The sequence below is a fragment of the Leifsonia sp. YAF41 genome (assembly GCF_052113185.1).
Classification (GTDB): Bacteria; Actinomycetota; Actinomycetes; order Actinomycetales; family Microbacteriaceae; genus Cryobacterium.
Genome location: NZ_JBFRCS010000010.1, coordinates 112,946 through 163,882, shown reverse-complemented (window position 1 = coordinate 163,882; position 50,937 = coordinate 112,946). Strand labels below are relative to the sequence as shown.

Genomic DNA, 50,937 nt, shown 5'->3' with positions numbered 1-50,937 from the left:
GCCGGGGATGATGCAGCCGCCGTCCCGGGCGATGATCGCCTTGCGTTGCCCGTAGGAGAAGAAGCGTTGCTTGAGGTCGAAGGCGACGATTTCACCGGCGTCGTCGGCGAAGACGATCTTCTGCATCCCGCCGGCACAGACCAGGCGTTGCACGGTGCTGATCGACAGGGGCGCCTCGACCCCGTCCGCCCAGCCGACCCCGGTGCCGTCCAGCAGATCTTTCGCGTTCACGTGCACCATCACCAGTGGTGCCGCCCCGCCGAGTTTGGGTGTGCCGGCGTCCCGCGCGGCGGCGTCGAACACCCCGCGGAGGATGTCGGCACGTTTCTCGCCGCCCGTGCGGGTGTCGAGCGCCTCGAGCTGGTCGGCGCCGGGGATGACCTCGCCGGCGCCGGGGATGACCTCGCCGGCGTCGATCCGGGCCTGCTCCTCAGCCTCGTGCGTGGCCTGTTCCTCGGCGGTCGGGAACCGGCCGGGCTCCGCCGGAACCGGCTGCGAATGAGCCGAGGTTGAGTGAGCGCTCAAGTACGTGTCGAAGATCCCGTTCATCACCCCGCGGAGCTCCGGAGTGACCCCGCCGCGCAAGGGATACAGCCCGTCGCGGAATGGGCCGAAGCCGAAACTGCTGCGCACCTCCATCACCGTCCCCTCGGCCGGGGCGGAGCCGTCGGGGTCGAGGAGCGCCTTCCACTGCAGCACCTGCCCGCGGATCAGGTCGGCCGGGAACGCGAACCCGGCATTCGGCAAGCCCTCGTTCTCGGCCGTGACCGTGCCGGTCGCCGAGGCGACCAAACCGCGCTCGGCCGCATCGACGGCGTCCGGGGCGAGAAAGCTGGGCAAGTCGGTCAGCCCGGTGACGATCTGTTCGGCCGCATCGACCCCGATCGTCCCGGCGGTCAAAGCGTCGGCGACGACCGGGTACCGGGGTGGCAGGGTCGCGCCGACCACCTGGGTGATCCGGGTCTTCGCGCCGAGCCTGACCCGGCGTTTCGCCTCCCGGGCGGACACCCGGGTGACCATCGTGATCAGGTCGGTGCCGGTGGCGCAGCCGCGCGTGCGCGCCAGAGACTCGTTCTGGGTTCGGGTGTCCGAGCGCACGTCAATGTCGGCGGCGAGGGCGACCCGGCCGGCATCCGTCAACCGGCCGACCGCCTCCATCGACCCGAGCAGGGTCAACACGTCGTCGTCGGAACGCAGATGCGAGTCGAACCCGGCCATCACGCCCGCCATCAGCGTCGAAGTCAGGTCGAGCGTGTCAACGGTCGAGAACCCGGCCGCCATCATCGCGGAAAGCTCAAGGGTTTCAGTGGTCGAGAACCCAGATGTCAGAGCGGAAACCTGCGCCATGACCGCGGCCACCGGAGTGTCGGTGGTCGGGGTGATGATGAGGGAAACAGGCTCTGATTCCATGCTTCAATTCTCTCAAAACGGGAACAGGAATACGAGCATTTCTCAGGATCGGTGGATAACTTTTCTAACGTGTGTTCTGTGGAGGAGCGCAACGCGAACCTAAGGAGTAAGCCTCAGGACGGGTGAGTTCAGAGGTCGGCTCGCGGGATCTCGACAGGCTCGATCACCGGGGCCGCGTTCAGAGGTCGGCTCGCGGGATCTCGACAGGCTCGATCACCGAGGGGGCAAGTTCAGAGGCCGGCTCGCGGGATCTCGAGACGCGGCCTCCTGCGTCGGCTGCTCCTCGATCAACGAGGAGCAGACCAAAACACTAGGCAGTCGGTTCCCGCCCGTCGATCACACCAGCCACTTCGCCCGCACCGTGACCGCGGCATCCTCATACCCGAGTCGATCGTAGAAGCCGATGACCGCCTCATTTCCGGTGCGCACCATCAGTTGAATCTTGACCGCACCCTGGTCACGCAACCAGTCCTCTGCTGCCGCCATCAGTTGCACACCGATGCCCTGGCCACGTCGGTTCTCCTCGACGGCGAGATAGTAGACCCAGCCCCGGTGCCCGTCGTGGCCGACCATGACCGTGCCGATCAGGCATCCGTCGTCAAAGCCACCCAAAACCGTCGACGTCTCACCGTCGAGAGCTCGCCGAAAGTCGCCTTCCGGTGAATTCCACGGTCGGGTCAGGCCCGCGCTGTGCCAGAGGGCGGCCGCGTCGTCGGAGTCGGCAAGAGTGAGGCCGGTGATCTGCATCCCTCTATCCTGACCGACATCGCTCCGTGCGCGTGTCGTTCAGTCCGTCCGCAGGGAATCGCACCGCAGTGAACATGGGTCTGTTCCAGCGAACGAGGCGGCTAGCCTGGGAGAACGACAGCCCGTCCAGAGGCACGTTCGATGGCTGGGGCGCACACCGATGGAGTTTGAAATGGTCTCACCCCTGATGATGCGACAAGATGCCGCGCTCTGGACGCCCCTCGAATCTGAACGCCTGACCGTTCGTCGGCCGGTGGCCGGCGATAGGGCGAGCGCCATCGAGATCCACGTCGACCCCGCGACGAACGCTCATCATCCGGCGCCTGAATCGGTGACCGAGGAGAGTTCGGCAGCGCGGTTCGACGCAATGCTTCAGCATTGGAATCGTTACGGCTTCGGCGTGTGGGCCGTTGCTGAGCGTTCCCGGCCAACAGAGGTCATCGGCTTCACCGGGGTGACACATCGAGTGGTGCACGGGCGTGATGCGCTCAATCTGTACTACCGGTATCGCCCGAGCGCCTGGGGAAAGGGGTTCGCGCTTGAGGGGGCGAAGCTCGCTGTGGCGCAGTCAGTCGAACTGCTGCCCGGACTTCCGGTGACCGCGTACACCACGCCCGACAACGGTGGTTCGTTGAAGACTGCGCAGAAGGCCGGACTTGTGCGCGCACCGCAACTCGACGAAGTGCACGAGGGATACACCGACGTGTACCTGACGCTCGGCTGGTAGCCAGAGCAGGGGGCACAGAGCCCCCGTTCCGCTCGGCTACGGTTGAAAGGTGAATGAGACGCTTCCCCTGTGCCCCGAATGCTCCAGCGAACACGCCTACGAGATGGGTGCGCTTCTGGTCTGCCCGATGTGCGGCCACGAATGGGCGGCAACTTCGGCGGATGCCGACTCCGACGCCGATGAGGCAGCCGGAGAACGCGTCATCCGCGATGCCGTCGGCAATATTCTCGCCGACGGAGACACCGTCTCGGTGCTCAAAGACTTGAAAATCAAGGGCAGCTCCAACGTGATCAAGGTCGGCACGCGCGTGCGCGGCATCCGCTTGACCGATGGCGTTGGCGACCACGACATCGATTGCCGCATCGAAGGCGTGCAGATGCAGCTGAAGTCCAGCGTGGTGAAAAAGGTCTAACTGCTCAGCCGGAGCTGCGCGCGAGTGACGCCGCCAACACCGTCGCTCCGATCAAGGCTGATGCTCCGCGCAGCAGATTTGAGCGGCTCCAGCGCCGGTCAAAGCGGCGCCAAGCCCCGGCGACGTCCCGATCCCCAGCGTTCAGCCGGCCAAGCGAATTGTTCAGCGGCACATTGCTCACGACCGTGATTCCAAATGCCGCGATGGCCAGACCGGCGCCGATGATTCGCCCCAACCCGGCGTCGGCAGAGCCGTCACCCATGAGGTCAGCGACGAGCACCGCTGCCGCCGTTGCTGCGCTCCCGAAGAACACGACCATAAATGGCAATCGCACGGCTGCGACGTTGATCCGCTGCATCGCGACGACCGATTCGGCGGCAGGAAGCGTACGGAGCACGGGCATAACCATGGCGGAGAATGCCAGGTAGACGCCTCCGGCTGCTCCGGCCGTCACTGCCGCAATGGTCGTTGTTGTGTCAAGGATGCTGTTCATGGCCCCAGTAAAGTCGCCCCCACGAGTAGTTTCCATGGTTGAAGCGCGACATTTGATACGCGTTCGTCTAGTCTCTGGGGCATGGACCCGCTTTCTCATCTGCTCGACGGGCCGCGCGCCAGCCGTGCTTTCGCTCTGCGCGTGACAATGGATGCGCCGTGGTCGATCCACGTGCGCGACCGGGCGCCGCTCACACTCATGGCGGTACTGGCGGGGCACGCGTGGCTTGTCGCCGACGGCGAAAGTCTCGAGCTCGTGCCCGGCGACGTCGCCATTGTGCGCGGACCCGAACCGTATCTCGTCGCCGACGATCCGTTGCGCGCCCCGATGGTGATTGTGCATCCCGGCCAGCGCTGCACCACACCAGTTGGCGACGAGGTCACCCTCAGCATGACGCAGGGGGTGCGCACCTGGGGAAACGTCGCGGCCGGCGAAACGACCTTGCTCATCGGCACCTATGAGACGGATGCCGAGGTCAGCTCCCTGGTCACCGCGGCACTCCCACGCGTCGCCACGGTACCGGCCGGACAGATTGAGCCGGCACTCCTTCAGATCCTGAACACCGAGATCACGACCGCGGCTCCGGCGCAGAGTGCCGCCATCGACCGGCTCCTCGACGTGCTCCTGGTTCACGCTGTGCGGGCGTGGACGCAGTTGCACCCGGAGCAAGCCTCAGGCTGGTTGGCCGGCAGCACTGACCCGCTCGTGGCCAGCGCACTTGATCTGTTGCATGAGGCTCCGGCCGCGACCTGGACGGTCGAGACTCTGGCCCGCGACCTCAACGTCTCGCGGGCTACCCTGGCCGGGCGATTTCGCCGCGTCATCGGTGAGCCGCCGATGGCCTACCTGACCAAGTGGCGGATGATGCTTGCGAGTGAATCTCTGGCAGATCCGCGGGTGACGACCGCTCAGATCGCCACCGACGTCGGCTACGGCAGCCCGTTCGCCCTGAGCACTGCATTCAAACGACAGTTTGGCGTCAGCCCGACCGAGTACCGCCGCCGCCGCTTTCAGGCCTAGATGTACTGACCGGACAAGTTGATCAATCATCGGCCAACCGTCATCGACAACGAGGCGGGGCGACCTTCAGCCGGTGGCGCGGTGTGAGAGCAGCGTTTGGGTGGGTCATGAATTCCCTCGGAGGCGGAATAGGGCCAGCCGGATTCGGCTGGCCCCTTCAGGTTGTGCGTGCACTTCAGTTCGTTCGAGAAGCCTCTGACTGAATGGCCTTGGCGAGGTCGCGGGGGCTGCTCCACATAGGCCAATGGCCCGTCGGGAGGTCAATGACGTCGAGGTGTTCAAGGTTCGCGACTTCAGTGAACATGGGATGACCGGTTTGGGCCAGCTCTAACACCTGCGCACTAGGGATTGAGCAACAGATCAGGGTCGTCCGGACCTTGCGGCGGGCGTCGTTGGTGAGCTCGATGGGCTGACGAAGCACGGGACCGGGCTCAGGGACGGCTCGGGCCCGAAACTGCTCGAGGACCTCTTTGGTCAGGCCTTCGAGGCTCGCCTGCTGTGCGAGGACGTCGAAGGGCGGCAGCGGAAGCTCCTCCAACTCCTCCGGGAGGTCTGGGGCGAAGACACTTCCCGTCGCCACAGGGCCGGAGTCGACCCACACTACCCGGTGGACAAGCTCAGGGTATCGGTCCATGACGAGGCTGACGGGAGCGTTAGCCCCACTGTGAGCGACGAGAATTGCAGGCTGATTACCGTGTTGAGTAATGACGCCCAGGATTGCTTCAGCCTGGGCGTCGAGGGTTTTAGTCGCACGCTCAGGGTCGTGCGCGTCGAGACCGGGCAGGGTCATCGCGATGGCACGAGGATGGTCGGTTTTCAGGTGTTCAAGAACTTCATCCCACGCCCAAGCGCCCAGCCAGTGGCCGGCGATGAGAATGATGGTCGGACTGCTCATAGCGGTTGTCATGTCACAACCCTCGCAGGCCCTATGGACAATGGTATGTCACTATTTATGTCATGATTTATGTCATGAATTTGCCTGGGTCTGAGCAGTGAAGCGAGCAGAACGGCTCCATGCTCTTTCAGAGATGTTGCGCCGCAGCGGCGCGCGGGGGGTCTCCGCCGAACGGTTGGCGAGAGAGTTCGAGGTGTCCGTGCGCACAATCAAGAGAGACCTCGATGCGCTGGAGAACAGCGGTGCGCCACTATGGTCGCGCCCAGGTCCGGGCGGTGGCTACGGATTGGCTATCGGCGCGTCCCTGCCACCCGTCAGCCTGTCCCCAGCGCAGGCCGTGGCGCTCATGGCAGCCGTGTCCGCTGCACCCGATGCCCCCTACGCCGATCTGGCAGCAGCCGGTATCCAGAAGATCCTGGACGTCCTCGATCCCAGAACCCGAGCAAGAGCTGACGAGCTGGCCCGCCGTGTGTGGGTCAACGCGCTTCCCTCGTCCTCGCGCGCGATTAAGTCGGCACTGGAGGAGGGGATGGCCGAGCAGCGGGTAATCCGTATTCGCTACACATCGAGAGACGGGACCACGACCACCCGTGACATCGAGCCCGTGCTGTTCGCCTCCACGAACGGCCAGTGGTACTTGATTGGATGGTGCCGAATGCGCGACGCAATGCGATGGTTTACCGTGTCGCGCATCGAGCAGGCCACCGTAACTAAGGCGGCCTGCAGCGGCCACACCATCCGCGAGGTCGGAGAACCCCCAGCGAACGCCAGACCGGTACACGGTCGTGGCGAGTGAGCCACTCAATCAACGTCTCGGTCAGTACACCTAGACGACGGCGAATCGCTCGGACGAGCGAGCCTTCGCCTTGGCTGCCTCGACCTCACGATTCTTCGGTGGGGCTGTCGTCACGAGATCCTCAAGCAGATGCCGGGTGATGTGGGCGATCTCGGCGACTGCACTCTCAAACGCCGCCTCATTGGCCTTCGACGGCTTGCTTGAGCCGCTGATCTTCCGCACAAACTGCAGTGCTGCCGCATGCACCTCGTCATCCGTGGCGGCCGGCTCGAAGTTGTGCAGGGTATGGATGTTTCGGCACATGCATTAAGGCTAGCTAGCCGAGCGGACTTCGGGAAGGCTTCGGTGCGTCTCCACCGCTTCCTGCAGTTCCTCGGCGATCAGGTCGGCATTGATCGCAGCGCCGGCCACTAAACCGCCCGACGCCGCGGTGACAACCTGGGCGGTGAGATCCGTCAGATTTCCGGCCACCCACACCCCGGGCATCTGGGTCAAGCCCCTCGCATCCGACTCGACGAAGGTTCCGATCCCACGTGGGTCAGCGCTGACGGCCAGGCCGAGGCTCTTGACCACGGTCGTGCGGGCCGTGAAGTTTGGCGCCACGACCAGTGCCTGAAGCGGATGCACCGAGCCGTCGCTCAGAACTGCGGCACTGAGCGTTCCATCGGTCGTTCTGACCGACTCGACAATTCCGCCGACCACCTTGATTCCCCGGGCGGCGAGCTGCTCAATCTGCTCGGCGGTCAGAGCCGGCGCGGTGTGAGAAAAGAACGTGATCTGCGCGCTCAGCTGTCGAAACATCATCGCCTGGTGCATAGCCGTCGGGCCCGTCGCGAGGATTCCGATCGACTGGTCCCGCACCTCCCAGCCGTGGCAGTACGGGCAGTGCAACACGTCGATGCCCCAGCGTTCCCGCAGGCCGGCGACATCCGGAAGCTCGTCGACGAGCCCCGACGCAAGCAGCAGGCGGCGCGCACGGATGCGGGTGCCATCGTCAAGAAAAACGGTGAAGCCATTTTCGTCACGGCTCGCACGCGAGGCGGTTCCCGAGACGATGTCAGCGCCGAAGGTCAGGGCTTCTTCCCGCCCAATCCGCACCAACTCCGCCGGAGCAATGCCGTCGCGAGTGAGAAGGTTGTGCACCCCGGCGGCCGGGGCGTTGCGCGGTTCGCCCGCGTCGATGACCATGACCCGGCGACGGGCGCGCCCCAGCGCCACCGCCGCGCTCAACCCGGCGGCCCCTCCGCCGATGATGACCGCGTCGTATTGGCCCATTGCCTCGCCAGTCTTCTGCTCCTGCGTGCCCGGTTCTTGTGTGCTGTTCGTCATTGTGACCTCCTCATTCATCGTCGGCCGGTTCGGCCTGGGTGGCAAGTTTCGTTGCCGATCTGGCAAAGTGGCTGCATGGATGATTCGACCGAAGAAGTGCTCACCGCTGTCGGGCCTCGGCTGAAGGCGCTGCGCATCGCCCGCCATGAGACGCTGGCCGATCTCTCCACCGCCACCGGAATCTCCGTCAGCACACTCTCGCGACTCGAATCCGGGCAGCGGCGCCCGAATCTCGAACTGCTCCTGCCGCTCGCCCGGGCACACGGTGTTCCGCTCGATGAACTGGTCGGCGCGCCGGCAACCGGCGATCCCCGCATCCACATCCGTCCGATCTCACGCAAAGGCCGCACAATTCTGCCGCTCAGCCGTGGAGCAGGTGGGCTCCAGGCGTTCAAGACCGTGATTCCCGCTGGAGCACCGGAGACCAACGTCGTCACGCAGGTGCACGAAGGCTACGAGTGGATGTACGTGTTGCGGGGCCGACTTCGGCTCGTCCTCGGCGAGCTCGACTTCGTTCTCCCTGCCGGGGAGGCGGCCGAGTTCGACACCCGCACCCCGCACTGGTTCGGGCGCGCCGACGCCGAGGGCGTCGAGTTTCTGAGCCTGTTCGGTCGCCAGGGCGAACGGATGCACGTACGCGCCCGGCCGGGTAAGGACTGATCGGGCCAGCTGGTGCGCGGGCCGACCGTGCCCGCYGCCACTCGAGCCCGCTCCACGCCATCCCGAATCAAACCGGTCGTCACCAATGACAAGATTGAATAATGACCGCAACACTCGTGGCCCAAGGCCTGGCCGGCGGGTACGGCCACCGTACCCTCTTCGATTCGCTTGATCTCACCGTCGCCCCGGGCGACGTCGTCGGAGTCGTCGGCGCGAACGGCGCCGGAAAATCAACGCTGCTCCGACTGCTCGCCGGCATCGACGAGCCGCAGGCCGGCACAATCACGCTGTCTCCCGCCGATGCTTTCGTCGGCTGGTTGCCTCAGGAGCACGAACGCGTCGCCGGCGAGACGATCGCCGACTATGTCGCGCGTCGCACCGGTTGCGCCGAAGCGACCCGTGACATGGATGCCGCGGCGGCAGCCCTCGGCGATCCCTCGCTGGCGGCAGAGGGCGCCGACCCGGCGGATGTCTACTCGTCCGCTCTTGACCGCTGGCTCGCGAGCGGCGCCGCCGACCTCGACGAACGCCTCCCGGTCGTACTGGCCGACCTCGGACTCGAGCTCGGCACCGACATCGCCGAGAACGCCCTGATGACCTCCCTCTCCGGCGGCCAGGCGGCGCGCGTCGGGCTGGCCGCCCTCCTGCTGTCCCGTTTCGACATCGTGCTGCTCGACGAGCCCACCAACGACCTCGACCTCGACGGCCTCGAACGACTCGAGACCTTCGTGCGGGGTCTCCGCGGAGGCGTCGTGCTCGTCAGCCACGACCGTGAGTTTCTGGCGCGCTGCGTGACCCGAGTGCTGGAACTCGATATCGCGCAGGGCGCCAATCGTGTGTTCGGCGGCGGCTACGACTCCTACCTCGAGGAGCGCGCCACGAACCGTCGGCACCAGCGCGAGAAGTATGACGAGTTCGCCGACAAAAAGGCCGACCTCGTTTCGCGGGCGCGAACCCAGCGCGAATGGTCGAGCCAGGGCGTGCGCAACGCCATGAAGAAAGCGCCGGACAACGACAAAATCAGGCGCAAGGCATCCGTCGAGTCGAGCGAGAAGCAGGCCCAGAAGGTGCGCCAGATGGAGAGCCGGATCGCCCGTCTCGATGAGGTCGAGGAACCTCGCAAAGAGTGGCAGCTCGAGTTCACCATCGGTTCAGCGCCCCGCTCGAGCTCGGTCGTGTCGACGCTCAGCAATGCCGTCTTCCGGCAGGGCTCCTTCACGCTCGGCCCGGTCTCCCTGCAGGTGAACGCGGGGGAGCGGATCGGAATCACCGGCCCGAACGGTGCGGGAAAGTCGACCCTGCTGCGGGCACTGCTCGGCCAGCAGCAGCCGGACGAGGGCATCGCAAGCCTCGGTGCCAGCGTGAAGATCGGCGAAATCGACCAGGCCCGCTCGCTGCTCGCCGGCTCCCAGCCGCTCGCGGTGAGCTTCGAAGAACTTGTTCCCGACTTGGCGTCGGGCGAAGTGCGCACGTTGCTGGCGAAGTTCGGCCTGAAGGCCGATCACGTGAACCGCCCGGTCGACGAGCTGTCGCCGGGGGAGCGCACCCGCGCCGGACTGGCCCTGCTCCAGGCGCGCGGCATCAACCTGCTCGTGCTCGACGAGCCGACGAACCACCTCGACCTGGCGGCGATCGAACAGCTCGAGCAGGCGCTGGAGTCCTACGACGGCACGCTGCTGCTGGTCACTCACGACCGACGGATGCTTGCCACGGTTCAGACCGACCGGCACTGGCGAGTCGAGGCCGGCCAGGTCAGCGAGCTGTAGCCCGGAGGCTGACGGAGCCTAGCGCCCCTGGCGCTTCTTGAACGGCTTTGGCTGGCCCTTCACGGCGGGAGTGCGACCCTTGCCCTTCGAGGCCTTGGCCTTGCCTCCGGCCGGAACGACCTGCTTCTTCGCCGGGGCGGGAGCAGCGGCGAGCTCCTCCTTCGCTTCGGCGAGAAAGAGGTTGCCGATCTTGGTCAATCGGGTTCCGTTGTCGTCGCGGGTGAAGAGCGGATGCCCGACCTCGGTTTCGAGTTTCTCGATCGACGAGTAGAGCGAGGCGAGGGGAATGTTGAGCTTGTCGGCCGCGCGCGGAAAGTGCAACTCCTCGGCGACTGCGACGAAGTTCCGAAGCAGGGTGATGTTCACGGAGTGCCTTTCTGTAGTCCGCGCGAATCGCGGCCCCCTCTAGGCTACGCGTCTCAGGCCGAGTGTTCGTCCGGTTGAGGAGGCCGTCGCGGCCGCTCGCTCCTCGACCACCGAAGTGGCAGGATGTGCGCATGATCGAAATCTCGGACGAAGAGTTCGAAAAAATGGTCGTCGAAGAATACGACGCCATCCCCGACGACATGGTCGGCGAGCTCGAGAACGTGGCAATCCTGGTGGAAAACCAGCCGATCGGCGAACGGCCACGACTCTTCGGGCTGTACACCGGGCATCCGCTCACGAACCGGGGAATGTACGGCTACGGTGAGTTGCCCGACCGCATCACGCTCTACAAGAACAACATCCAGGAGCACAGCGACACCCTCGAGCAGCTGCGTCAACGCGTGCGCATCACCCTCGTGCACGAGATCGGCCACTACTACGGGCTGAACGACGCGAAACTCCGAGAGCTCGGCTGGGCCTAGTCTCGTCGTCGGCCAGAGCGCCTCGCCGTCAGGCGCGCGAGTTGTAGAGCTCCCGCGCTCGTGCGACGTCGACGGCGGCCCCGTCATCGATCAGCAGAAACGACTCGGTTTGCCACTTTTGGGTGGCAGCGGCCTGACGGCTCGTCGTGGCGACCCAGCTCGGGTACACCCGAAAGCCGCGCTTGCCCCCGATCCCGCCGACCGACATGACCCCGCGCTCGCGCAGCGTCTCGCGTGAAAACACGAACTGCCCGAATCGATCGCCCTCGCGCACCGAGATGGCGAGCACATCACAGTGGTCTGCGCTGTCGAACGGATGCGTGGCGCCATCGGCCCCGCGCTTCCAGACCGCGACGAACAGACCATTCTTGGTCGGGGTGAGCTTCGCGACTCGCGACATGACGTCGAGGCCGTCGAGCTGAAAACTGACCGAGCCATACTGCGCGTTCTCATCCTCGACGTTCGGATCACCGCAGACGAATCCGCACGGGTCGTAGACCAGCGTTTTCACCGCGACGAGATCAGCGGGAACTCCCGCACCGGTCGCCCAGAAATCGCCGCTGACATTCATCGAATTCGCATTACTCACACGATCAATCCTCGCCGACCCTGTTCGCCGACCTTGACACGTGCGGTCGAGTTTGCCTGGCAGACCGGGGAAACTCGACCGCAGTGCTCAAACTCGGCGGGGTGAATGGGGCGAAGAAGCAAATGCCGTCGTCCGCGTCGCTGCACGGTACCGATCCCACGACGCCTTGCATGCCTGCGCGATCCGGTCCACGCGCTGTGGATCAGGATCTACCCATCCGGTTCCCGGCTGCATGATCGCCCGGGTGTTGGCGCGGCCGAGCAGGTACTCCCGCCGAAACTCGGCCTGCACGGCGCTGAGCACGAGGCCGGCGGCATCCGCCACCGGGGCGAGTTCGCGAAAGCGAGCGCCGGCCCGGATGATCTCGAATCCACCGAGGTACGGCTTGTTGAGCGCCACTGCCTCGGGGGAGTCGACGGCGAAACCGATTCGGTGCGCAGCGGCGAGGCTGCGCATCAGATCGGGACGCATGGTCAGCGGGTCGTCGCCGCGCGACTCACCACGCGGCTCACCGTCGGCGTCACCCCGATTCGACAACGCGACGACGGACGGCAACCGGTCGGCTTCGTCGCGCGGAACGTCCACCGCGCCATCCGGTGTCGTCGTGTGGTTCATGGTGTCGTGGAACGACAGCGTACTGAAGCTGTGCGGGGTGTCACCGCCGCGGGCTCGTTCGAGTTTGATCTCAACGAAGCGTTCGATCAGGGCATCCCGGGTCGTCTCGTAGATGCCGACGCCGTGCGTGGCGACCTCGGTGAACGTGTCGGCCAGCCGGTTCAGGGCGGCCGCGTCAACCGGCGGGAGAAGCAGCGGAAAATTCGAGAAGGTGACGGGCCGCACCCCGTCGACACCGCTCAGATCGACGGGGTTGCCCGCTCCGGCCTCTGCGACCCGGGCGAAGGCCTCCCTCAACGTGGCACGCAGGTCGGCGGGCTTCTCCCGATTGGGGTCGCGGACCATCCGTGGATGCGGGTTTTCAACGTAAACGATGCGCGGATCGATCTCCGCCCAGCGCCGCACGATCGCGCTGGTCGAATGATCGGAAAAGTCGAACTGCAGCCGGCGCGTGAACGCGGGATGCAGAAACTGTGCCAATTCCTCGGGAATCGCCGCGCCCGCATGCGGGCAGCTGACCAACAAATCCGCCTCTTCGATCGCCTGCTCGAGGTCGCGGTCATCGGGGTCGGCGTAGAAGGTGATGTCGGATGCCGTGAACACGGTTCCGACCGGAATCAAGAGTGGAGCGCCTGCGTCCGTCATAGCTCTGAGACTATCCAGGCGGGCCGGCGAAGGGGAGGGGTGGCTGACGATCTTTCAGGATGCAAAGAAATACTTGCAAACAACTCTTTGCAACGCTATCTTTGCATTATGGACAAGGACACTCAGCCTGAGATACGCGCCAGTCGTCAGCTGGACATGGAGAGCCTGAAAGCACTGGCGCACCCCCTCCGGGTGAAGATTCTCGACACGTTGTCGACCTACGGTGATTTCACTGCCAGTGGCCTAGCCGAGCGACTGGGGGAGTCGAGCGGGTCGACCAGCTACCACCTGCGTCAACTCGAGCGCCACGGATTCGTGCGGGAGGTCGCGGGCAAGGGCACCGGTCGCGAGCGCTGGTGGGCTCGTGTGCCGGGGGCGATCAACCTCGACTCGAGCGAGCTATTCGACAGCCCAGCGAACCGGGCCGTCACCCAGACCGTCGTGCGCGAGTTGGAAAGAAGCCGATCTAGCCTGCTCAGCGATTTTCAGGAGCGGGGTTTGGATCTGGTCCCGCATGAGTGGTTGGCCGGCAGCGTGATCTCCACGGTGAACCTCAAGCTGACGACTGAACAACTCAAGGAAATCTCACAGCAGTGGGACCGCTTCGTCGAAGCGCACATCGATCAGTATCGCGGCCAGACCGGCCCGCACCTGCGCCCCGTGCAGATTCACTTCAACGCGTTCCCCGTTGTTGACGGGGAGGAGAGTGTGTGACCACCATGACCGCATCAGTCACTCCGACTCAGTATCGGTTCATCGACCCTCAACCTCGGTTCATTGACCGTTTCATCGTCAAGCTGAGCCTCGCGATGCTCGACTGGGCGCGCAGGCGGGCCGATCGGGCATCCATCAGTCGCGAGCAGCACGATCGACTGCTCAGGCGGGCCACTGAAATCCAGCGGCGCGAACACGATTCGGCCAAGCGAGCCGCCCGCGTCATCTAGCCTTCCTGATCAGTTGTCCGGCGGGGTTTGAGTCTCTGCCCATGCTGAGACGCGGCGTGCGCTCTCTTCCTCGGAGACGTCTTCAACCCGTGTCATGATCGACCAACGGACTCCAAAAGGATCACGGATACTCGCGAACCGGTCTCCGGACACGAATGTGCTCAGCGGCTCGCGGATGAGTGCGCCGGCGGCTTCCGCTCGTCGCACCACGGCATCTACATCCTCGCGGTACAGGCCAAGGGAGTAGCAGTCGCCATCACCGGCGGGAGCAGGCACCAAACCGTAGACGGCGTTTGGTTCGCCAAGCTGCAATCGCCCGTGACCGAAATCGAGTTCGGCGTGGACGACGACGCCGCCCATTTCAACAACGTCCACCACCCGCGCTCCGAACACGTCGCGGTAGAACTCGACCGCTTCTTTGGCCCGAGCGAGCGTCAAGAACGGTGTCAAGCTGGATGATCCATTCGGGACGCCGTGGGTGGTGTGCTTGCCGTGCGCGGCTACGGTGTGGATGGTGTGTTCAGTCATGACTTCAATCTAGAAGCCGATGAAAAGCTTCGCTTGATGATTCACGACAGTATCAGCGTGACATGTAGGGGGTCAGTGTGAAGAATGAATGGCGCGGGACTCTCTACCCGGCACGGCTGCCGACGCTGCACCGACTTCCTGCGCCCGTAGGAGTTTCGGGCTTGGTGCGTTGGTTCTGGATCCCTGAATGGGACATCGCGCCGGGTCGAGTTTCACGGCAAGAGCTTCTCCCGTTTCCAGCCTGCAACCTGGTTGTTGATCCGGAATTCGTCGGATTCTCCGGCCCTTCGACACGGCGATCGTTTCGAGACCTTGAGGGCCGAGGATGGGCAGTTGGCGCGCTACTGCGCCCCGCCGCCGTGCCCCACTTCGTTGCAAGACCGAGGGAGGTGCGTGACTCCTCTATAGAGTTCAACGCACCAGATCTGCGCGCGGCGGTCACCACAGCTATGACCRCTGACCGCGATGGTGAGTCACGTCGTGGTCCGGCCGTTTCTGCCTTCAGCGCTTGGGTCGTCGATAACATTGGCGCGCCAACACCCGAGGGCACCATGGCCAACGCCCTGGCAGACCTCATTGACAGCGATCCTTCGATCACCCGCGTCGAACACGTGGCCGAACGACTCAGCTTGTCAGTGCGAACAGTGCAACGACTGGCCGAGCGCTATTTCGGACTCCCACCCCTCACCTTGATCCGACGACGTCGACTCCAAGAGGCTGCGGAACTGCTCCGCACCGAACCCCGCATATCCGTCGCCGCCATCGCGGCGGTACTCGGATACGCTGACCACGCGCACCTCGCGAATGAATTCCGCGACACCCTCGGTCTCACGGCCAGCAGTTATCGACGAAGCAATCCTGGCACTCGATAGTCCTCGTCCTGACTGTCCGATTCAAGGCTCTCGGACCAGAGGATCGACATCGTGAGTGCGTCGACATCGTCGCCGTCAAATCATTCGCCCGTCATGCACGATCCTGGTCGCCACACTTGTCTGGCGCGGGGTGGATCCGACGCATGGCAAGGTGTAAACCGGTGGCATGGTCCGGATCACGAACACCATCGATATCGACGCGTCGACCGAGCAGGTCTATTCGGCCCTCCGAACTCTCGACGCCTACCCGACCTGGCTCAGGCACTCAACCGTGTACCACGGAACGAAGATGCCAACGCCTCAGGCGGGAGCAACACTCACCTATGAAGACTCGACCATGGTCGGTCGAATGCGCGGCGAACTCATCGAAGACGTGCCCGATCACGCGCTGCAATTTCACCAGAGCAAGCCGTCCGGCAGCCTGGATGCTCTCATCCGCTACGACCTGGACGCCGCTGAAACAGGCACACACCTCACCCGGGTCGGTGAGCTGACGACCCACGGGATGCTCCGCATGGTGCAGCCGATCCTGCTGCGAATGGCTGCCGCCGAAAGCGAGCGCACCATGAAGTCGCTGAAGACTCACTGTGAACACAGCACATGATTCACCGTCGCCGCTCGGCCGGCCTGACAACCGCCTCACCGTTTGGGTGCGAGCCCCGAATCTGCCGCTAGGCTGTGATCACAGTGTTTTTCGCACCTCCGCGACGAGCAATGCCCATAACTTAACAACTGGCCATCACGGTCGATGCGGGAGAATTCGACGTCGCAAGACGAGCGAACACCGAAGGAGCAATCCTCCCCGACAATCTCTCAGGTACGCGTACCGCATCGAACTGGCCACTCTGAAAAGTAGCTGCGACAACTGCAGCTCGCCCAAGGTGAAAGTCACCGCCCCGCACCGGGGCGCGACGAAGCTCTCAGGCCTGACGACAGAGGGGGAGTTCCCACGGGGTTCAATCGAACCCCGCGACTCTTGCCATCCTCCCGGGTGGTGACGACCGGAGAACTCATGACCTCTGCATCAGAAAACCAGCCCGAAGAACGCTTCTCCCCGCTGCACCAGGCTCACGTCGACGCCGGTGCCAGCTTCACCGACTTCGCCGGTTGGCAGATGCCGGTGCGTTACTCGAGCGATCTCGCCGAGCACCATGCCGTGCGCTCCGCAGCCGGGCTGTTCGACCTGTCGCACATGGCCGAGATCGAGGTCTCAGGGCCGGATGCCGGTGCCTACCTCGACTTCGCACTGGCCGGCAAGCTCTCGGCCATCGACCTGCTCCAGGCCAAGTACAGCCTGCTGCTGAACGAGGCCGGCGGCATCATCGACGACGTCGTCGTGTACCGCACGGGGGAGACCAGCTACCTCGTCGTCGCCAACGCCGGCAACCGATTCGCCGCCGTCGAGGCGTTCACCGCCCGCGCCGCCCGCTTTGACGTGACCGTCACCGACACGAGCGACGATGTCGCCCTGATCGCGGTGCAAGGCCCGAACGCGCTGGCCATCCTGCAGGCCACCGCCGGCTTCACCGTCGACGGAGACCTTGAGCCGCTCAAGTACTACCGGGCGATGCGCGGCGCGTTCAACGGCATTCCCATGCTCATCGCCCGCACCGGCTACACCGGCGAGGACGGCTTCGAGCTCTACATCGACGTGCCTCACGCCCTCGCGCTCTGGGAGGCGCTCGCCGCAGCCGGTGAGGCTCACGGTCTGGTTCCGGCCGGACTCGCCAGCCGCGACACGCTGCGCCTCGAAGCCGGCATGCCGCTCTACGGCCACGAACTGGGCACCAAGACGTTCCCGGCCCAGGCGGGTCTCGGCCGCGTCGTCAACCTCGCCAAAGAGACCGACTTCATCGGTCGTGCCGCGAGCGAGGAAGGCCCGAGCGCCGACGCCCGCGTGTTGGTCGGCCTCGTGGCCGAGGGCAAGCGTGCCGGCCGTGCCGACTATGCGATTTTCGCCAGCGCCGAGGCGACCGAGCCGGCCGGAGTGATCACGAGCGGCGCCCTGTCGCCGACCCTCGGACATCCGATTGCCATGGCCTACGTCGCACCGTCGCTTGCCGGCCAGGGCACCCAGGTTTACGTTGACGTGCGCGGAACCCGCATTCCCGCCACCGTCACGCAGCTCCCGTTCTACAAGCGTCAGAAGTAGCATCAGCGGCAGAAATGCCCGGCATCACAAACACTCCACCATTCACCCCTCCGAGAGGACACCCCATGGCCGACAAGACTGAACTCAAGTACACCGCAGAGCACGAATGGCTCGACATCTCCGGCGACGTCGCGACCGTTGGCATCACCGCCTACGCGGCTGAGAAGCTCGGCGACGTCGTGTTCGTCGAACTTCCTGCGGTCGGCTCCGCCGTCGCATCCGGCACCGTCGTCGGCGAGATCGAGTCGACCAAGTCGGTCGGCGAGCTCTTCGCTCCGGTCAACGGAACCGTCACCGAAATCAACGACGCCGTCGTCGACAGCCCCGAGCTGGTCAACAGCGACCCGTTCGGCGACGGCTGGTTGATCAAGGTCTCCTTCACCGAACTGCCGACCCTGCTCAGCTACGACGAGTACACCGCCCTCGTCGGCGAGTAATCTCCCTCCCACCCCGCACATAGACACCACCGGCCAACCAGAACGCGCAGGTTTTCACTCAATGTCACAGGCTCCTTCCACTCCGGAATTCTCACCCGCAGAATTCGCCGGACGGCACATCGGCACGGATGCCGCCGCCCAGTCACACATGCTTGCCACGCTCGGCTACGACTCGGTTGAGTCGCTCGTCAACGCGGCAGTGCCGGCGTCGATTCACGTCGACGCCTTCCGCACGGAGGGTGACAGCACGTTGCCTCCCGCCGCCACGGAACGGGAGGCCATCACCGAGCTCCGCGCTCTGGCCGGCCGCAACACGGTCAAGCGTTCGATGATCGGTCTCGGCTACTACGACACGATCACCCCCGCCGTGATCAAGCGCAATGTGCTCGAGAACCCGAGCTGGTACACGGCCTACACGCCGTACCAGCCCGAGATCTCGCAGGGACGCCTGGAAGCGCTCATCAACTTCCAGACGATGATCGCCGACCTGACCGGCCTGACCACGGCCAACGCGTCGATGCTCGACGAGTCGACCGCCGTCGTCGAGGGCATGTTGCTCACGCGCCGTGCCTCGAAGTCGGCGACCCACCGTTTCATCGTCGACGCCGACGCGCTGCCGCAGACCAAGGCGCTGCTGGCCAACCGGGCGGATGCCGTCGGCATCGAACTCGTCGAGGTCGCGCTCGATGAGTCGACCACTGCTGAAAGCCTCGGCGACCACTTCGGCATCTTCGTGCAGTACCCCGGCGCGTCTGGTCGCGTCTGGAACCCGGCCGACATCATCGCCGCATCGAAGGCGCAGGGCGCCCTCGCCGTCGTCGCCGCCGACCTGCTCGCCCTCACCCTCATCACCTCGCCCGGTGAACTGGGCGCGGACGTCGCCGTCGGCACCAGCCAGCGTTTCGGTGTACCGATGGGCTTCGGCGGCCCGCACGCCGGCTACATGGCCGTGCGCAAGGGCTTGGAGCGTCAGCTTCCGGGTCGTCTCGTCGGTGTGAGTGTCGACGCAGCCGGCCACCCCGCCTACCGCCTGTCGCTGCAGGTGCGCGAGCAGCACATCCGTCGTGACAAGGCCACCTCGAATATCTGCACCGCCCAGGTTCTGCTGGCCGTCATGGCCGGCATGTACGCCGTCTACCACGGCCCGTCCGGCCTCAAGGCGATCGCCGAGCGCGTGAACGAGCGAGCCGGCCAGCTGGTCGCCGCTCTCGGTGCCGCGGGTATGACCGTCGTGAACGACACCTTCTTCGACACCGTGCGCGTCACGGTCGCCGGCCGTGCCGCCGAGATCGTCGCCCGCGCGGCCGAGTCGGGGGTCAACCTGCACCAGGTCGACGCCGACACGATCAGCATTGCCGTCGACGAGACCACGACCGCAGCCGACCTGACCGCAGTTCTCGGCGCATTCGGCGCCCGGGATGCCTTCGGTCACGTCGAGCTCACCGCTGTCGTCTCTGGGCTCCCGGCCGAGCTCGCCCGCACGAGCGAGTACCTCACGCACGCGGTGTTCAACACGCACCGCTCGGAGACGAGCATGATGCGCTACCTCAAGCGCCTCGCCGACTACGACTACGCACTCGACCGCGGCATGATCCCACTGGGCTCCTGCACCATGAAGCTCAACGCGGCCACCGAGATGGAGGCCGTCACCTGGCCCGAGTTCGCCGGAGTTCACCCGTTCGCGCCGCGCGCCGACGTCGAGGGCTACCTCGAGCTGGTCAACCAGCTCGAAACGTGGCTCACCGACGTCACCGGATACCACTCGGTCTCGCTGCAGCCGAACGCCGGCAGCCAGGGCGAGCTCGCTGGCCTCCTGGCCATCCGCGGCTTCCACCTCTCGAACGGTGACACCGAGCGCACCGTCTGCCTGATTCCGTCGAGCGCACACGGCACCAACGCGGCCTCCGCCGTGCTGGCCGGCATGAAGGTCGTCGTCGTGGCCTGCGATGAGCTCGGCAACGTCGACCTCACCGACCTGCGCGCGAAAATCGCCGAGCACGCCGAGCACCTCGCCGCGCTGATGATCACCTACCCGTCGACGCACGGCGTCTACGAGCACGAGGTCACCTCGATCACCGATGCGGTTCACGCGGCCGGCGGCCAGGTCTACGTCGACGGCGCCAACCTCAACGCCCTGCTCGGCTTCGCCCGCTTCGGCGACTTCGGCGGCGACGTCTCGCACCTCAACCTGCACAAGACGTTCTGCATCCCGCACGGCGGCGGTGGACCGGGTGTAGGCCCCGTAGCAGCTAAATCGCACCTCGCCCCGTTCCTGCCCGGGCACCCGCTCGCGCAGAGCACCGACCACTACCTGGTCGCGGGATCGTCAGATGCTGTGGCGGATGCCTCTAGCACCACGATCGAGCACCGTGGCGGACCGGTTTCGGCCGCGCCCTACGGCAGCCCGAGCATCCTGCCGATCTCGTGGGCCTACGTGCGCATGATGGGTGCCGAGGGTCTCAAGCAGGCCACCGGCGCCGCGGTTCTCGCCGCCAACTACGTGGCCAAGCGCCTCGAGGGTCACTTCCCGGTGCTCTACTCCGGTGACAACGGTCTGGTCGCACACGAGTGCATTCTCGATGTGCRCCCACTGACCGAAGCCACCGGCGTGACCGTCGACGATGTGGCCAAGCGCCTCATCGACTACGGTTTCCACTCGCCGACCATGAGCTTCCCGGTCGCCGGAACCCTGATGGTCGAGCCGACCGAGAGCGAAGACCTCGGCGAGATCGACCGTTTCATCGACGCGATGATCGCGATCAAGGCCGAAGCGGATGCCGTGGCTGCCGGAGTCTGGCCAGCCGACGACAACCCGTTGCACAACGCGCCGCACACCGCGCAGTCTGTGATCGAGGGGGAGTGGGAGCACCCGTACGAGCGGGCCGTCGCCGTCTACCCGGTGCACACCCTGGTGCGTAACAAGTACTGGCCGCCGGTGCGTCGCATCGACCAGGCCTACGGTGACCGCAACCTGGTTTGCGCGTGCCCGCCGCCGGAGGCGTTCGAGTAAACCCGAGCTTCTCACTGAGCGAGCCCCCTGTGTGGGGTTCCGCGAGACCGCAGTTGTGGTCGCTTTCCGCCAGGAATAGCGACCACAACTGCGGTTTCGCGTTAAGGGGAAGCTTGGAAAGCTTGGAATCGGGGGAACTAGTTCGTTGGAGATGGCGTGGGGGATGGGGTCGGGGGCGGGGCGGGGGCCAGAAGATCCGGCCACCAGAGCAATGCCAGCGGATAGCCGACGAACGAGACGATGTCGATGATCCAGTGGGCGATCACGAGCGGCATCGTGCGTCCCCACCGGGTGTAGAACCAACCGAACACGACGCCCATCGCGACGTTGCCGAAGAACGGACCGATGCCCTGGTAGAGGTGATAGCTGCCACGCAGCGTCGCCGACGACAGGATGATCGTCCACTTCGACCAGCCCAACTCTTTCAGCCGGGTGAACAGATAGCCCACCACGATCAGCTCCTCGGTCAGTGCCGAGCGCAGGGCCGAGAAGATCAGAATCGGAATCGTCCACCAGAACGTGTCGAGCGGGGCCGGCACGACAGCGACGGTGAAGCCGAGTGCCCGGCCGGCGAGATAGAGCGCGAGACCCGGGATGCCGATCACGAGCAGCAGGCTCAGCCCGCTGAGCAGATCTTTCCCCGGCTGGGTGAAGTCGAAACCGATCCGACGGAATGCGCTCCTTCCGGGCAGCCAGAGCAAGTAGAGCACCAGCGCGACGCCGAACAGATCGAAGAAGATCGCCAGGAACTGATACGTGAAGTCGAGCCACTCGCGGGGTGACTGCGAGGCATTGAGCGTAGCCGACTGCTCCGACAACGGGATCGGGGCGGTCAGCCTCGCGATGATCGAGACGATCGAATACACCGCGGATGCCCCGAGCGACAGCCCGAGCACGATGATCACTTCGACGCGAAGCCGGGTCCTATTGAGTTCGAGCGTGTTGGTCACGAAGGTCAGTTTCGCATCTCCGACGCCCGACCCGCGATCACCTCACCGATTGAAGAAACCCGAGTACCGAATCGACCACAAGCGCCGTCACAGCGTCGACATCGAGGGGCGACGACTTCAACACGGCCAGGGAGTGATCGGCACCGGGCACGGCCACCACGCGAATGCCCGCGCGATCGGCAGTTTCAGAAGACACGACCGCCGCACTGCCGAACGTGTCCCGATCGCCTTGTACGACCAGCACCGGCATGGTCGGCAGGAGCAACTCGTGCAGCCGGGAGCTCTCAGGCTTGCCGGGCGGATGGAGCGGGAACGAGAGACAGACGATGGCGGCCGCGTTCACAGCATCCGCTGTTCGACAGGCGACGCGGGCACCGGCACTGCGTCCACCGGTGACCAGCGGGAGTCCACCGGCGAGGTCGACCACGAGCGGAGCGGTCTCGAGCCAGGCGGTATCGAGTGCGGCCGGGCGCGGTGCCACCTTCTTGCCGGCGACCCGCCACGGCTGCTCGTGTCGCACAACGGTGATGCCGTTCCGGGGGAGTTCGGCAGCGAGAGCGACGAGGTCGCGGGAGCCGATTCCGCCGCCGGCGCCATGGCCCAGCCACAGCACGGCTCGGGCATCGGATGCGACGTCGACGGTCAGGCGCCCCGGCCCGAGCGAGGTGGGTGCGGCGAGTTCCATGCTCTGAAGCTATCAACGCGCCCGCCCAGTGAGAAGCAGTGGTCATCTTTGCATCCCCGCTGACCGAACGTGCGTTCAGTGACCGGCCTCTTACTGCATTTGGTTGCGTTTCTACGCAGCGGATCGCGGAATTGGTGGATTGGCTGCACAAAAGCTGCAAAAACGCCCTCTGTCGATAACAACTTCCCTCAGAGTTTGGAAATCGGCGCGCCTCTCTTTAGGGTCATTAACCATCCCCCTTATTAGGTCGCCCTCGTTGAGGTCGCCCTCATCTGGGTCGCCCTCACTGAGGGTCTGGAACTATCAAGCGTGGAAGCGAAGCCACAAGCGACGCTCCCACGCATACTTTTGCACTGGAGGAACATTGAAAAACAGGAGACTTGGCATTGTCGCCATCGCTCTGGCCACGGCGGGAGCGCTCGCGCTCACCGGTTGCGCCAGCGGCGAGAAGAAGCCGGCATCTGCCGGCGACGCCACCGCTATCGTGACCACCAACGGTTCGGAGCCGCAGAACCCGCTGCTCCCCGCCAACACCACTGAGACGGGTGGCGGCAAGATCGTCACGTCGATCTTCGCCGGACTGGTGTCTTACAACGGCAAGGGCGAGATCGTCAACGATGTCGCAAAGTCGATCGAGTCGGATGACGCCCAGCACTGGACCGTCACGCTCAAAGAAGGCCAGACGTTCACCAACGACGAGCCCGTCGATGCGAACTCGTTCGTTGACGCGTGGAACTACGCAGCACTGGCCAGCAACGCCCAGGGCGCTTCGTACTTCTTCGACAACATCGTCGGCTACTCAGGTGAAGCTGACTCTGCACTGACCGGCCTCAAGGTTGTCGACGACACGACCTTCACGGTTGACCTCCTCGCCCCTGAAGCTGACTGGCCGCTGCGCCTCGGCTACTCGGCGTTCATGCCGATCCCGAAGGCCGGCCTCGCCGACATGAAGGCGTTCGGCGAGAACCCGATCGGTAACGGCCCGTACATGCTGGCCTCCGACAAGGCCTGGGTCCACAACGAGAAGATCGATCTCGTCACGAACCCGAAGTACGACGGTGTGCGCAAGCCCAAAAACGGTGGCCTGAGCATCATCTTCTACGGCACCCTGGACCCGGCCTACGCCGATGCACAGGGCGGGAACCTCGACGTTCTCGACGCAGTTCCTGACTCCGCGTTCGAGACCTACAAGGCAGAGTTCGGCGACCGTTCGGTCAACCAGCCGGCCGCTATCTTCCAGGCGATGAACATCCCGGGCTACCTCGAGCACTTCAGTGGTGAAGAGGGCAAGCTGCGTCGTCACGCCATCTCGATGTCGATCAACCGCGACGAGATCACGAAGGTCATCTTCCAGGGCACCCGTACCCCGGCAACCGACTTCACGTCGCCGGTTATCGCTGGCTACTCTGACAAGCTCAAGGGTTCCGAGGTTCTCGAGTACAACCCGACCGAAGCGAAGAAGCTGTGGGCCGAGGCTGACGCCATTTCTCCGTACACCGGCACCTTCGACATTGCGTACAACTCCGATGGTGGACACCAGGCCTGGGTCGACGCTGTGGCAAACAGCATCGTCAACACGCTGGGCATCCAGGCCGTCGGCAAGCCGTACCCGACGTTCGCCGCTTCGCTCGATGACCGTGAGCAGCAGAAGCTGACCGGCGCCGTGCGCTCCGGATGGCAGGGTGACTACCCGTCGCTGTTCAACTTCCTCTCCCCGCTGTACCAGACCGGTGCAGGCAGCAACTACGAGGGTTACAGCAACCCCGAGTTCGACCAGCTGCTGAAGGAAGGCGCAACCGCGCCGACCGTCGAGGACGCGACGAAGAAGTTCCAGGCTGCACAGGAAGTTATGCTGAGCGACCTGGCGACCGTTCCGCTGTGGTACTCCAACGTCGTCGGTGTCTGGTCTGACCAGGTTGACAACGTCGTGTTCGGCTGGGACTCCGTGCCGCTGTACTACGAGATCACCAAGGGCTAGTCCTTCTTACTAACCCAGATTCCGGGGTAATCCGGCTGTCCGCGCGCGTTCGCGCCTCGGACAGCCGGGTGACCTGGATCATTCAGCGATTGTGATCTCAATGCTCCTTCCTAACAACGGAGGATGCTAATGCTGTGGTACACCGGCAAACGTATTCTCCAGATGCTTCCCGTCTTCTTCGGTGCGACATTCCTGATTTATTTCATGGTGTTCTCACTGCCGGGTGACCCGATCGCCGCTCTGTACGGCGACCGTCCTCCGGCCCCTAATGTGATTGAGGCGATTCGGGCCGAGTACAACCTGGACAAGCCCTTCATCGTTCAGTACCTGATGTACATCGGCGGCCTCTTCCAGGGCGATCTCGGAACCACGTATTCCGGACGCCCCGTCGCCGACGTCATGGCCGATGCCTTCCCGATCACCCTGCGACTGGCCACCCTTGCTTTGTTCTTTGAGGCAGTGTTCGGCGTTTTGATCGGCTTGATCGCCGGTCTGCGCAAGGGCAAGTGGTTCGACGCGAGTGCTCTCGTCGTGAGCCTGCTGCTCATCTCGGTGCCGACGTTCGTCATCGGTTTCGTGCTGCAGTTCGTCTTCGGCGTTCAACTCGGCTGGGCGCGAACGACCGTGAGTGGTGATGCGCCGTACAGCGAGCTCATCCTGCCCGCTATCGTGCTCGCATCCGTGTCGTTTGCCTACATCGTGCGGCTCACGCGCGCGAGTGTGTCTGACAACCTCAACGCCGACTTCGTGCGCACCGCAACGGCCAAGGGTTTGTCCCGCCGCCGCGTCGTGACCGTGCACGTGCTGCGTAACTCGCTGGTTCCCGTCGTGACGTTCCTGGGTGTTGACCTGGGTTCGTTGATGGTCGGTGCGATCGTGACCGAGGGAATCTTCAATATCAACGGAGTGGGCGGGACCGTTTACCGAGCAGTGAAGCTCGGCGAGGGCCCGACGGTTGTGTCGTTCATCGCGGTGATGGTCATCATCTTCGTGGTGGCGAACCTGCTCGTTGACCTGCTTTACGCACTGCTTGACCCGAGGATCCGCTATGCAAAATAGAAACTACCGATCCCAGGAACACTACGTCGCGCCACTCGAAGAGACACCGATCGCCCCGATCGACCGTCTCGACGATTCCGAGAAAGCCCGCAGTACGTGGGCGGATGCTTGGGATGCGATGCGTCGACGTCCTTCCTTCTGGATCTCGTCGGCCTTGATCGTGCTGATTCTGGTCGTGGCGGCGTTCCCTGGGCTGTTCGCCCAGGTCTCGCCGAACCTGAACTGCCAGCTGGCCAACAGCAACGGTGGACCGGAAGCCGGGCATCCGCTCGGATTCACTCGCCAGGGCTGTGACGTCTACTCGCGAATCATCTTCGGGGCCCAGGCCTCGGTCATGGTCGGTGTGCTGGCGACGCTGCTCGTCACGATCAGCGGTGTGATCATCGGTGCGCTGGCCGGTTACTACGGTGGGTTCCTCGACACGTTCGTCTCGCGCGTTGGCGACATCTTCTTCGCGATCCCCACCGTGCTCGGTGCGATCGTGCTGATGTCGGTGCTGCCCGAGCGCACGCCGGTCACCGTGGCGTTGGTCTTGTCGATCTTCGCCTGGCCGCAGATCGCCCGCATCATGCGTGGTGCGGTGCTCAGTGCGCGCCAGTCCGACTATGTGATGGCCTCGACCGCTCTCGGTGTGTCGAAGTTCCGCATTCTGGTGCGGCACGTGGTTCCGAACTCGATCGCTCCGGTGATCGTGGTCGCGACGATCTCGCTGGGAACGTTCATCGTCGCCGAGGCGACCCTGTCGTTCCTGGGTATCGGGTTGCCGCCGAATGTCATGTCCTGGGGCAACGACATTGCTCAGGCGCAGACGTCGATTCGCACGAACCCGCAGATTCTGCTTTACCCGTCTGCGGCGCTGTCGATCACTGTGCTTTCATTTCTGATGTTGGGCGACGTTGTTCGCGACGCTCTTGACCCGGCGGCGAGGGCCCGACGATGACACTTCTCCTCAATGAAACCGAGGGTCAGCACGTTGACACCTCGAACTCACCGCTCCTGCAGATCCGCAACCTCGAGGTCGGATTCCGCACGCAGCGCGGGCTCGTTCCCGCGGTGCGCGGTGTCGACCTCACCCTCTACGCCGGTCAGACTTTGGCCATCGTGGGGGAGTCAGGTTCCGGCAAGACGACGACCGCACAGTCGATCATCGACTTGCTTCCCGGCACCGGTCAGGTGACAGGTGGTCAGATTCTCTTCGAAGGTCGCGACCTGACCAAGCTGTCGCCGAAGGAGATCCAGGATGTGCGTGGTCGCCTGATCGGCTACGTGCCGCAGGACCCCATGTCGAACCTCAACCCGGTGTGGAACATTGGTTTCCAGGTGGAAGAGGCGATCAGGGCCAACAATGTCGCCCAGGGCAAGGATGTGCGCCTGCGCACCATCCAGGTTCTGCAGGAGGCCGGCCTCAGCGATGCTGCCGAACGACTCAAGCAGTATCCGCACCAGTTCTCCGGTGGCATGCGCCAGCGGGTGCTGATCGGGATCGGCTTGTCGTCGCGTCCGAAGCTGCTGATTGCCGACGAGCCGACGAGCGCTCTGGACGTCACCGTTCAGCGCCAGATCCTCGACCACCTCGGCACCCTCACCCGTGACTATGGCACCTCGGTGCTGTTCATCACGCACGACCTCGGCCTCGCCGCGGAACGTGCGGAGCAGCTCGTCGTCATGTACAAGGGCAAGGTCGTCGAGTCGGGGCCGTCACAGGAGATCCTGGCCAACCCGAAGCATCCGTACACTCAGCGGTTGGTTTCTGCTGCGCCGAGCCTGGCGTCGCGTCGAATCCAGACGGCCAAGAGCGCGGGTGCCATCGACCGGGAGGTCTTCGGTGAAGGCTCACTCGATGAGACACTGATCGCTCGTGCCGCTTCGCGTGAAGAGGCAGCGCCGGCGACCGATCTGATCTCGGTGCAGTCGGTCTCCAAGACCTACCGCATTCGTCAGCAGGGCCTCAAGTACAAGGAGCTGCAGGCGGTCAACGAGGTCTCGTTCGGGATTCAGCGAGGCACCACGACGGCTCTCGTCGGCGAATCCGGGTCGGGCAAGTCCACGGTCGCGAAACTGATTCTGCAACTCGAGAGCATCACGAGCGGCCGGATCGAGTTCGACGGTCAGGATGTCGCCGGGCTGAAGGGCGCCGACCTGCTGAAGTTCCGTCGCCGTGTGCAGCCGGTCTTCCAAGACCCGTATGGCTCGCTCGACCCGCAGTACAACGTCGGTAACACGATTGCAGAACCGTTGTTGGCGCACCGCGTCGGCACGGCGAAGGAACGCCAGGCCCGGGTACTCGAGTTGCTCGACCAGGTGTCGCTGCCGGCGTCGACCCGCTACCGCTACCCGAGCGAATTGTCGGGCGGGCAGCGTCAGCGCATCGCCGTGGCACGCGCTCTGGCGTTGAAGCCGGATGTGCTCGTGCTCGACGAGGCGGTCTCGGCGCTTGACGTCTTGGTGCAGGGTCAGGTTCTGAACCTGCTCACCGAGCTGCAGAGCGAACTCGGTCTCACCTACCTCTTCATCACTCACGACCTCGCGGTCGTGCGTTTGATCGCAGACAACGTCTGCGTGATGAAGAAGGGTTCGATCATTGAGGCGGCGACGACCGATGAGGTCTTCGACAACCCGCAGCAGAGCTACACGCAGGAACTCCTGGCCGCCATTCCCGGCGGAAACTTCGAGTTCGGGCGTTAGAACGCACTCGGGGGAGCACCCTCAACCGCTGGGCGGCACCACACTGTGGTGCCGCCCAGCGGCGTTAACGCACGATGCACTGATTCGGGGCGTCAGCGCCAGAACTCCGTGAGTTGCTCGGCACAGGCTCTGCCTTGGTCGTAGCCCGCTCGAGCAGCGGGCGGACGCGTCGACAGATCCATCATGTTGCTGCCGAATGCGTCGAGTGAGGTGCTGTCCGGCACGATGATCTCGACTCGACTGCCGCCGGCGCTGAGTTCGTCGACCTGCGCTGCGAGATGCATGTCCCATTCCAGCGGTGCCCGTGATCGGCCGCCAAACGGTGACAGCACCAGCACCCGCCCGTATCCGGCTGCCAGATCGGCATTCTCGCTGGATCGCCGGTAGCCGCCGTCGATGAAACGGTTGTCCCCGATCCGGTGGGGAGTGCCACTGGCACAGCTCGCGGCGACGGCATCCACCAGGTCGACCCCGCTGTGGCGGTCGAACACGACGGGTTCCCCGGTCTGGGCGTCGACCGCCGTGAGGAGGATCGTTCGTTGCGGCCAGTGCTGGTTGGGCAGTCGGGCTGCGACGGTGGCGCGCCACTGCGTTTGCCCGGAGCCGTCCGACATCGCATCCAATTCGAGCGCTGCCGCACCCAGTTTCCGGCGCATATCGGCCGCATCTTCAGCGGCGGCGATGATGTCGCTCGTCCTCCGCATCTGGTCGGACACGGGTCGCAGGGCACCAGATCCACGGTTAGATCCGGCCGGGCGGGGCCGCTGCGGGGGTGCAGCGGACAGGATGTCGGCGAGCAGTCGGGTCGGATGTGCGCTCGTGATCTGTGCCGCGGCCGTTGCTCCGGCCGAGGTGCCGATGATCAGGTCGGCCTCAGTCACGTCCAACCCGGCATCGAAGAGACCGGCGATGACGCCGATCAGCCAGGCATTGCCTGCTGATCCACCACCGCCGAGGACCAACGCTCGCCCGCGCACCGGCCGTGCATCGTCGGCCTGCTGCCGGGCCTGGTCGGATGTCGGCCGGTCGGAGGCCGTCGACGAGCTGAAGTGCCCTGTTGAAAAAGGTGTTGTGTTCATGGGAATCGCCTTTCGCGAATTGCCTGAAGGGCGCTCCCTGTGGCGACTACGTCAGTCGCGCGATCGTGCACTGCGGGGGAGCACCCATTGCGGATACTGCGTTCATGGGGCTCACCTCCTGCCGATAGATCACGATCGCCACGACGCTAGCACGCCCGCGATGAGTTGCGCATCCTGTAGAGCCGGGTTGCCGTTTCGCTCGTGAAAACGCCGCCGATCTCACTGACTTCAGTGGAGTGTCGGGGCGCATACCACACGGTTGAGCATTTTGTAGCGTTTCGACGCAACCGGATGGCCGTTTCGTGCTTCCTTTGTCGGAGAGGCGCAACAATGCGGCGTTCACGTCACTGCTTGGTAACGATTGGCCCCTTGTTGGGGTCAATTTCGCAGCGTTGTAACTAGGGTCATCTGTAATCGAACGCCAGGTGCACTCGTTGCGCCTGGCGTCACGCTCTCTTACGAGGAGGAACTGTGCGCATTAAGGGAAAGGCTCGCCTGGCAGTCACTGCGATTGCCATAGCCGGGGTTGCAGCGTTGTCGCTGTCCGGTTGCACCACCGCACCAAAGACGGAGCCGACGGCTGCAGCAGGGGGAACGGCGACGGTTGCCGTCGTCAACGAGTTCACATCGCTTAACTCACAGACCCCCCAGGGCAACCTCGACACGAACGGCCAGGTCGGATACCTGAACGGTTCGTACGGCACCGGATTCCAGTACATCGACAACAACTTCAAGATCGTTCACGACGAGAAGTTCGGCAAGATGGAAAAGACCTCCGACGACCCGTTGACGGTGAAGTACACCCTCAACAAGGACCTCAAGTGGTCTGACGGCGAGCCGATCACCGCCGACGACATGGTGTTGGCCTGGGCCATCGCTTCTGGGTACTACGATGACGCCACCATCGACCCGGCATCGGGCGAGGTCACCAGCGGAAACCAGTACTTCTCGATCGCGGCCAGCACGGCCGGCCTCGACACGACGGCGTACCCAACGGTCGGCGACGACAATGAGTCGATCGAACTGGTCTACTCCAAGCCCTACGTGGACTGGGAGCTGGTCAACCCGATCGCTCAGCCGGCGCACATTGTGGCGAAGAAGGCCGGTCTCGCTTCGGCAGCCGACCTCACCAAGCTGATCGAGGGACTTCCGAAGGGCGACCCGGCAGCGCCGGCCGCGCCGAACGCTGACTTCAAGAAGGCTGCTGACTTCGTCAACACCGGCTATGACCTCACGGCCTTCCCGTCCGACCCCGACCTTCTCGTCGCGAGCGGCCCGTTCGTGCTGTCGGCCTGGACCCCGGGACAGTCGCTCACCATGACCCGCAACGAGCACTACGTTGCCGGCCTGATGCCGAAGGTCGACAAGATCGTCTTCCGCATCATCGGTGACGCGAACGCCCAGGTCACGGCACTGCAGAACGGCGAGGTCGACATCATCAACCCGCAGGCGTCGGCAGACACCCTCGCCGCACTGCAGAGCGCGAACGCCACGATTCTTTCGGGCGACCAGGTCTCGTACGATCACCTCGACCTCACGTTCAGCACCGATGGTGTTTTCGCCGACAAGAGCGTGCGTCAGGCGTTCCTGAAGACGATCCCGCGTCAGCAGATCCTCGACGCGATCGTGACGCCGGTCAACCCCGACGCCAAGGTGCTCGACTCGCAGCTCTTCCTGCCCAACCAGGAGGAGTACGCCGCCACCGTCAAGAACAACGGGTCGAGCGAGTACAGCAAGGTTGACATCGAAGGCGCCAAGGCGCTCCTGGCCGGCAAGACCCCCGAGGTCAAGCTGATGTACAACACGACGAACCCGAACCGGGTCGACGAGTTCCAGGCCATCCTCGCCTCGGCCACTGAGGCCGGCTTCAAGATTGTGGATGCGGGTTCGCCCGACTGGAGCAAGAAGCTCGGCGACGGTTCGTACGACGCCGTGCTGTTCGGTTGGATTGCCCCCGGTGCCGGTACCTCAGGCATCCCGCAGATCTTCGGACCTGTCGGCAGCGGTGGCAACTACAACAACTACGACGGAACCGGCGACCTGGCAATCGAAACTCAGTCAACTCTCGACAAGTCGGCGTTGACCGACCTGGAGCTGCAGATTGACAAGCAGACCTTCGATGACGCCTACGGTCTTCCGCTGTTCCAGCTGCCCGGCATCTTCGGAACCAGCAGCAAGATCGACGGAGTGAAGTTCATGGGCAACCAGACCGGACCGTTCTGGAACTTCTGGGAGTGGTCAGTCAAGTAATCGCGACATGAACCGGTCCTCGCGCACCGTGCGCGGGGACCGGTTTCGTGACGAAGGGCAGATACTGCCCCGCCATGATCAACCACCGCTCCAGTGAGGTAGCCCATTCAATGGTGAGTTTCATCCTGCGACGAGTTCTCGTCTCCATTCTTATTCTTCTCGCGGCGTCATTTCTGATGTACATGCTCGTCGCCTATTCGGTCGATCCGCTCAAAGACCTGCGAGGAAGCAGCTCTCCCAACAAAGATCAACTGATCGTGGCCAGAATTCAGCTTCTTCACCTCGAAGTTCCGCCACCGCTGCGGTGGGGGCTCTGGCTCGGCGGTGCAGCCGGGTGTTTAATCCCCTTCGCCAACGCGTGCAACCTCGGCCCGACCATCGCCAACGCCCAAGTGATCGACCTGCTGCCGAACGCTCTGAGCTCGACGGTGCAGCTTGTCACCCTGGCGCTTCTGCTGGCGATCATCTTCGGAATCACGATCGGCATCGTGACGGCACTGCGTCAGTACAGCGGACTCGACAACACGATGACCTTCATCAGTTTCTTTCTTTACTCACTCCCGGCCTTCTTGGTCGCGGTGCTGCTCAAGGAGTTCGTTGCGATCTCCTTCAACAATTTCCTCGCCAATCCGGTGGTGTCTGCGTTCTGGGCACTCGCAATCGGCGTGATCTTCGGCGCAATCTGGCAATCGCTCATCGGTGGGGCTCGTCGGCAACGCCTCGCCGTTTTTGTGATCTCGGGCGCAAGCACGACGCTGCTTCTGTGGTTCATGTCGGTCACCGGATGGTTCACGACTCCGGGGATCGGACCTGTCGCGATGATCGTTCTCGTCGCCGCCATCGCGGCAGGCGTCACTGCCCTGGTGGCGGGCATCCGCCAGCGCCGAGCACTGCTCACGGCCGGCATCAACGCGGTGATCGCAGTGATCTGCTACTTCGCCCTGCAGCCGCTGTTTGACGTCTCGAGCGCGGGAACCATCGCCATCCTCGGTCTCGTCACGGTAGCGGTCGGCTTGTTGAGCGGCTATCTCGTCGGCGGCTACGACCGCGGGCAGAACATGCGAGTGGGTCTGCTGACCGCGGTACTCTCGGCCGCGCTCATCCTGCTTGACCGCTACATGCAGTCGTGGCCCGCGTACCTGGCAGAGGGACAGATCAACGGCCGACCCATCGCCACAGTGGGGTCGGTCACCCCGAATCTGGACGGCGATTTCTGGATCAGCGGAATCGACAGCTTCACCCACCTGTTGCTGCCGACCATCACACTCCTGCTCATCTCCTTCGCCGGCTACACTCGGTATTCCCGCGCCGGGATGCTCGAAGTGCTGAACCAGGACTACATCCGCACGGCGCGGGCCAAGGGCCTCCCCGAGCGCACGGTCATCGTGCGCCACGCTTTTCGGAACGTGCTCATTCCCATCACCACCCTCATCGCGTTCGATGTGGGCGCGCTGCTCGGCGGGGCGATCATCACCGAAAAGGTCTTCGCCATTCCCGGAATGGGACTGCTCTTCAGTACGGGGCTTGACCGCGGTGATCTAAACCCGGTGATGGGCTACTTCTTGGTCATCGCATCGATGGCAATCTTGTTCAACTTCCTGGCAGACCTGGCGTACGCCAGCCTTGACCCGAGGGTGAGGGTTCGATAATGGCACTTGACACACAGGTGAACGGAAACGGCAACGGCGGCAACGGAGAGAGCACGGTTCCCACCGGCAAAGCGCCCGAAAGTCAGGGACGGCTGATCTGGGGACGCTTTCTCGGCAACAGAATCGCGGTGACCTCCGGGGTTCTCGTGGTGGTCATCATCCTGTTCGCGATCTCAGCGATCGGGCTCGGCCCCATTCCCGGTTGGTGGAAGTACAGCTACACCGAGCTGAACCCTCAGGTCAACAACGGGGCGCCCACTCTGAGCTTGATTCCGACCTGGCTCGGCGGCTCCGGCATCACGCTGGGTGATCATCCGTTCGGCCAGAACCGGATCGGCAAGGACTACTTCGCCATGACCATGCGGGGAGTTCAGAACTCGGCTCTCGTCATGGTGGTGCTCGGCGGTATCGCCAGCATCGTCGGTGTCGTGGTCGGGGCCGTCGCCGGGTACTACCGGGGCCGGGTCGACGCGATTCTGATGCGTATCACCGACGTCTTCATCGTCATCCCCGCCCTCGTCGTCGGTTCGGTCGTCGGTTATTTCGCCGGCAACCTCGGCGCATTTCTATTGGCCCTGATGCTCGGCTTCTTCTCTTGGATGGGCATCGCCCGGTTGGTGCGCGGCGAGTTCCTGTCGCTGCGCGAACGACCCTTCGTCGAGGCGGCCCGTGTCGCCGGCGCGTCAGACCGGCGGATCATTTTCAAGCACATCCTGCCGAACGCGATGGGCGTGGTCATCGTCTCCTCGACGCTGATCATGGCCTCCGCCATCCTGTTGGAGACCGCACTGAGCTTCCTGGGATTCGGTATCCGCGCACCCGACGTGTCGCTCGGCCTGTTGATCAGCTCCAACCAATCGGCGTTCCAGACCCGGCCCTGGTTGTTCTGGTGGCCCGGATTCTTCATTGTGGCCCTGGCACTGCTGGTGAACTTCGTCGGCGACGGTCTGCGCGATGCCTTCGACCCGCGCCACCGTCGTTTCAAGCTGAGGATGATGCAGGAGCAGCTGCTCGAACCCGGCGAGGATCGCGAATGATTCTCATTCCGGCGGACACGCCGACGTCGCTAACGAGCCAGCGACCCCACCAGGGTCGCGAGGGCCAGCGCGCCCAGCACGACAATCATCACCGTGTGGCGAGTGATCAGCACCGGGGTCTCATCGGCCACACCGGCTTCGATCAGACCCTGGTCGCGCAGTGCCGTCCACCGGCTGCGCACCGCGGCGGCGGCCTGACCGGATTCGGTGTTGATCAGATCTCCGGGTCGCACCTCGGCCGAGGCCGACAGGCCCGCTTGGGATTCGGAGCCCGTCGATCGCGAGTTGCGCACACCGGTCACATGTCCGGGGGCCGGCGCCGACCAGGCCACGTACTTGTGGCCGGGGGTGTACAGCGTCAGGGCGTACTTGGTGTCGACGTTGATCAGTGCGGCCCACGGGATGTGGATAGTGCGAAAAACGTTTCGCAACTCGACGCCGTCGTCGGTGACGGCGGTGTACGGGCGCCACAAAGCCTCCCAGGCGAAAACGCTGAAGAAGGCGGCCGGGATCAACGTGAGCAGCGACTCGCCGGGACCCACGAAGAAGAGGCTTCCCGCGATCAGGGCTGCAATCACCCAGACACACACGGCAAGGATGCGATTGAAACGCGACGAGATCTCGACGCGGTCTCCCGGGATGTAAGTCTGCATTTTTCTATGCTGACAGCTTCTGGACCCACGCGGAAATGCACGACGACGCCAGGCGCATCCGCGCAGGGCGTGAAATGGAGCACACTCTCATGACCGACACACTCCTGACCGACACCGTGACGGGACACCCCGTCTTGGAGGTCACCGATCTCAGCGTGGACTTCGGCGTCGACGGCGTCTGGATTCCCGCGGCCAAGAAACTGAACTACTCGATCAAACCGCGCGAAGTGTTGGCGATCGTGGGGGAGTCCGGCTCCGGAAAGAGTGCCAGCTCGATGGCTGTGCTCGATCTGCTTCCGCAGAACAGCCGCATTTCCGGAAGCGTCAAGCTCGACGGTCGCGAGCTCCGCGGTCTCAGCCCGGCGCAGATGCGCCGTGTGCGCGGCCGCCAGGTGGCGGTCATCTTCCAAGAGCCGATGACCGCGTTGAACCCGGTCTACACGATCGGCTTCCAGATCGTCGAGACGCTGCGGCTGCACTTCGGGATGTCGCCGAGCCAAGCCAAGGCGCGGGCGCTGGAACTGCTCGACATGGTCGAGCTGCCCGACCCGATGAAGGCGTTCAAGTCGTACCCGCACCAGCTCTCCGGTGGTCAGCTGCAGCGGGCGATGATCGCCCAGTCGATCTCCTGCGACCCCAAGCTGCTCATCGCCGATGAGCCGACCACGGCTTTGGACGTCACGGTGCAGGCTGAGATTCTCGACCTGCTGCGCAATCTGCGGGACCGCCTCGACAGCGCCATTCTGCTGATCACTCACGACATGGGGGTAGTCGCCGATCTCGCCGATCATATCGCCGTGATGCGCAAGGGGCTGATCGTCGAGGCCGGCCCGAGCGCACAGATCTTTGCCACGCCGCAGCATCCGTACACGATCGCTCTGCTCCAGGCTGTTCCCTTTCTCGGGCAACGCGACGAAGTAGAGATCGACACCACGGCCAGCCTGGCCATCGGTAGTGAACTCGAGAACAGTGTCGACTTCGCCGCACGTGTCGAGATCAATGAGCGTCTGGCCGAGGTCGCCGCGCAAGCCGCCGCGGAAGACACCCGCCGAGTTGTCGTCGAGTTCGACAATGTCGCCATCGAATACCCCAAGAGCGGCCATGTTCAGGCGTTCCGCGCCGCCGACGGCATCAACCTGAAGATTCGGGAAGGCGAGGTCGTTGGCCTGGTCGGCGAGTCAGGTTCGGGCAAGACCACGTTGGGCCGGGCCGCGGTCGGCTTGCTTCCGATCACCGAGGGGCGCCTGGTCGTCGCCGGGGAGGATCTCTCTCATGCCGGCCGTGAAGACATCCGTCGGTTGCACAAGAATGTGGGAATCGTCTTTCAGGACCCCTCTTCCTCGCTCAACCCGCGGTTGCCGATCGGGGACAGCATCGGCGAACCGCTGCTGCTGGCGAAGCGATTCTCCGGTGCGGCTCTGAATGCCGAGGTCGAGCGTCTCCTCGACAGCGTGGAGCTGCCGCGCAACTACCGCAGCCGTTACCCGCACGAGCTTTCCGGAGGGCAGAAGCAGCGGGTGGGCATTGCCAGGGCGCTGGCCCTCGGACCGCAGGTGCTGGTGGCCGATGAGCCGACCAGCGCCCTGGATGTCTCGGTTCAGGCGCGCGTTCTCGTGCTGTTGCAGGCGTTGCAGAAAGAGATGAACTTCGCCTGCCTGTTCATCACGCACGATTTGGCCGTCATCGATGTGCTGGCCGATCGGATTGCGGTGATGCACCACGGCAAACTGGTGGAGACGGGGACCAGAGACGAAATTCTGCGCAACCCGAAGGAGGCATACACTCAGCGGTTGCTTGCTGCGGTGCCGCTGCCCGACCCCGCCAAACAGCGCGAACGGCGCCTGCTCCGTCAGGAACTGCGCGCGGTCGCCTCGAAAACGGATTAGCGGCGCCTCGAAAGCGGATGAGCGGGCTTCGCGTCGCGCCTCGTGCCCGCGTGCCTAGCAGGTGCTGGAGCTCCGCGCTAATTTTCAGGGTTCGTGCGGTAAGATCGTCAGTCGGGCCACCTTCTGGCCACACTTCCATTCTTAGTCGCACGCGACATTTTGCGGCAGCAATTCTTTGTGAGGAACTCTTTTATGGCGATTGCCACGCGCAATAACCTTCGAAACGTAGCAATCGTTGCCCACGTTGACCACGGCAAGACCACGCTCGTTGACGCGATGCTTCGCCAGACGAACTCGTTCGCCGAGCACGCGCACCTCGAAGAGCGTGCCATGGACTCCAACGAGCTCGAGCGCGAAAAGGGCATCACGATCCTCGCCAAGAACACGGCGATCTCGTACAAGGGCAAGCACGCTACCGACGGCCCGATCACGATCAACGTGATCGACACCCCCGGCCACGCCGACTTCGGTGGCGAGGTCGAGCGCGGTCTGTCCATGGTTGACGGCGTTGTTCTGCTCGTCGACGCCAGTGAAGGACCGCTACCGCAGACCCGCTTCGTGCTGCGTAAGGCACTCGAAGCCAAGCTTCCCGTCATCCTGCTGGTCAACAAGACCGACCGTCCGGATGCGCGCATCGAAGAGGTCGTCGGCGAAAGCCAGGACCTGCTCCTCGGTCTCGCCAGCGACATGGCTGACGACGTTCCCGACCTGGACCTCGACCTCGTGTTGAACGTGCCGGTTGTCTACGCTTCGGGCCGTAACGGTGCCGCAAGCCTGACCCAGCCCGCCAACGGCGAGCTGCCCGACAACGATGACCTTGAGCCGCTCTTCGAAGCGATCCTCGAGCACATCCCCGCTCCAGTCTACGATGACGAGCACCCGCTGCAGGCCTGGGTCACGAACCTCGACTCCTCGCCGTTCCTCGGTCGCCTCGCGCTGCTGCGCATCTTCCAGGGCACCATCAAAAAGGGCCAGACGGTTGCTTGGATCAAGCACGACGGATCCGTACACAACGTGCGCGTCACCGAGCTGATGATCACCAAGGCACTCGACCGCTACCCGGCCGAAAGCGCCGGCCCCGGCGACATCGTTGCCGTTGCAGGTTTCGCCGACATCACCATTGGTGAGACCCTGGCTGACCCCGAAGACCCCCGTCCGCTGCCGACCATCACGGTTGACGACCCGGCCATCTCGATGACCATCGGTACCAACACGTCGCCGCTGATCGGCAAGATCAAGGGCCACAAGCTCACCGCCCGCATGGTCAAGGACCGTCTGGACAAGGAGCTCGTCGGTAACGTCTCGCTCAAGGTTCTCGACATCGGACGCCCCGACGCCTGGGAAGTTCAGGGACGTGGCGAGCTCGCTCTCGCCATCCTCGTCGAGCAGATGCGTCGCGAAGGCTTCGAGCTGACCGTCGGCAAGCCGCAGGTTGTTGTCAAGAAGGTCGACGGCAAGGTTCACGAGCCGTTCGAGCACCTGACCATTGACGCACCGGAAGAGTACCTCGGTGGCATCACCCAGCTGCTCGCCACCCGCAAGGGCCGCATGGAGAACATGGCGAACCACGGCACCGGCTGGGTTCGTATGGAGTTCATCGTTCCGTCGCGTGGTCTCATCGGTTTCCGCACCGAGTTCCTGACCACCACCCGTGGCACCGGTATCGCCAACGCGATCTCGCACGGCTACGAGCCCTGGGCCGGCACCATCAACACGCGCAACAACGGCTCGATCGTTGCTGACCGTTCAGGTGTTGTCACCCCGTTCGCCATCATCGCTCTGCAGGAGCGCATGAGCTTCTTCGTGAACCCGACCGAAGAGGTCTACGAAGGCATGGTCATCGGCGAGAACTCGCGCGCCGACGACATGGACGTCAACATCACCAAGGAAAAGAAACTGACCAACATGCGTCAGTCCACTTCCGACACCTTCGAGTCGATGACCCCGTCGAAGCAGCTGACGCTCGAGCAGTGCCTCGAGTTCGCTCGCGAAGACGAGTGTGTCGAGGTCACCCCCGAGGTCGTGCGTATCCGCAAGGTTGAGCTCGCCGCTCAGGCTCGTGCTCGCAACACCTCGCGTTTGAAGAAGCAGGACGCCAACTAACAGCTGTGCGCTGACTGTTGACAGCCGCCCCTCCCAGCTTCGGGAGGGGCGGCTGTGTTTAACTTGAACTTGATGTGACTTGACCTTGATCTGAGTGAAACTGCCGTGCGTGAACCTCATGCCGCCGACGAAAGAAGACAATCATGACCAGAATCCGACCGGCCATCGGCATCCCTCTCGCGCTCGTAGTTGCCCTGGCGGCTGGACCGATGTTGAGCGGATGCTCCAGTGTGGGTGGGCTCGTCAACGGTGCGGTCCACGAGGCCTCAGGCGGCAATGTTTCGCTCGGTGGCGCGCTGCCGAAGGGGTGGCCGGACGAGGTGCCGGTCATCGACGGGGAGATTCTGCTCGGCGCCGGAAACAGCGCTGACGGTGAGAAGGTCTGGGCCGTTACCGTGAAGTCGACCGCGGCAGACCCGGTCGCCGACGCTCAGGCGCAGCTGGAAGACGCAGGCTTCGTCACTGACGCGAGCGGTTCGACGGGCGGAAACGGCGCCGTCGCGATGAAGAACGACGCGTACACGGTGGTGTTGGTCGGCAATTCGGACGGCGTGCTCTACACGGTGATGCCGGTCGCCGCGAACTAGTTCAGCGAGCGGGATACGCCCCGAGTCAGGCGAAGAGCGGGGCCCCGACGTAGCTCCCGGGGCGCGCCCCAGGGGGCACCGCGAAGAGTGCTGAGCCGACGTGACGGATGTACTCGTTGAGGGCGTCGTTTCGGGCGAGATTCAGTTGCACTGTGGTGAACTGCTCGGGTTCGCGCTGGAACGAGATGAAGAAGAGTCCCGCCTCGAGGCGACCGAGTGCATCGTTGCCGTCGACGAAGTTGTAGCCGCGTCGCAGCATCCGAATGCCCGAGTTCTCGGTCGGATGCGCCAATCTGACATGCGCGGTCGTCGCGATGAGCGGCTCGTCGCCGCGCCCGGTCACCTCGAAGTCGGGTTCGGTGAACTCGGTGCCGCCGGAGAGCGGGGCACCCTCGCCCTTGTTGCGACCGATGACCGCCTCCTGCTCACGCAGAATCGTGCGGTCCCAGGTCTCGATGGTCATCCGGATGCGCCGGGTCACCAGGTAGCATCCGCCGGTCATCCATGCAGTGCTGTCACCCGACTGCACCCAGACCTGATCGTTGACGGCGGCCGGTTCCTCAGCCTTGATGTTCGCCGTGCCGTCTTTGAAGCCGAAGAGATTGCGCGGGGTGGCCTGGCTGGTGCTCGTCGACGAGGTGCGCCCGAAGCCCAGCTGCGACCAGCGCAGTGCCGCCCGGCCGAACGCGATGCGGGAGAGGTTGCGGATGGCGTGCACAGCCACCTGGGGGTCGTCGGCGCACGCCTGGATGCAGAGGTCACCGTCGCTCGCCGCCGGGTCGAGCATGTCGCCCGGAAAATGGGGGAGCGTGACGAGCTCAGCCGGCCGGCGGGCGGCGAGGCCGAACCGGTCGACGCCATCCGTCGTCGAGAAGAGCGTCGGACCGAAACCGAAGGTGATGGTCAAGCCCGACGGGGGAAGGCCCTGCGCCTCGCCGGTGTCCTCCGGCGGAGCGTCGTACGGCCCGCTCACCGCGCCGTACTCGCCGATGTCTTTTCCGGCGGTCATGGCCGCAGCGGCAATCGTCCAGTCCTGCAGCAGCTCGATCAGGTCGGCGCGGGTCGCCGAGGCGGACATGTCGAACGCAGCGAAATGCAGGCGGTCCTGAGCGGGCGTGACGATGCCGGCCTGGTGCGTGCCATAGAAATCGTAGGAGCGCGTCGCGGATGCAGCGGCGCCCGATCCGGCCCCCGTTGCCGCCAGCACGGCACGGTCGGCCGCGATGCCGATTCCGATGCCCGCCACGCCAGCCCCGGCCAGGCCGAGCAGCCCGCGACGGGAAATCCCGGCGGGCTTCTCGGCAGATTTCTCGGCGGGTGGAGGCGGCGAGGTGGAATCAGTCATCAGAGAACGAGCGTAGCCGTGAGCTGGTTGAGCGGTTCACCGAGTGCGTTCACCTGGTCGGAGAGCGCCTTGATCTCAGCGGGGCTGAGCTCGGTGTACAGCGTGAAGCCATCACCGACGCGCTGGGCGTCGAGCAGGGTCTGCAGCGAAGCGAACTCGGTGTCGAGTGTGTCGGCGAGCTTCTGATCCTTCTCGATGACCATGTCGCGCACGCCGGCGTAGAGCACCTTCGCGCCGTCGACATTGGCCTGGAAGTCCCAGAGGTCGGTGTGTGACCAGGCTTCTTCTTCGCCGGTGACCTTGCCGGTGGCAACCTCATCGAGCAGGCCGATGGCGCCGTTGGTCTGCTGCGCGAGCGTGAAGGTCAGATCCTGCACCTTCGTGTTGAGCGTGGCGGTGTCGGCGAGGAGCAGCTCGGTGAGGTGCGCGCGCTTCTCGGCCGGGTACGCGACGAAGCCGGCCTCCGCGTCGGCGGGCCAGAGATCCTTCTCGATCGCGTGCCAGCCGGTCCATTCCTGGCCCTCTTCGAGGTCGGCCTCGCGCAGGTCGAGCTTCGGGTCGAGGTCGCCGAACGACTCGGCGATGGTCTCGACGCGCTCCCAGTGGGCGCGCGTTCCGGCGTAGAGGCTGCGGGCGGTGTCATCGTCGCCGGCCACATAGGCGGCGGCGAACGCGTCGGTCCCGGTGACCAGCTGGGCCACCTGATCCTTGACATACGAGGCGTAGTTGACGTTGGCGGTGTCGATCTGGGCGGCGAGGTCGATGTCCGGCGCGGCCGCGGCATCCGACTTCGTCACGGTGAAGGCGGTCTTGCCGATGCCGTCGCCCACCATGCCGGGCTTGCACGCGGTCAGGTAGTTGCCCGCGGCGAGCTGCACGACGAGGTCGCGGCTGAGGCCGGGACCGATGTTCTCCACTTCGCCGACGATGCGCAGGCCGTCTTCGCCGAGCAGGTAGAACTCGGTCACCTGGTCGCCGCTGTTCGTGACGGTGAACCGGGCGTTACCGGCCGGAACTTCGGCGGCTGAGACGGTGCACGCGTCGGCGCTGCTGTCGACGGTCAGCGCGGCGTGACCGGCATCCTTCGTCGGCGCGTTGGCGACGCAGCCGGTGAGAGAGAGCAGGCCGACGGCCGACACAGCGGTGAGCAGGAGGAGACGGGAGCGCATAGAAGTCCTTCGGAACAGAGAGGAGGGAAGACAGGACGTGGGGGAGCGGGGTGGGACGGGAGAAGATCAGTGTGCGGCGATGGCCGGCGTGGCACCCGTTGCGGGCTGGGCAGCCGGGATTGTGGCCGCGCGTGGTTTGCCGCGCCGACTCTTCACGATGAAGAGGGTCATGGTGGGCACGACGTAGGCAATCCAGACGGCCAGTTCCAGCCAGGTGGTGGCCGGCGAGAAGTTGAAGAAGCCCTTCAGCAGGGTGCCGTACCAGCTGTCGGGCGGGATCGTGGCGCTCACGTCGAAGGCGAGGTTGTGCAGCCCGGGCAGGATGCCGGCCTCCTGCAGGTCGTGCACGCCGTAGGAGAGCACGCCGGCCGCGACGACGATCAGGATGCCGCCGGTCCAGGTGAAGAACTTCGACAGGTTGATCTTGAGCATGCCGGCGTAGATCAGCCAGCCGAGGGCGACGGCGGTGACGATTCCGAGTGACGCGCCGACCAGCGGGAGTGTCGTCTCACCCGTCGCCTTGACGGCGGCCCAGATGAAGAGTGCGGTCTCGATTCCTTCGCGGCCGACCGCGAGGAACGCGACGATGACCAGTCCGAAACCGCTTCCGACGAGATGGCGGTCGATGTTGCCCTGCAGGTGGCCCTTGAGGTCGCGCGCCGTGCGCAGCATCCAGAACACCATCCAGGTGACGAGGCCGGTCGCGACGATCGACAATACTCCGCCGATGGTCTCCTGTGCTTCGAACGAAAGGCCGTAGGTGCCAAACGTCAGCAGGGCGCCGATGCCGAGTGCGAGAAGAACGGCGAGCCCGACCCCGGCCCAAATGCGCGGCAGAACATCTTTGCGGTCGATCTTGACGATGTAGGCGATCAGGATGGTGACGATGAGTGCGGCTTCGAGACCTTCGCGCAGGCCGATCAGATAGTTTGCGAGCACAGGACTTCCTGGGAATGTTTGTTGGGGGGATGGTAAGGCTAACCTTACGTCCCCAACTGTAACCGCTGGTTTCGGGGCTGTCCATTTCTTTTTCCTCGGCCGTAACAAACAAGCGTGCAGGATCGCACTCGGGTGATGCACGGGTCTCTTGCCGGTTCTACGGAGCTTGGCGGGCTAACGTGGCTGACTTATTGCCCGAACCCAGGTGCCGCTTGGCTGCCGCTGAACCCGAAACGATATGCCCCTTCTTCGCTCTGTCCGTTCACCCGCCCGCCGCACGTCGACCACTCGTCACGACCACGCATCACGCCGAACCTGGCGCTCCCCGCTCTCCTCTTCTTTCACTTCGGTCGTTCTCACCGGAGTGGGAATGGTGGTGGTCGGGTCGCTGACCATGGCCCCGTCGCTTCCGGCGACGGCGCTCTCGGCGTCGGATGCAGCGGCGACGACATTGGCATTGCCGCTGCCGACCACAACGGAAAAGAGCGCATCGATGGTCGGCGCTCAGAATGTGGTCCTCGCCGACTTTGCACCTCAGACGATCGCGCGTGACGGTTACAGCTCAGAGGCAGCTCCGCCACCACCGCCCCCCGTCGTCGAAGCTGCTGCTGCAGCACCGGCGGCACCGGCAGCCGGTGGAGGCGTGCAGTGGCCATTCCCGCAGGCGGTTCGGATCAGTGACGGCTTCGGTCCGCGCAGCGCTCCCTGTAGCGGTTGCTCGACCTTCCACGACGGTCTTGACATGAACGCCGGCGACGGCGCCTCGATCGGCTCGATCGCCGATGGTGTCGTGGTCACCTCGACCGACGACGGCGGCGGATACGGCGCCTACGTCGAGATCGAATCCGTCGTCGGCGGCCAGACGGTGACGGCGCTCTACGCGCACATGCAGCTGGGTTCTCGCGGAGTCTCGGTCGGTGAGCACGTCACGGCTGGTCAGTTCGTCGGACTCGTCGGCAGCACCGGTCAGGCGACCGGCCCGCACCTGCACCTCGAGCTGTTCCACACCGACGGTGTGCGCTTCGATCCCTACTCTTGGCTGACCGAGCACGCGGGCTAGCTTCGATGCTGCCCGCCCCGCCGACTAGGCTTCGACTGTGATGGTCATGTCCGGCAGCGATGAGCGCGTCGCCTTTGTTGTTGCTCGCCCCGGCGATGAATCGCTGATGACCGGCGGAACGATCGCCCGCCTTCGTTCTGACGGATCGCGGGTCGCGGTGCTCTTCGGCGAGGCCGGCACCGAGGATCCCTCGGCGACACGCGCGGCCCTGACCGCACTCGACGTCGACGACTGGATGATCGTGCCCGCCGTGTCGGGTCAATCGATTGAAGACGAAGACCGCGAGCTTGACGGGCTGATGCTCGACCTGCTCACCGACTTTGGTGCGACGGCCGTCGTGATCGGCACCGACGACGATCGGTTGCGGGCGGCGGCCGTGCTCGCTGCCGAAAAGACCGGCGTGCCGGTGTTTCTGAGTCGCCGGGTCGCCGCCGACGTCAACCAGCGGGTGAAGGCGATCGACGTCAGTGACCAGATCGACACAAAGCTCCGGGCGGTTGCGGCCTACCCCGGTCGATGGTCGGTGATCGACCATGCCGTGCGAGCGCCCGATGGCACGCTGCAGAGCGTCAGCGGAACCGAAGCGTTCGTGCAGATCAGTTCCCCGCCATCCGGGCGTCTGTCGATGACGGCTCCGTCGGCATCGCCGCTGGAGCGCATTGGTGGGGGAGTGCTCGCCCTGGTTCTCGGCGCACTGTTCGGGCTGCTCGGAACCCTGGCCCATCTGGCGACGTTCTCGATCGGTTCTGTCGAGATTCCGTACGGATTGATCCTTGCCCTGGTGGCGACATCCGCTCTGCTGATCGGACTGCGCTTGGTGTTTCACGATCGGCTGATGGTCTTGCTTGCCGCAATCGGGATGCTCGGCATGATATTTTTGCTGTCGCTGCGCAGTACGGGCGGCTCCGTACTCATCCCGCAGGGGCTGACCGGGCTCATCTGGACCATTGTCCCGACCCTGGTCGCCGCACTGGTCATTGCCTGGCCGAAGCTGCCCGCCAAGCACTGAGGCAACCGGCCGGCCGGAGCTCGCGACGCCGGTGCACAACACGCCAGCACACAACACTCGTATCAAGCAGACCCCTCTTCGAGGCATAGACTGGATATCCAGCTCGTGAAGGGAACCTCACCACCGTGACGTATGTCATTGCTCTTCCTTGCGTCGATGTTAAAGACCGTGCCTGCATTGATGAATGCCCGGTCGATTGCATCTACGAGGGGGAACGCTCGCTCTACATCCACCCCGACGAATGCGTCGACTGCGGTGCGTGTGAGCCGGTCTGCCCTGTCGAGGCTATTTATTACGAAGACGACCTTCCCGAACAGTGGGCTGACTACTACAAGGCGAATGTCGAATTCTTCGACGACATCGGTTCCCCGGGTGGAGCAGCCAAGATCGGCGTGATTCCCAAGGACCACCCGGTGATCGCCGTGCTGCCGCCGCAGGTTCAGCACTAGCGCGCCGGCTGCCCGATGCTGAAGCAGCTTCCTGACTACCCGTGGGACCAGATGGTCCCGTTTGCCGAGAAGGCACGGGCCCATGTCGGCGGCATCGTCGACCTGTCGATCGGTTCGCCGGTCGATGCCACGCCCGCGCTGATCAGGCAGGCACTGGCCGAGGCGACGGATGCGCACGCCTACCCGCAAACGGTCGGAACACCGACTCTGCAGCAGGCCATCATCGACTGGTACGCGCGCCGCCGCGCCGTAACCGGACTCGCAGCCAGGAACGTGCTGCCGACGATCGGCTCGAAAGAGCTCGTCGCCCTGCTCCCGTTCATGCTCGGGATCGGCGAGGGCGATACGATCGTGCACCCGCGAGCGGCCTACCCGACCTATGAGATCGGTGCCGCCATCGCCGGCGCCACCGCGCTCGCCTCCGACGACCCGGCCGAATGGCCGGCCTCGACGAAACTGATCTGGCTGAACAGCCCCGGAAATCCCGACGGCCGGGTGCTCTCGGTCGCTGAACTGCGCACCGCCGTGGCCCGCGCACGAGAACTCGACGCGGTGATCGTCAGCGACGAATGCTATGCCGAGCTCGGCTGGGACGCGCCGTGGGATTCCGAACCGATTCCCAGCATCCTTGACCCGCGGGTGGTCGGCGAGAGCCGCCACAACGTTCTGGCCATCTATTCGCTGAGCAAGCAGTCGAACCTCGCCGGCTACCGGGCCGCCTTCGTGGCCGGCTGCGGCTCGTTGATCGCTCGGGTGTTGACGGTGCGCAAGCACGCCGGCTTGATGCTTCCTGCCCCCTTGCAGGCCGCCATGGTCGTGGCCCTCGGCGACGACGCGCACGTCGCCGCGCAGAAAGAGCTCTACCGCGCTCGCCGCGCGGTACTGCTGCCCGCGCTGCAGGATGCCGGCTTCCGCATCGACAACAGCGAGGCCGGACTCTACCTCTGGGCGACCCGGGGCGTCGACGCCTGGCAGACGATCGCCGAGCTGGCCGAGTTGGGCATCCTCGCCGGACCCGGCCCGTTCTACGGCAGTTTCTACCCGCAACACGTGCGGTTCTCGCTGACCGCGACCGACGAGCGGATCCAGGCGGCGGCGGAGCGACTGCGCGCGTAAGTGCGACTGGCAGCCGTCTGTTGTGGACTATGTCCAATGGAAAGCGACTGCTTTTAGCGGATGCCACAGTAGGCTGCTGGGCGGCTTAGGCTGTAGTCGGTTGCCCGCCACACACCATGAGTGTGTGCTGCGGATCGCCAGAGAATTAACCGGTTGCCCTGACAGGGCACTACTACTCAGGGAGACCCCGTGGGCGACGAGCGAACAGCATCCAACGAGCCGCAGAAGGCAACGCTCACCTATCCGGGCGGCACAGCCGAGTTCCCCATCCTGCGCAGCGTTGATGGCGCATCCAGCCTCGATATCTCCACACTGACCCGCCAGACCGGGCTCACCACACTGGACTACGGGTTCGTGAACACCGCGGCGACGCGTTCCTCGATCACCTACATCGACGGCGAGCAGGGGATTCTGCGCTACCGCGGCTACCCGATCGAGCAGATCGCGCACAACTCCAGCTTCCTCGAAACCGCCTGGCTGCTCATCTACGGCGAACTGCCGACGCCGGCCGAACTCGACGACTTCGATAACCGCATCCGTCGTCACACCCTGCTTCACGAAGACCTGCGCCGCTTCTTCGACGCCCTGCCGCACAACGCTCACCCCATGTCGGTGCTGTCGAGCGGTGTCTCTGCCCTCTCGACGTACTACCAGGACTCGCTCAGCCCGAAGGACCCGGCCCAGGTCGAGATCTCCACGGTGCGCCTGCTCGCCAAGCTTCCGGTGATGGCTGCGTACGCCCACAAGAAGAGCATCGGTCAGGCGTTCCTCTACCCCGATAACTCGCTGAGCTTCGTCGATAACTTCCTCAAGCTGAACTTCGGCACGCTGGCCGAGCCTTACGAGGTCAACCCGGTGGTCAGCAAGGCGCTCGAGCGTCTGCTCATGCTGCACGAGGACCACGAGCAGAACGCGTCTACTTCGACGGTGCGCCTTGTCGGCTCGACCGAAGCCAACCTGTTCGCGTCGGTCTCCGCCGGCATCAACGCCCTCTTCGGTCCGCTGCACGGTGGCGCCAACGAGGCCGTGCTCTCGATGCTCGCCGACATTCAGGCATCCGGTGAGGGTGTCGCGAAGTATGTCGAGCGCGTGAAGAACAAGGAAGCCGGCGTCAAGCTGATGGGCTTCGGGCACCGCGTCTACAAGAACTACGACCCGCGCGCCAAGCTCGTCAAGGAAAGCGCCCACGAAGTGCTCGCCGCTCTCGGTGTGCAGGACGACCTGCTCGACATCGCGATGGAGCTCGAGCACTACGCCCTCAACGACGACTACTTCAAGGAGCGCAAGCTCTACCCGAACGTCGACTTCTACACCGGTGTCATCTACAAGGCCATGGGCTTCCCGACGCGGATGTTCACGGTGCTGTTCGCCATCGGTCGCCTGCCCGGCTGGATCGGCCACTGGCGCGAGATGAACACCGACCCGGCCACCAAGATCGGCCGCCCGCAGCAGTTGTACGTCGGATCCCCGGCGCGCGACTACCCGCAGCGCTAGTAGTTCGTTGGTCGAACCTGTCGAGACCCGGTGAGCCCATTTCCGAACGCGGGTTGCGTTTGAGGGTTGGCTTGCGGGATTTCGACAAGCTCAATCACCGGGCGGCGCCAGCGTCAGTGTGTCTGTCGCCGCCTTCTTCACGGCTTCCAGATCGAAGAGCCACGGCCTGGTCTGATGGTTCTGCCACAGTGGCGTCTGATCGGTGTAGTTCGGGTGGAATGCGTGCCCGGAAGCCCCGGTCAGGTTCACCCAGGTTGAGCTGTCGAAATCGGCCAGGCTCACGACCTGACGCATCGACGGCACCCAGTCGACGGTGTAGCCGACCGTGGCGTCCCAGCCCACCGCGTTGACGACCGACGATCCGCCGGCCACCTGGTAGGGCCCCCGGTTGAAGAGCCACTCGATGGGGCCGATGCCCGACGTGCCAAAGCTCGCGTTGGTCAGCTCGAGAGTGTGAATCGATCCCCAGCTCCAGCGTGACGTCTTCGCGCCCATCAACTTCACGCCTTCGTCAGACGCCTTCTCCAACACTTTCGTCAGGGTGTCGTCGCGTCCCACCGTGCCGAGCTTCGCACTGGTCCACCAGGGGTCGTCGGGCCGGTCGAGCAGGGTCGCGATGACGGCGAAGGAGCGGTCGCCGCCGGTGAGCGCGGTTCCCTCGGGAAGCGAGTCGAAGACATCCGCCAGAAGGTTGCGCCAGACGATGCTGAAGTACGCGGCGGCGGCACTGTCGGCGTCGAGGTTGTAGTCCCAGTCTGTGAGGAGGCGCTGGGCGTCGGCCGTTGCACCGGTCACCGTCAGTTTCTGCAGCACCGGCACGAGCGTTGCGGCGGCGGCGCTGTAGTTGTCGGCTTGAATACGGCTCATGTCGGCGGTTGTGAGCGGGGTGCCTGAATCGAGCAGTTTCTGCAGTCGCAGGGTGATCTGCTCGGCTCGATAGCCGAGATCCCAGTCCTCGGTGATCATCACCGGGAATGCAGCGTCGACCGCCGCATTGTTCGCGGTGACGATGTAGCCACTCGCCGGGTTGTAGCTGTTCGGCAGTTGATCGAACGGAACGAACCCGGTCCAGCCGTAGTCGCTCGTCCAGCCCGGAACCGGAACCGTGCCGTCTCCGGTGCGTCGAATCGGGATGAGCCCCGGGGCTTGGTAGCCGATGTTGCCATCGACATCGGCGTAGATGAGGTTCTGCGAGGGAACGTCGAAGAGCGATGCTGCGGCCCGGAACTCGTTCCAGTCGCCGGCCCGGTTGAGGGCGAAGATGGCGGATGCCGTGCGCCCGGGGGTGAGGGCGGTCCACTGCAACGACAGCTGTGCCGTCGTCTCCGGGGCATCGGCCGCCGCATCAGTGGCGGGTGGCTCCGGCACCCCGTCGACCGCCGGATAGTCCTCCGCGATGCTGCCGAATTGGCTGGTCAGCCCGCTGACCAGCGGGCCGTGCTCGGTCGCGCGAATCTCGATCTTGACGTCGGGGCCGCCGGCAACCTTGATCTTCTCGCCCCGCACGGAGAGCGGCTTGAGCGCTCCGTCGAATTCGTAGTTCGGGCCGATGACCCGTTCGAGGTAGAGATCCGCGACGTCCGGCCCGAGGTTGGTGAACCCCCAGGCGATGCGGGAATTGTGCCCGATGATCACGCCGGGCAGCCCGGAGAAGCTGTAGCCCGCCACGTCGAAGGGGCACTCGACGCTCACGGCCTCACAGCGCAGGCCGACCTGGTACCACACCGACGGCATCACGGCACCGAGGTGCGGGTCGTTCGCGAGGATCGGCTTGCCGGTATCGGTGTGCGCTCCGGAGATCACCCAGGAGTTGGAGCCGATCTCGCCGCCGGCCGGGCCGAGCAGCTCAGGTACGGAGGCCAGGGCGGCACGCAGTTCGGCCAGGGGAGTGCCGAGCGCGGTCGACAGATCCTGGTCCGATGCGAGAGGGCCGGGCGTCGAGGCGGTGTCGGTGGGGGTGGTGTCGGTCGCGGCGGTGTCGGTGGAACCCTCGTCGGTCGTCTCCGCTGATGCCCCATCAGTGCTCTCGCCTGTTGTCGCGTCGCCTGTCGTAGCGTCGGTGGTTTCGGCCGCCGCCACCGGAACGGCGTTCTCGACGATGGTCGGATGCGTCGCATACGGGTAAGCGGGATGCAGAAGTGCCATGTCGTCGTCAGACAGCGTCGGTGCGAGCAGGGCCCGGTCGATCTCATCGTCGAGGTTCGAACGCAAATCCCAGGCCATCGCCTTGAGCCAGGCAACTGAGTCGGCGGCGGTCCAGGGTTCCGGCGTGTAGTCGGGATTCTGGATGGCGAGGGTCGCGTACTCCAAGGAAAGGTCGGCGCCCTGGTGAGTGGCCAGGTAGGCGTTGACGCCGCGAGCGTAGGCCTCGTAATAGCTGAGGGAGGTGGGATCGAGCAGTTTCACTTCCTGCTCGGCGACGGCGCGCCATCCGAGAGTCCTGACGAAGGTGTCGGTGCCGATCTGGCTCTCGCCGAAGAGTTCAGACAGTCGCCCGGCGGTGACGTGTCGCCGAAAGTCCATTTCCCAGAACCTGTCCTGAGCGTGAACGTAGCCTTCTGCAAGAAACAAATCGGTGGCGGTGGAGGCGACGATCTGCGGGATTCCGGCATTGTCGCGATAGACGGTGACGTCGCCCGCGAGCCCGGGCAGATTCAGGGTGCCCGACAGAGTGGGGAACGACCGGGTCACCGTCCAGGCTCCCAGGCCGGTCGCAATGAGCCCGAGGCTCAGCACGATTCCCAGCGTGATGAACAGCGCCCTCAGTCGACGGGGGCGTCTGCTGCGCGGTGCATCACTTCCCACATCACTCCTTCGTGATAGTCAGGTGTAAGGAGACTACAGAAGAACCGACGCCGGG

Annotated in this window: 47 protein-coding genes and 2 riboswitches; of the genes, 29 read left to right on the top strand and 18 right to left on the bottom strand. The window is 64.5% G+C overall.

All coding sequences use genetic code 11. The features are described 5' to 3' along the window. Positions 1 to 1,410, bottom strand: a 1,410-nt coding sequence (locus tag AB4Y63_RS13665) for a DUF222 domain-containing protein (protein ID WP_441791606.1), incomplete at its 3' end; no start/stop codon positions are given. A 336-nt stretch (positions 1,411 to 1,746) separates the two neighbouring features. Next, on the bottom strand, positions 1,747 to 2,157 hold the full coding sequence (locus tag AB4Y63_RS13660; protein ID WP_441791605.1) for a GNAT family acetyltransferase: 411 nt from the start codon (positions 2,155 to 2,157) through the stop codon (positions 1,747 to 1,749). Between the two features lie 172 nt (positions 2,158 to 2,329). Between AB4Y63_RS13660 and AB4Y63_RS13655 the strand changes: the two genes are divergently transcribed. Both AB4Y63_RS13655 and AB4Y63_RS13650 read left to right on the top strand, forming a co-directional pair. Then, a complete protein-coding gene (locus tag AB4Y63_RS13655; RefSeq protein ID WP_441791604.1) occupies positions 2,330 to 2,884 on the top strand; it encodes a GNAT family N-acetyltransferase in 555 nt (184 codons plus the stop codon). 49 nt (positions 2,885 to 2,933) lie between these two features. Continuing rightward, positions 2,934 to 3,296 (top strand): zinc ribbon domain-containing protein YjdM, encoded by a 363-nt coding sequence (locus AB4Y63_RS13650; RefSeq protein ID WP_441791603.1) that lies wholly within the window; start codon positions 2,934 to 2,936, stop codon positions 3,294 to 3,296. A 4-nt stretch (positions 3,297 to 3,300) separates the two neighbouring features. Here AB4Y63_RS13650 and AB4Y63_RS13645 read toward each other — a convergent pair whose 3' ends face one another. Then, entirely contained in the window at positions 3,301 to 3,789 is a 489-nt protein-coding gene (locus tag AB4Y63_RS13645) for an anthrone oxygenase family protein (protein ID WP_441791602.1), read from the bottom strand. An 81-nt stretch (positions 3,790 to 3,870) separates the two neighbouring features. Between AB4Y63_RS13645 and AB4Y63_RS13640 the strand changes: the two genes are divergently transcribed. Next, positions 3,871 to 4,809 (top strand): AraC family transcriptional regulator, encoded by a 939-nt coding sequence (locus tag AB4Y63_RS13640; protein WP_441791601.1) that lies wholly within the window; start codon positions 3,871 to 3,873, stop codon positions 4,807 to 4,809. A gap of 175 nt (positions 4,810 to 4,984) precedes the next feature. Here the strand turns inward: AB4Y63_RS13640 and AB4Y63_RS13635 are convergent, their stop codons facing one another. Then, positions 4,985 to 5,716: an alpha/beta fold hydrolase gene (locus AB4Y63_RS13635; protein WP_441791600.1), complete on the bottom strand. Its 732-nt coding sequence runs from the start codon at positions 5,714 to 5,716 to the stop codon at positions 4,985 to 4,987. An 85-nt stretch (positions 5,717 to 5,801) separates the two neighbouring features. On the opposite strand from AB4Y63_RS13635, the gene AB4Y63_RS13630 reads away from it, so the two are divergent. Then, positions 5,802 to 6,500: a helix-turn-helix transcriptional regulator gene (locus AB4Y63_RS13630; RefSeq protein WP_441791599.1), complete on the top strand. Its 699-nt coding sequence runs from the start codon at positions 5,802 to 5,804 to the stop codon at positions 6,498 to 6,500. Positions 6,501 to 6,530: 30 nt separating this feature from the next. Here AB4Y63_RS13630 and AB4Y63_RS13625 read toward each other — a convergent pair whose 3' ends face one another. Continuing rightward, positions 6,531 to 6,803: a DUF2277 domain-containing protein gene (locus AB4Y63_RS13625; RefSeq protein WP_441791598.1), complete on the bottom strand. Its 273-nt coding sequence runs from the start codon at positions 6,801 to 6,803 to the stop codon at positions 6,531 to 6,533. Positions 6,804 to 6,812: 9 nt separating this feature from the next. Continuing rightward, positions 6,813 to 7,829 carry an NAD(P)/FAD-dependent oxidoreductase gene (locus AB4Y63_RS13620; RefSeq protein WP_441791597.1) on the bottom strand — a complete coding sequence of 339 codons (1,017 nt, stop codon included), beginning with the start codon at positions 7,827 to 7,829 and terminating at the stop codon, positions 6,813 to 6,815. Positions 7,830 to 7,904: 75 nt separating this feature from the next. On the opposite strand from AB4Y63_RS13620, the gene AB4Y63_RS13615 reads away from it, so the two are divergent. Both AB4Y63_RS13615 and AB4Y63_RS13610 read left to right on the top strand, forming a co-directional pair. After that, entirely contained in the window at positions 7,905 to 8,489 is a 585-nt protein-coding gene (locus tag AB4Y63_RS13615) for a helix-turn-helix domain-containing protein (protein ID WP_441791596.1), read from the top strand. Positions 8,490 to 8,590: 101 nt separating this feature from the next. Next, positions 8,591 to 10,255 (top strand): ABC-F family ATP-binding cassette domain-containing protein, encoded by a 1,665-nt coding sequence (locus AB4Y63_RS13610; RefSeq protein ID WP_441791595.1) that lies wholly within the window; start codon positions 8,591 to 8,593, stop codon positions 10,253 to 10,255. 18 nt (positions 10,256 to 10,273) lie between these two features. Here AB4Y63_RS13610 and AB4Y63_RS13605 read toward each other — a convergent pair whose 3' ends face one another. Continuing rightward, entirely contained in the window at positions 10,274 to 10,621 is a 348-nt protein-coding gene (locus tag AB4Y63_RS13605) for a helix-turn-helix domain-containing protein (RefSeq protein WP_441791594.1), read from the bottom strand. A gap of 131 nt (positions 10,622 to 10,752) precedes the next feature. On the opposite strand from AB4Y63_RS13605, the gene AB4Y63_RS13600 reads away from it, so the two are divergent. After that, positions 10,753 to 11,103, top strand: a complete 351-nt coding sequence (locus tag AB4Y63_RS13600) for a metallopeptidase family protein (protein WP_441791593.1) — start codon at positions 10,753 to 10,755, stop codon at positions 11,101 to 11,103. A gap of 28 nt (positions 11,104 to 11,131) precedes the next feature. On the opposite strand, the gene AB4Y63_RS13595 is transcribed toward AB4Y63_RS13600, so the two are convergent. Beyond that, positions 11,132 to 11,692, bottom strand: a complete 561-nt coding sequence (locus tag AB4Y63_RS13595; protein ID WP_441791592.1) for a MepB family protein — start codon at positions 11,690 to 11,692, stop codon at positions 11,132 to 11,134. An 87-nt stretch (positions 11,693 to 11,779) separates the two neighbouring features. Next, complete coding sequence (locus tag AB4Y63_RS13590) at positions 11,780 to 12,952, bottom strand: N-formylglutamate amidohydrolase (protein WP_441791591.1); 1,173 nt, start codon at positions 12,950 to 12,952, stop codon at positions 11,780 to 11,782. Between the two features lie 108 nt (positions 12,953 to 13,060). On the opposite strand from AB4Y63_RS13590, the gene AB4Y63_RS13585 reads away from it, so the two are divergent. Next, positions 13,061 to 13,666 carry an ArsR/SmtB family transcription factor gene (locus AB4Y63_RS13585; protein WP_441791590.1) on the top strand — a complete coding sequence of 202 codons (606 nt, stop codon included), beginning with the start codon at positions 13,061 to 13,063 and terminating at the stop codon, positions 13,664 to 13,666. After that, positions 13,663 to 13,896 carry a hypothetical protein gene (locus AB4Y63_RS13580; protein ID WP_441791589.1) on the top strand — a complete coding sequence of 78 codons (234 nt, stop codon included), beginning with the start codon at positions 13,663 to 13,665 and terminating at the stop codon, positions 13,894 to 13,896. Before AB4Y63_RS13585 ends, AB4Y63_RS13580 begins: the two co-directional genes overlap by 4 nt. A gap of 9 nt (positions 13,897 to 13,905) precedes the next feature. Here AB4Y63_RS13580 and AB4Y63_RS13575 read toward each other — a convergent pair whose 3' ends face one another. Continuing rightward, positions 13,906 to 14,424: a VOC family protein gene (locus AB4Y63_RS13575; RefSeq protein ID WP_441791588.1), complete on the bottom strand. Its 519-nt coding sequence runs from the start codon at positions 14,422 to 14,424 to the stop codon at positions 13,906 to 13,908. A gap of 77 nt (positions 14,425 to 14,501) precedes the next feature. Here AB4Y63_RS13575 and AB4Y63_RS13570 point away from each other — a divergent pair, with 77 nt between their 5' ends. The 5 genes from AB4Y63_RS13570 to gcvP all read left to right on the top strand — a co-directional run bounded on the left by AB4Y63_RS13570 (position 14,502) and on the right by gcvP (position 20,895). Next, positions 14,502 to 15,296: a helix-turn-helix domain-containing protein gene (locus AB4Y63_RS13570; RefSeq protein WP_441791587.1), complete on the top strand. Its 795-nt coding sequence runs from the start codon at positions 14,502 to 14,504 to the stop codon at positions 15,294 to 15,296. 166 nt (positions 15,297 to 15,462) lie between these two features. Continuing rightward, positions 15,463 to 15,900, top strand: coding sequence for an SRPBCC family protein (locus tag AB4Y63_RS13565; protein ID WP_441791586.1), 438 nt, complete (start codon positions 15,463 to 15,465; stop codon positions 15,898 to 15,900). Between the two features lie 137 nt (positions 15,901 to 16,037). Then, positions 16,038 to 16,135: riboswitch (glycine riboswitch) on the top strand. 1 nt (position 16,136) lies between these two features. Beyond that, a riboswitch (glycine riboswitch) is annotated at positions 16,137 to 16,239 on the top strand. Between the two features lie 69 nt (positions 16,240 to 16,308). Then, positions 16,309 to 17,448 (top strand): glycine cleavage system aminomethyltransferase GcvT, encoded by a 1,140-nt coding sequence (gene gcvT / locus AB4Y63_RS13560; RefSeq protein WP_441791585.1) that lies wholly within the window; start codon positions 16,309 to 16,311, stop codon positions 17,446 to 17,448. A gap of 65 nt (positions 17,449 to 17,513) precedes the next feature. Further along, on the top strand, positions 17,514 to 17,885 hold the full coding sequence (gcvH, locus tag AB4Y63_RS13555; protein ID WP_441791584.1) for a glycine cleavage system protein GcvH: 372 nt from the start codon (positions 17,514 to 17,516) through the stop codon (positions 17,883 to 17,885). Between the two features lie 61 nt (positions 17,886 to 17,946). Further along, positions 17,947 to 20,895, top strand: coding sequence for an aminomethyl-transferring glycine dehydrogenase (gcvP, locus tag AB4Y63_RS13550; protein WP_441791583.1), 2,949 nt, complete (start codon positions 17,947 to 17,949; stop codon positions 20,893 to 20,895). 137 nt (positions 20,896 to 21,032) lie between these two features. Here gcvP and AB4Y63_RS13545 read toward each other — a convergent pair whose 3' ends face one another. Together AB4Y63_RS13545 and AB4Y63_RS13540 are read right to left on the bottom strand one after the other, a co-directional pair. Further along, positions 21,033 to 21,845: a CPBP family intramembrane glutamic endopeptidase gene (locus AB4Y63_RS13545; protein WP_441791582.1), complete on the bottom strand. Its 813-nt coding sequence runs from the start codon at positions 21,843 to 21,845 to the stop codon at positions 21,033 to 21,035. 37 nt (positions 21,846 to 21,882) lie between these two features. After that, positions 21,883 to 22,530 (bottom strand): alpha/beta hydrolase family protein, encoded by a 648-nt coding sequence (locus AB4Y63_RS13540; protein WP_441791581.1) that lies wholly within the window; start codon positions 22,528 to 22,530, stop codon positions 21,883 to 21,885. Between the two features lie 364 nt (positions 22,531 to 22,894). On the opposite strand from AB4Y63_RS13540, the gene AB4Y63_RS13535 reads away from it, so the two are divergent. The 4 genes from AB4Y63_RS13535 (at position 22,895) to AB4Y63_RS13520 (ending at position 28,252) form a co-directional block, all read left to right on the top strand. Continuing rightward, complete coding sequence (locus AB4Y63_RS13535; protein WP_441791580.1) at positions 22,895 to 24,508, top strand: peptide ABC transporter substrate-binding protein; 1,614 nt, start codon at positions 22,895 to 22,897, stop codon at positions 24,506 to 24,508. Between the two features lie 129 nt (positions 24,509 to 24,637). Then, positions 24,638 to 25,567 carry an ABC transporter permease gene (locus AB4Y63_RS13530; RefSeq protein WP_441791579.1) on the top strand — a complete coding sequence of 310 codons (930 nt, stop codon included), beginning with the start codon at positions 24,638 to 24,640 and terminating at the stop codon, positions 25,565 to 25,567. Then, positions 25,557 to 26,507 (top strand): ABC transporter permease, encoded by a 951-nt coding sequence (locus tag AB4Y63_RS13525; RefSeq protein WP_441791578.1) that lies wholly within the window; start codon positions 25,557 to 25,559, stop codon positions 26,505 to 26,507. Before AB4Y63_RS13530 ends, AB4Y63_RS13525 begins: the two co-directional genes overlap by 11 nt. After that, positions 26,504 to 28,252 carry a dipeptide ABC transporter ATP-binding protein gene (locus tag AB4Y63_RS13520; RefSeq protein WP_441791577.1) on the top strand — a complete coding sequence of 583 codons (1,749 nt, stop codon included), beginning with the start codon at positions 26,504 to 26,506 and terminating at the stop codon, positions 28,250 to 28,252. Before AB4Y63_RS13525 ends, AB4Y63_RS13520 begins: the two co-directional genes overlap by 4 nt. Before the next feature lie 92 nt (positions 28,253 to 28,344). Here AB4Y63_RS13520 and AB4Y63_RS13515 read toward each other — a convergent pair whose 3' ends face one another. Continuing rightward, the gene (locus AB4Y63_RS13515) at positions 28,345 to 29,331 is read right to left on the bottom strand and encodes a patatin-like phospholipase family protein (protein WP_441791576.1); all 987 of its coding nucleotides are present in this window, start codon (positions 29,329 to 29,331) and stop codon (positions 28,345 to 28,347) included. A 471-nt stretch (positions 29,332 to 29,802) separates the two neighbouring features. Here AB4Y63_RS13515 and AB4Y63_RS13510 point away from each other — a divergent pair, with 471 nt between their 5' ends. The 3 genes from AB4Y63_RS13510 to AB4Y63_RS13500 all read left to right on the top strand — a co-directional run bounded on the left by AB4Y63_RS13510 (position 29,803) and on the right by AB4Y63_RS13500 (position 34,267). Then, entirely contained in the window at positions 29,803 to 31,581 is a 1,779-nt protein-coding gene (locus AB4Y63_RS13510; RefSeq protein ID WP_441791575.1) for an ABC transporter family substrate-binding protein, read from the top strand. 110 nt (positions 31,582 to 31,691) lie between these two features. After that, a complete protein-coding gene (locus AB4Y63_RS13505; RefSeq protein WP_441791574.1) occupies positions 31,692 to 33,230 on the top strand; it encodes an ABC transporter permease subunit in 1,539 nt (512 codons plus the stop codon). Beyond that, positions 33,230 to 34,267, top strand: coding sequence for an ABC transporter permease (locus AB4Y63_RS13500; RefSeq protein WP_441791573.1), 1,038 nt, complete (start codon positions 33,230 to 33,232; stop codon positions 34,265 to 34,267). Before AB4Y63_RS13505 ends, AB4Y63_RS13500 begins: the two co-directional genes overlap by 1 nt. 29 nt (positions 34,268 to 34,296) lie before the next feature. Here AB4Y63_RS13500 and AB4Y63_RS13495 read toward each other — a convergent pair whose 3' ends face one another. Further along, positions 34,297 to 34,920 carry a PH domain-containing protein gene (locus AB4Y63_RS13495; RefSeq protein ID WP_441791572.1) on the bottom strand — a complete coding sequence of 208 codons (624 nt, stop codon included), beginning with the start codon at positions 34,918 to 34,920 and terminating at the stop codon, positions 34,297 to 34,299. A gap of 89 nt (positions 34,921 to 35,009) precedes the next feature. Here AB4Y63_RS13495 and AB4Y63_RS13490 point away from each other — a divergent pair, with 89 nt between their 5' ends. The 3 genes from AB4Y63_RS13490 to AB4Y63_RS13480 all read left to right on the top strand — a co-directional run bounded on the left by AB4Y63_RS13490 (position 35,010) and on the right by AB4Y63_RS13480 (position 39,496). Next, positions 35,010 to 36,806, top strand: a complete 1,797-nt coding sequence (locus AB4Y63_RS13490; RefSeq protein ID WP_441791571.1) for an ABC transporter ATP-binding protein — start codon at positions 35,010 to 35,012, stop codon at positions 36,804 to 36,806. A gap of 192 nt (positions 36,807 to 36,998) precedes the next feature. After that, a complete protein-coding gene (typA, locus tag AB4Y63_RS13485; protein ID WP_441791570.1) occupies positions 36,999 to 38,909 on the top strand; it encodes a translational GTPase TypA in 1,911 nt (636 codons plus the stop codon). A 143-nt stretch (positions 38,910 to 39,052) separates the two neighbouring features. Further along, a complete protein-coding gene (locus AB4Y63_RS13480; protein ID WP_441791569.1) occupies positions 39,053 to 39,496 on the top strand; it encodes a hypothetical protein in 444 nt (147 codons plus the stop codon). 25 nt (positions 39,497 to 39,521) lie between these two features. Here AB4Y63_RS13480 and efeB read toward each other — a convergent pair whose 3' ends face one another. From efeB to efeU, 3 genes are all read right to left on the bottom strand, one after another. Beyond that, a complete protein-coding gene (gene efeB / locus AB4Y63_RS13475; protein ID WP_441791568.1) occupies positions 39,522 to 40,841 on the bottom strand; it encodes an iron uptake transporter deferrochelatase/peroxidase subunit in 1,320 nt (439 codons plus the stop codon). Beyond that, positions 40,841 to 42,010 (bottom strand): iron uptake system protein EfeO, encoded by a 1,170-nt coding sequence (efeO, locus tag AB4Y63_RS13470; protein ID WP_441791567.1) that lies wholly within the window; start codon positions 42,008 to 42,010, stop codon positions 40,841 to 40,843. Before efeO ends, efeB begins: the two co-directional genes overlap by 1 nt. A gap of 66 nt (positions 42,011 to 42,076) precedes the next feature. Next, positions 42,077 to 42,949: an iron uptake transporter permease EfeU gene (gene efeU / locus AB4Y63_RS13465; protein ID WP_441791566.1), complete on the bottom strand. Its 873-nt coding sequence runs from the start codon at positions 42,947 to 42,949 to the stop codon at positions 42,077 to 42,079. Positions 42,950 to 43,319: 370 nt separating this feature from the next. Between efeU and AB4Y63_RS13460 the strand changes: the two genes are divergently transcribed. The 5 genes from AB4Y63_RS13460 to AB4Y63_RS13440 all read left to right on the top strand — a co-directional run bounded on the left by AB4Y63_RS13460 (position 43,320) and on the right by AB4Y63_RS13440 (position 48,077). Continuing rightward, positions 43,320 to 44,009 carry a M23 family metallopeptidase gene (locus AB4Y63_RS13460; RefSeq protein WP_441791565.1) on the top strand — a complete coding sequence of 230 codons (690 nt, stop codon included), beginning with the start codon at positions 43,320 to 43,322 and terminating at the stop codon, positions 44,007 to 44,009. Between the two features lie 37 nt (positions 44,010 to 44,046). Continuing rightward, entirely contained in the window at positions 44,047 to 45,018 is a 972-nt protein-coding gene (locus AB4Y63_RS13455) for a PIG-L deacetylase family protein (RefSeq protein ID WP_441791564.1), read from the top strand. 125 nt (positions 45,019 to 45,143) lie between these two features. Then, the gene (fdxA, locus tag AB4Y63_RS13450; protein WP_345063980.1) at positions 45,144 to 45,467 is read left to right on the top strand and encodes a ferredoxin; all 324 of its coding nucleotides are present in this window, start codon (positions 45,144 to 45,146) and stop codon (positions 45,465 to 45,467) included. Positions 45,468 to 45,482: 15 nt separating this feature from the next. Next, positions 45,483 to 46,583 (top strand): succinyldiaminopimelate transaminase, encoded by a 1,101-nt coding sequence (gene dapC / locus AB4Y63_RS13445; RefSeq protein WP_441791563.1) that lies wholly within the window; start codon positions 45,483 to 45,485, stop codon positions 46,581 to 46,583. A 189-nt stretch (positions 46,584 to 46,772) separates the two neighbouring features. After that, positions 46,773 to 48,077, top strand: coding sequence for a citrate synthase (locus AB4Y63_RS13440; RefSeq protein ID WP_441791562.1), 1,305 nt, complete (start codon positions 46,773 to 46,775; stop codon positions 48,075 to 48,077). A 90-nt stretch (positions 48,078 to 48,167) separates the two neighbouring features. Here AB4Y63_RS13440 and AB4Y63_RS13435 read toward each other — a convergent pair whose 3' ends face one another. Beyond that, complete coding sequence (locus tag AB4Y63_RS13435) at positions 48,168 to 50,882, bottom strand: penicillin acylase family protein (protein ID WP_441791561.1); 2,715 nt, start codon at positions 50,880 to 50,882, stop codon at positions 48,168 to 48,170. Between the last annotated feature and the right edge of the window lie 55 nt (positions 50,883 to 50,937).

Coding starts and splice junctions, on each gene's coding strand:
- AB4Y63_RS13660 (WP_441791605.1), bottom strand. CDS start 2,157: ATGCAGATCACCGGCCTCACTCTTGCCGACTCCGACGACGCGGCCGCC.
- AB4Y63_RS13655 (WP_441791604.1), top strand. CDS start 2,330: ATGGTCTCACCCCTGATGATGCGACAAGATGCCGCGCTCTGGACGCCC.
- AB4Y63_RS13645 (WP_441791602.1), bottom strand. CDS start 3,789: ATGAACAGCATCCTTGACACAACAACGACCATTGCGGCAGTGACGGCC.
- AB4Y63_RS13640 (WP_441791601.1), top strand. CDS start 3,871: ATGGACCCGCTTTCTCATCTGCTCGACGGGCCGCGCGCCAGCCGTGCT.
- AB4Y63_RS13635 (WP_441791600.1), bottom strand. CDS start 5,716: ATGACAACCGCTATGAGCAGTCCGACCATCATTCTCATCGCCGGCCAC.
- AB4Y63_RS13625 (WP_441791598.1), bottom strand. CDS start 6,803: ATGTGCCGAAACATCCATACCCTGCACAACTTCGAGCCGGCCGCCACG.
- AB4Y63_RS13620 (WP_441791597.1), bottom strand. CDS start 7,829: ATGACGAACAGCACACAAGAACCGGGCACGCAGGAGCAGAAGACTGGC.
- AB4Y63_RS13615 (WP_441791596.1), top strand. CDS start 7,905: ATGGATGATTCGACCGAAGAAGTGCTCACCGCTGTCGGGCCTCGGCTG.
- AB4Y63_RS13610 (WP_441791595.1), top strand. CDS start 8,591: ATGACCGCAACACTCGTGGCCCAAGGCCTGGCCGGCGGGTACGGCCAC.
- AB4Y63_RS13600 (WP_441791593.1), top strand. CDS start 10,753: ATGATCGAAATCTCGGACGAAGAGTTCGAAAAAATGGTCGTCGAAGAA.
- AB4Y63_RS13590 (WP_441791591.1), bottom strand. CDS start 12,952: ATGACGGACGCAGGCGCTCCACTCTTGATTCCGGTCGGAACCGTGTTC.
- AB4Y63_RS13585 (WP_441791590.1), top strand. CDS start 13,061: ATGGACAAGGACACTCAGCCTGAGATACGCGCCAGTCGTCAGCTGGAC.
- AB4Y63_RS13575 (WP_441791588.1), bottom strand. CDS start 14,424: ATGACTGAACACACCATCCACACCGTAGCCGCGCACGGCAAGCACACC.
- AB4Y63_RS13565 (WP_441791586.1), top strand. CDS start 15,463: ATGGTCCGGATCACGAACACCATCGATATCGACGCGTCGACCGAGCAG.
- gcvT (WP_441791585.1), top strand. CDS start 16,309: ATGACCTCTGCATCAGAAAACCAGCCCGAAGAACGCTTCTCCCCGCTG.
- gcvH (WP_441791584.1), top strand. CDS start 17,514: ATGGCCGACAAGACTGAACTCAAGTACACCGCAGAGCACGAATGGCTC.
- AB4Y63_RS13540 (WP_441791581.1), bottom strand. CDS start 22,530: ATGGAACTCGCCGCACCCACCTCGCTCGGGCCGGGGCGCCTGACCGTC.
- AB4Y63_RS13530 (WP_441791579.1), top strand. CDS start 24,638: ATGCTGTGGTACACCGGCAAACGTATTCTCCAGATGCTTCCCGTCTTC.
- AB4Y63_RS13525 (WP_441791578.1), top strand. CDS start 25,557: ATGCAAAATAGAAACTACCGATCCCAGGAACACTACGTCGCGCCACTC.
- AB4Y63_RS13520 (WP_441791577.1), top strand. CDS start 26,504: ATGACACTTCTCCTCAATGAAACCGAGGGTCAGCACGTTGACACCTCG.
- AB4Y63_RS13515 (WP_441791576.1), bottom strand. CDS start 29,331: ATGAACACAACACCTTTTTCAACAGGGCACTTCAGCTCGTCGACGGCC.
- AB4Y63_RS13505 (WP_441791574.1), top strand. CDS start 31,692: ATGGTGAGTTTCATCCTGCGACGAGTTCTCGTCTCCATTCTTATTCTT.
- AB4Y63_RS13500 (WP_441791573.1), top strand. CDS start 33,230: ATGGCACTTGACACACAGGTGAACGGAAACGGCAACGGCGGCAACGGA.
- AB4Y63_RS13495 (WP_441791572.1), bottom strand. CDS start 34,920: ATGCAGACTTACATCCCGGGAGACCGCGTCGAGATCTCGTCGCGTTTC.
- AB4Y63_RS13490 (WP_441791571.1), top strand. CDS start 35,010: ATGACCGACACACTCCTGACCGACACCGTGACGGGACACCCCGTCTTG.
- typA (WP_441791570.1), top strand. CDS start 36,999: ATGGCGATTGCCACGCGCAATAACCTTCGAAACGTAGCAATCGTTGCC.
- AB4Y63_RS13480 (WP_441791569.1), top strand. CDS start 39,053: ATGACCAGAATCCGACCGGCCATCGGCATCCCTCTCGCGCTCGTAGTT.
- efeB (WP_441791568.1), bottom strand. CDS start 40,841: ATGACTGATTCCACCTCGCCGCCTCCACCCGCCGAGAAATCTGCCGAG.
- efeO (WP_441791567.1), bottom strand. CDS start 42,010: ATGCGCTCCCGTCTCCTCCTGCTCACCGCTGTGTCGGCCGTCGGCCTG.
- AB4Y63_RS13460 (WP_441791565.1), top strand. CDS start 43,320: ATGGTGGTGGTCGGGTCGCTGACCATGGCCCCGTCGCTTCCGGCGACG.
- dapC (WP_441791563.1), top strand. CDS start 45,483: ATGCTGAAGCAGCTTCCTGACTACCCGTGGGACCAGATGGTCCCGTTT.